We start from the raw sequence: 57671 nt of genomic DNA on the forward strand, positions 1-57671 counted from the left end.
AATCCTTCAGTAAAACTTTCTACCACTAATTTTGATGCGATATACGGAACCATAAAAGGAAGTGTGTGTCCGCTTGCTCCGGTCGTAATGTTAATCACAAGTCCGTTTTTTTCTTTTCTCATAGAAGGAAGAACCGCTTGATACATACGGAGTACGCTGTACACGTTTACATCGAACATTTTGCGAACCTGATCAATAGAGTAACCTTCAAGCAAACCAAAACCGCTTACAGCTGCATTATTAATTAGGACATCAATTTTTCCGTATTTAATCAATACTTTTTCAATTGCTTTATTAACCGATGCATCATCTGTAACATCGATATTTACTACTTCAATATTTTCGATTGCTTGTAATTCTTTCGCGGCAGCGGCATTTTTATCATTTGTGTTGCGCATTCCTGCAATTACTGAGTGACCCGCATTTGCTAATGTAATAGCTGTTAATTTTCCAAAGCCTGTACTTGTTCCTGTAATAAAAATTGTTTTTGACATGATTTCTAATATTTAAATGTTTATAATGTTTGTTTCTTTTGAACATTACAAAGTTGCGACGAACACAAGACCTGAACATTGATTAGAAATAAGTAAAAACTTGATCTAGATCAAGAGTTTTGAAGAGGGCATAAAAAAAGGAGCTCTAAAAGCTCCTTAATAGTTTATTTTTTTGCCGTTTGTTTTCGAATACGGCTTAATGTTTCTGGTGTCATGCCGAGATATGAGGCAATCATAGTTTGAGGAATTCTGGAAGCAAAACCCGGATATTTGTTTATGAAGTTCAAATACTTTTCTTCGGCAGTCAAAGTCAGTGAAGCCTGAATTCTGTTTTGAGCAGCTATAAAACTTCTTTGCAAAATAGTATTGACCATAGTATTAAACGCTGGAATTTCTCTACAGAGCAATTCAAAATTTTCATGAGTAAAAAGCACAAGCTCTGTGTCTTCAATAGCATCAATATTAAAACGCGACGGCTGTTGCATCATTAAGCTTTCACGATCTCCTGTCCACCAATTTTCGATGCTGAAGCTATTTACATGTTCGCTTCCTTTTTCATCGACTGTGTAAGTTCTAACACAGCCCTGAGTGATAAAAGCATCGTATTTCCAAATATCTCCTTCTTGAAGCAGATATTGCCTTTTGCGAAGTTTTTTTATAATGGCAAATGATTGTATTCGTTCTGATTCTGCTTGTGTCAGTTCAGCTTTTTCTTCTAGATACTTTTGGAATATTTCATACATATCATGTAAAATTATACAAAAGACTGTGGAAGAGCAAATTTTTGAGAGTCTATAAAATTCATGAAATGCACTTTTATTCTCATCGCATTTTAAAGATTTTACAAAGATTCAAAAAAATCATAGGCTCTTTTCTCAGCATACGAATACATGGAGTCACGAAGCGGAAAAGCGCAATGTCCACCATATTTTGGTGTTTCCAGATACACAAATGCACTGTTCTTTGCAATAGTTCTCGGATAACATCTTTCGCCCAAAAAAGGATCGTCAAGCGAATTGATAATTAAAACCGGAGTCGTAATATTTGGAAGTGAAAATTCGGGAGAAACGCGCTCATAATAATCTTCCCGACTTGCAAAACCATGAAGTGGCGCTGTAAAATATTGATCAACTTCATCAAAAGAAGAAATTTTGTCGATTTGATCTCGGTTTACAAAATCAGGAAATTGAGCCGCTTTGTGTTTCAGTTTTCTTTTAATATCAATGGTAAAATTCTTTAAATAAACGCGGTTGAAACCTTGCTTCAGAACTTCTGCACTTGTTGCAATGTGTGTTGGCACTGAAATCGAAACCCCAGCTTTTATGCGTTCGTCGATTTTTGTCCATCCTAAATAATTCAAAAGCTGAACGCCACCCATTGAATATCCAATCAAATAAACTTCTTTAAATCCTTTTTTTAAAGCAAACTGTACAACCTCATCAAGATCGTCAACAGCACCGTGATGATACAACCTTGGCAATCGGTTCATTTCGCCACCACAAGTTCGATTGTTCCATGCAAAAATTGAAAAACCTTTGTTTTGGAAGTAAGCTGCACAACTATTATTGTAGGTTCTGCGGGAATCGCCTTCTAAACCATGACATAAAATGACTGCTTTTTTAGAATCGTTTATAATGAAATCAACATTGATAAAATCGCCATCATTTAATTCTAGTTTTTCTCTGGTATATTCAGGAACCTCAAATTTTTTAAACAAAGCGGCATAAATAGTCGAAACATGCCTATTGCGATGAATTACAGAAGGTGAATTGTATTCTGATTGCTCAATTATTGGCATAATAACTAGTTTTGTGGTACTTATTACAAAGCTAAGAAATCAATCAATATGTAGTGTAATACTGTCAATTTTTATTTTGCTTTTTTGGAAAATAGCAATTAAAAGACTTAAAAATAGGAATGTTTACAGTAGAATTTATTTTTTTTCAAAATAAAGATAATTGGAGCCATTGCCATCACGCAATCGAACTTGTGAATTATTAAATTCAAACAACTTCCAATTATTATTTAGTTTTTTAAGCGGGTCAGAACTAAAATTCACTTTTAATTCCCTAACATTATTCTGCAAACTAGTTTCCCATTGACCAGTTTCTGAAATTGAGCCTTTGGTGGCAACTACAGTTTGATCACTTTTAAAAACAAATGAATAATCAGTGTACAATGAAGTTTTATCTGAATCGCTAAAAAAGTACGGTATTTTCCAAGTTCCTTTAGTTATTGCTGCAACAAAATCAAGGGTTACGATATTATTTTCAGGACAATAATCAATCGCATATTTTATGGCATTTTCGAAATCTAAATTATTCGAAATTGTTTTGGTCTGATTATTATAATCGACTATAGAAATTGGATATTTCAAAGAAATATACTGACTCGCATTCAGGTTTTTTATGAAATTAAAAAAAGTCTGATCGCTTATAATTGTTGCCGAACTTGCTATTTGGTTTGAAGTATTGTAAATATTAATGGTGATTGGATAATTGATATTTAAGCCATTAATTTTAGATAAAAGATCAGGATATTGATTCCAATAATCGATTAGCGAATTAAAATCGGCTTCATTTGGAATATTTTTCTCGATGTAATTATAATACACCATAGTTACCGGAAAATTTATCTTTACAACATCAGCGTCAGAATTGCTTGCGTTGATATTATCAATTACTTTTTGATAATCTGCGGAGCTGTTTATAGCAATTTGCGTGTTGTTCACTGTAACTGTGTACGGAGGTTTTATGGTACAATATGTTGAGCCGTCGATTACATTATCCTGAACGGTTGGCACCATGGCAACTCTTTGCAAATATGATGTTAGTGGAGACGAATTTGTAATTGTTCCCTGCGTATTACTAGTCTGTTCGTCCATTTCATTCTGACATGACAACAAGAACACAACAACAACTATTGATAAATATTTTTTAAACGGGAACATACTCATATTTTTACAAATGTAATAAAATTTAAGAAACTGTTTTTCAATAAATTCGGCATTACGATTTTTCATTTTTCTTTTATAAAGCTCAAATATTGCTCGAAAATAACATTTTAGATATCTATAGAACAATCGGCTTCACTTTTACCCTACTTAATGTAAAAACAAATACTTTTGTACGATACCAAATTGAAATTCTAAATGCCAACTAAAAACGAATCAAACACTTGCGATGAGTTTATTTTCTCGTCTTTCTTTAAAAGCCATATTAAAGCGCTTAGAAATTTTCTTTTTTACAAATTTGGCAATCTCGATCAAGCAGATGATGTAGCGCAGGAAGCATTTGTAAAACTTTGGCAAAACTGCTCACAAGTGCCACTCGAAAAAGCAAAATCATACATTTATACCATTGCCAATAATAGCAGCCTCAACCAAATTGCGCATCAAAAAGTTGTTTTGAAATATGAAAAAAATTTCACGGGTTTGGATAAAACCAATGAGAGCCCAGAATATCTTTTAGAAGAAAAACAATTTCAATCCAAACTTTTGAAAGCTATTGAAAATTTGAATGAAAAACAGCGCGTCGCTTTTTTGATGCATCGAATTGATGGGAAAAAATACAGTGAAATTGCTGAGGAATTAAACATTAGCGTAAAAGCGGTCGAAAAGCGCATTCATTTAGCTTTATTAAGCTTGCGTAAAGAAATTGATTTATAAAAGTAGGGTAAACGGAGTTCCAATTGTTTTAATTATACAATACAAGAAAATGAAAAAAAATCGCTTATTAGCAAAATGGCTTAACAATGATTTGTCTCAGGACGAATTAGCGGCATTTGAAGCAAGTCCCGATTTTGAAAAATATCAAAAGATTAAAAATTACACAGATCATTTGACAATGGATGATTTGGATGAAAATGCTATGCTTTCTAACATTCTGAAACAGAAAAAAGCAACTCCAAAAGTAGCTCCATTGCATAAAAAATGGGCTTTTCGAGTGGCTGCAATATTTGTCTTAGCCTTGGGAGTTACATTTGCATTTAATTTTTTCATGCCTGAAACACACACAGCTGGCTTTGGAGAGAAAACTTCTTTTTCATTACCCGACAATTCTGAAGTAGTATTAAATTCAGGTTCAGAAATAAATTATAAAAAATGGAACTGGGAGAATCACCGAAGTCTCGACCTAAGCGGGGAAGCCTATTTTAGAGTTTCTAAAGGAAGACGTTTTGAAGTGCACACACGTTTGGGAAAAGTTACTGTTTTAGGAACGCAATTTAATGTCAAAGTCAGAAAAAACAGATTTGATGTAGTTTGTTATGAAGGGCGCGTAAAGGTAAATTACGCAAATTCTCAAATCGTATTGACGCATGGCCAAAGTGTTAGTTTTGAAGATCAAAAACAAACCAACATCAACGTAAATACTTTGAAACCGGAATGGATTGACAATCAAATGGCTTTTTATAAAGAGAATATTCGAAGCTTGGTAGACGAAGTTGAAAGACAATACAACATCACGATAGAATTAAACACAAAAGACACAACATCATTATTTACAGGAAAATTACCAGCAAAAGACTTAAATGTAGCTTTGCAAATTATTAGTACGACATATCATTTAGAGGCTAAAAAAGTATCAACTAATAAAATAATATTTGACGAAAAGTAAATGTTGCTCCCCAAACAATTTCGTTTTTTGTTTTTCCACTTTTTTCTGGTCCTCACTCTTTTTGCGCAGGACCAAGGAAAAGTTATGCCCATTAAAAAAATCATATTCGAAATTGAGCAGCAACATCAAGTAAGCTTTAATTATACCGAAGACAATATTTCTGGGTTAGAATTAATTCCGCCCAAAAAATCACTTTCGCTGGAGCAAAAACTGGAATATCTTTCTAAAAACACCAATCTTTCTTTTGAAAATATTGGAAACAAATTCATTAATATTTACAAGAAAAATGAAGAACCACAAATCATTTGTGGCTACGTTTTTTCTAGTGTTGACAAAAAGCCTATTGAAAATGCCAATATAAATTTGCCAAATAAAACGCAAACGCGAACAGATTCAAACGGTTATTTTGAATTTAAAAAAGGGCAAGAAAACACTTTTTTAATTTCTCATATTGGTTTTGGAACCAAAAAAATTATAGTGCCTAATAGTAATTCCAAAAATTGTCCTCAAATATTTTTAGAGCCTGAAATCACTGAACTTCACGAAATTAAAACCAACGCTATTTTGGCTTCAGGAATTTCGAAAAATATTGATGGCTCATTTGAAATAAAGCCCAAAAAATTCGGAATTCTTCCTGGGCTTATCGAACCAGATGCTTTGCAAACCATGCAACAAATTCCGGGTGTAAACAGTATTGATGAAAGTGTTTCGAGCATCAATGTGCGTGGCGGAACGCATGATCAAAATTTGTTTTTATGGAATGGAATCCGGATGTATCAAACGGGGCATTTTTTTGGATTAATATCGGTTTTTAATCCAAATTTGGCGCATACCATTTCGATTTATAAAAACGGAAGTTCTGCTTTTTATGGCGAAAGCGTTTCAAGCGTTGTTGCCATTTCATCAACTCCAGAAACTGCTGAGAAAAACTCTTTTAGCGCCGGAATCAATATGATTAATGCTGATATTTATGCCAAATACAATCTTTCTAAAAAAAGCTACATCGAAATTTCAGCACGCAAATCTATTACTGATTTTGTAGAAACGCCAACTTATAAAGAGTACTTCAACAAAGTATTTCAAAACACTACCATTACTGATTTTTCAGATAAACAAAACGTCGATTATCGGAGCGACAAGAAATTTGGTTTTTATGATGCAACGCTAAAATACGCTCAAAAAATAGGCGAAAAAGATCAAATCATTCTGGATTTAATTACGATTAAAGATAATTTGGAAGTTTTTCAAAATGCCACAGTGTATGATATTTTTAGATCAGAAAACAACACTTTACGCCAGCAAAATTATGGAGGAAATCTGGCTTGGAAACGAAATTGGAATCGCTTTAATACGACTAAAATTAATGTCTATAATTCGGCTTACGAACTTTTGGCGGATCAAAAAACAACTTTTGGAAATCAAATTGTCATTCAGGAAAACAAGGTAAATAATAACGGAATCAATTTAGAGAACAATCATATTATCAATTCCAAATTCATTTTAAATGATGGCTATCAGTTTAATGAAATTGGAGTTACAAATCTGGAAGATGTTACCAATCCTGATTTCTATCGAAAAGTTAAAGATGTTTTGAGAACTCACGCCTTAATTTTGGAAGGAAAATACAACGATACACTTTCAAGAGTCTATTTTAAAGCAGGAACCCGACTTAATTATATCGAAAAATTCAAGAAATTTATTGCTGAACCTCGAATTCAGTTTGGATATGGCATTACAAAAGATCTAAATTTAGAATTGCTTGGTGAATTGAAAAGTCAAAATTCGCAACAAATCATTGACTTACAGAAAGATTATTTTGGAATTGAAAAAAGACGTTGGATTATTTCTAATGACTCGACAATTCCTATTCAAAAAAGCAAACAACTTTCTTTAAACTTATCTTACGAAAAAAAAGGCTGGCTGTTTGATATTGAAAATTTTTATAAAAGAGTATCAGGAATTACAACTTCCAGCCAAGGTTTTCAGAATCAATTGGAGTTTGTAAAAATCACCGGCGATTATGAAATTTGGGGCGCAGAAATGCTTGTTCAGAAAAAAATGAATCATTTTTTGACTTGGTTGAGTTATACCTATAATCATAATAATTATCATTTTATTTCTTATGAATATCCTGTTTTTCCGAACAATTTTGAAGTCATGCATACGACAACTTGGGCAGGGATTTATGAAAAAAACAATTTTAAAATCGCATTAGGCACAAAATGGACTTCGGGCCGACCAAAAACTTCTCCAGACGATTCTCAAATTGACAATACTAATCCTGTATTGATTTACAACAGACCTAATAATACCAATTTGCACACTTTTGCGCAGGTCAATTTTTCCTCAACGTATAAATGGGAAACCGATGCAGGAATTCAGTACAAATTAGGAATCTCCATTTTAAATATCTTAAATAGAAAAAACGAAATCAGCGAATATTATAGAATAAGTTCGCTGACAAATTCTATTGAAGAAGTAGAAACTTTTTCACTTCAAAGAACTCCAAATGTGAGCTTTAGAGTTTCATTTTAATCTTCTTCCTACTTGTTTCGTCTGGAAACCATGTATTTTTTTACTTTTTTTTTCAAAAAATATCAATTTTTAAGGTAGGGTAAATTACCTCGATGCTGTTTTACTATTGAATCTTATCAAAATAGTAAAATATGAGCCCTTTAAAAAACTTGAAATTATATCCGCTCGGCTATTTTTTTTGCGACAGTTCATAACTCCAAACCATTGAACAAAATGTCCCTTAAAATCAAGCCCAAACCTTGATGTTGAAAATTTAAACCAAAAAGACTTTACGGTTTTGTAAAGTCTAAAATTTCCATTTTAACATAACTTAAATCAAAACAGCAATGAAATTAAAATCAATTAAACTCGCGACAACTGTCCTGGCAATCTCTACATTTTTTTTAAGCTGCAGCAGTGATAATGGCAATGATACCACTACGCCTACTCCAACGCCTATTCCCGAAACAAAAACAGAAATCAATCTTTCTACAAGCACTTCACTCGGATCATACCTTTCAGACAAAAGTGGACGATCATTATATTTTTTCGCAACTGATGCAAACGGGCAATCTTCATGCACAGGTGGATGCGAAGCTTTTTGGCCTGTTTTTTTTGTGGATAATTTAACCACTGAAAAATTAGGAGCTGGATTAACAGTAGCTGATTTTGCAACGATAACTACTCCTTCAGGCAAAAAACAATTAACATACAAAGGATGGCCATTGTACTATTATGCACCAATGTCATCTAGTGGCGCATATGGCGGTGCTGGTACAAACACACCAGAAGATCCAGGAAAAACATCTGGTGATGGAGTTGATGGCACTTGGTTTATCGCAAAACCCGATTATTCTATCATGATTGTGAGAAGCCAGCTTGTTGGGCATGACGGAAAAAATTACAAATCAGATTATACTTTAGGCGATGGCGCAACAACTTATTTTACAGATGCCAAAGGATTAACTCTATATACTTTCAAAAACGACAATTTCAAGAAAAATAATTTCACAAAACAAGATTTTTCAAATAATGCAGTGTGGCCAATTTATGAAACCGATAAAGTGGTTGTTCCTTCTATTCTTGATAAATCAAAATTCAGCTCGATTACTGTTTTTGGAAAAGTGCAACTGACTTATAATGGATGGCCTCTGTATTATTTTGGACAAGATGCCGGCGTGAGAGGCGCTAACAAGGGAATTAGTTTTCCGAGTCCAGGAATTTGGCCTGTTCCAGTAAAAGACATACCGCTTGCGATATAAATCATCGAAACGAGAAATGAAAAGAAAAATCAAAATAATCATCTCGATAGTTTTAGCAATTGGGCTAATTGCTTTCTTCGGTTATAACTATGTTATGCATGGCGGTCCTCGGAATTTGGCAAATGAAAAAACAGATTTCACCACGACCTCAGCATCCATTACAGCCGAATTTATGTCAGATTTAGAAGCCGCCAATAAAAAATACCTTGAAAACGCGGTAGCAATAAAAGGAAAAATTACAGCGGTGAATTCAAAAGAGGTGATTCTAGACGGTACCATTATCTGCAATTTTAAAAATCAAGATTTATCCATTAAAGAAGGGCAAATCGCTACTGTAAAAGGAAGAATTATTGGATATGATGATTTGATGGGCGAAGTAAAACTAGATCAATGTTTTATAATCAAAAATTAATTAAATGAACGTAAAATTATTTTTATCCCTGGCATTTTTTCTTTCAGTCATTGGCCAAATATCGGCGCAAGATGATTTGCTGAAAGAATTGGATACAATAAAACCAAAGGAAAAACAGACCGAAACTTTAGCTTTTAAAGGACTGCAAATCTGCAATATGCAATCCACAAAATTGACAGCAAAAGGCGAATGGTATGTTTTGATTTCTCATCGTTTTGGCGATTTGACGCAAGGTTTTGAGAATTTCTTTGGTTTAGATGATGCTTACACTAAACTGGGAGGAATTTACGGTGTTACAGATTGGCTTTCAGTTGGAGCGTCAAGACAGACCAATAATAAAATTTATGAATTGACCTTAAAATACAGATTAAAAACACAAGAAGTTGACGGCTTTCCTGTGACCATCGTAGGTTATAACACCATGGATATCAATACCAATTTAAGTACGGATCAATATCCGTACTTAAAATTCAATAATCGATTGGCTTTTACTACACAATTATTAGTGTCAAGACAGTTTTCTGATAAGATTTCACTTGAAGTAAACCCGATTTACATTCATAAAAATCTTTATGACGAAACCACTGAGCAAAAAGATCAATTTGTGGTTGGACTTGGTGGACGATATAAATTCACAAAACGATTGAGCATGAATCTTGAGTATGCGCCTCGAATAAATGCTCCAGAAAATGAGGTCTATCACAACTTGGTTTCATTAGGATTGGATATCGATACTGGAGGACATATTTTTCAAATGGTGTTCTCAAACTGCCAAACTATGAATGATGTTTATGTATTCTCAAATGCAACTGGAAAATGGAACGGTGGCAGTATTTACTTCGGATTTAATCTCTACAGAGTTTTTTAAAATTAATACGAAATTCTATGAAAAAAATAAAAATTTGTCTGATAGCAATCTCTAGCGTGTTCATTACTTCTTGTGAATCCAATACTTACAGCGAAATAAGTCCGCCGGCCGGAAACCCAACTTATGTAGCAAACATCGAACATATTATGGAACACAATTGCCTTAGTTGTCATTCTGGAACAGCTTCTCAATATCCTAATTTAGAAACCTACGAAGGAGTAAAAAATGCATGTACCAATGCTAATTTAATCTGCAGGATAGAATCTGAATCTTGCGGACAAAGAATGCCTTTAGGAGGAAGTTTGCCTCAAAGCGATATTGATATGATAAAACTTTGGGCAACAAACGGATTTATAAAAGAATAAGTTAATACAATGAAAAAAATAGCATTTTTTGCAGTATTTCTTTTTGTGGGAAACTTTGTTTTCTCGCAAAAAGTTATGACCCGAACCGGACAAGTAAAATTTGAAGCTTCAGTGCCTTCGTTTGAGCCTGTTGCGGCCACAAATAATTCGGTTTCAGCAATTTTTGACAAATCAAATGGTGAATTTGCAGTTTTGGCATTGATAAAAGCATTCAAATTTGAAATTCCGTTGATGGAAGAACATTTTAATGAAAATTATATGGAATCATCCGTATATCCAAAAGCAACTTTTAAAGGTAAAATCATAAATTTTGATGCTACAAAATTAAGTATCTCCAAAAAATATGATGTCGAAGGCGATCTGACCATACATGGTGTTACAAAAAAGATTAAAACCAAAATCAGTGTGGTCTTGAAGGAAGGAAAAGTATATCTCTCCAACAATTTTACTGTTAAAGCACAAGACTTTAATATAAAAATACCAAGTCTTGTAAAAAGTAAAGTTTCAGAAAATGTGAACATTGCTCTGGACCTTACACTTGATGAAAAATAATCTTTTTTTAATCCTAAAATTATCAAATTATGAAATCTCTATTCAATTTCTCGGTACCCTTACTATTGTTATTTATTGGAGTTTCTTGTTCCAGTAATGATGACAATTCTAGCCCTCCCGCTCCTATAATAGTAACGTTCAACGCTACCATGAATGGCGCAAATGAAGTTCCTGCAAATGCTTCAACAGCAACAGGAACAGCAACTTTGAGTTATAATAAAACTACAAAAATCTTTACCGTTACTGTAACGTATTCCGGTTTAACACCAACTATGGGACATATACATATGGGTGCCGCAGGCACAAATGGTCCTGTAATTTTTCCATTCTCTAGTTTGGCATCTCCTATTAGCTATACTAGTGCAGCACTAACTGCTGCTCAAGAAACAGATCTTATGGCTAATAATTATTATATAAACTTACATTCTGAAGCTTTTTCAGGAGGCGAAATAAGAGGGCAACTCATTACTTCTAATCCCGCTGGAAGCCCTGCTGGTGGCGGAGGTGGTGGAGGCTACTAACTTTTTTTTATTAAATTTATGTTGATTACAAAAAGCCTTACTGTTTAGATAGTAGGGCTTTATTTTTTTAGTAGTTTTATTTTAGAGGAGAACTTCTATTGCAACTGACTTTCTAAAAGCTTTTGTAACATAGTCAGGTCTTCGTCGTCATTTAATTCTGTGTTTTGATAAACAAGCTTGCCTGTTCCATCAATTAAAAAATACTGTGGAAAACTAGTTACATCTAAGATATTCTGTATTTTATCTCCCTGAACATAAGCAGGAAGATCACATGTTTGCAACCAAGGCATTTGATATTTATTTAAAGAATTCAACCAAATATCAGCTGTAGGATCCGTTGAAATAGAGATTAGCTGCAACCCTTTTGATTCATATTTTTCATTAAGAATTTTCAACGTTGGGATCTTCCTTATGCATGGCGCGCAACCTTTTGACCAAAAACAAAGAAGTATAAGTTTTTTATTTTTAAAAGATAATGGAACTTCAAAATGTTGACCTTTGTCTGTTGAAAAAGAGAAATTAGGCAATATATGACCTACTGTGAGTGACAGCTGTTTCTGAATGTATTTATCAACTGATTTTCCTAAATAGGTTTCTTTCAGATTATTGCTTAATTTATTGTAAATACTATTAAGCCTTTCAGGAGAAATTGGATGATTACCTTTTATTACATCTTTATTAAAAAGATACAATGAGATATAGGCATCAGGATATGATTCAACAAACTTTATTCTTTTGATTAATACTTTTTCTCTCAAACCAGAAACAATTGTCCATAAGGAATCTTGCTTGCTTAATGGCAAATGTTTGCTTTTCGCATCATAATAAATATTAAAAGCTGCTTTGGCACTGTCAACACTTGGTTTTGTCAAACGCTCGTATTCCTTTTTTTCTTTTACAAAAGGAACATTGGAAAATTTAAAATCGTTTAAATTATCTTTTTCATTAAGCTTTACGATTTGAATCTTCATATCTTTTGGGCCAATAAATAAAAAACTCCCTCCAAGATGTTTATTGTCTTTCTGAACATCTAAATAAGCAGGTTCATAACTGTCCGTAATTTCGCCCGACAAATAGAATTTGCCATTTTTCTCTTTTGCACTTATAGAAGTAAAAGCATTATTTTGTGACGAAAGTATAATATCAACCCCTTTATATTGAGAAGGAATAGTTCCTGAAATCGAAAATTTATGTTGTGCACTCAACGTGAGACAAAAACATATCATTAAAATAATAATCGCATTTTTTTTCATAATTATAAAAATTAAAATCGTTCTTTGAGTTAATGCTCAGAAACAAGACATTCTAAAATAAAGCAAAAAACGAGTTAACTATATAAATTAACTCGTTTCTTGGTTTAGCTTTCTTTGGGGCATCAAGCTACTTTTTCATTTTATATCTCAAATTTTACTTTGAGAAAAAAATTAAATTTTGCTTTCATCTGCAACAGCATCTTCCCATTTATCCCACATTTTGACACCCGCATCATAACCATCATAACCATAGTTCTGACTTAACTGTCCTTTAATGTTTGGTTCGATAGCAAGTCTATATGGAATTGGCCAGTAATTATTACGTTTGTCCATAGTATAAAATTTCACACCCGGCTTAATCGAAATACCATTTGGATATTTATTGTAAAGCGTGTAATGTACAATACGCTGCCACCAGTAACTTCCTCCAGTTGCATCTTTCCCAGATTGTTTGTCCCAATTTGCGACACTATAAGTATTACCCCATTCATCTGGTTTTCCACTCATAGCCAAACAGTGCGAAATACGTTTTAATTCTACATTTCTCCATTCTTCCATATAAAGCTCTCTTCCTCTTTCTGCGCAAATATCACCAATTGTTACAGTAGTGTACATTTGTGTCGCTTTTGCTCTTGCTCTAACAACATTCACATCCTGCGCAGCTCCAGTAACATTACCTTGATAAAAACGAGCTTCCGCACGTAAAAGATACGTTTCAGCTAAACGATAAATGTACATATGCGCACTTGCACCTGCAGTAGCTCCTTGAAAATCATTTGCTGCCGGATTAGCTTCAGCTACCACATCATGATAAAAGATTTTATAATGAGGGAAATCAAACCAATCACGAATAGAATCTTGTGCCAACAGTTTTCCTGCCGCATCTTTCATTCTAAAGTTTTGTCCCGCCCATGTAGCACTTCCGCCTGCGCCAGGAGCATATTTAAGATCTTCCATATTCACCCAGTTACCTACAGTACTGTTATGTCTAAGATCTTGTTTGTCTTCAACACCATTTACAACCCACATAGGATGTTGTGAATAATATGAACCACTGATTGTACCAATACCACGTCCTATTGCTCTTTGGTAATCATATTTTGCATTATAATTTGTTTTGTCAGTTAATGGAAAACGCGGTGCAGCAGTTTTACCATCAGGAGTAATTAAGTTGGCGTCATTCCAGTTAGGACCAAAAATTCTCATTGAAGCAAACGCTAAAAATGATTGTGCTCCTCCGTTTGGTGCAACTAAAATCGCTTCAGTATTAGCCGTGATTACTTTGTTTTCTGGTCTGTGTAAATCCCAGATAACATTTCTTGTAATTGGCCATGCAGTCGGATTTCCTCCTGGATCAAAAATTCCTAAATTACCTTGTACCAAAGAGTAACCTGATCCATTAATTAAGAGATTGGCTTGTGCCTCAGCATCAGCAAATCTACCAGATGCTAAATAACATTTTATCAATAATTGACGACAAGCACCTTTGCTAACCATCCCAACATAACCAATTTTTGACTGTTCCGGAACCCATTGTACAGCTTTCTCCATATCTGCTGTAATCATTTGTATAATAGCTTCTTTTTTAGTAGAATAGTAACTCTGCTTTGGAACCTCCAGAATCTTAGTAATCAACGGTATATCACCAAATTCATATACTAGGTTAAGATAACGATATGCTCTATGGAAATAAGCTTGACCGATATATTTGTTTTTAACTTCCTCAGACAAACTTTTTACACTACCAATATACGTTAATACCGTATTTGCATTCTTGATACCTGTATAAGCTTCTGTCCAAAGGAATCCAAGATAAAGCGATTCACCACTTGGATCTCTTCTAAAATCCCCAGTAGGAACGATAGTAGCAGCATAGTCAGCAATATTGCTTCCTGTATCTGTTTTCCCATATTGTGCCATATCTGAGAAAAGATATTCTGTCCCGATAGGCACGCTTACACCTGAAAAGCCGTAGTGAATATAGTTATTACGCAACTGTTTATCACATAATGCTAAAGTTGCTTGCAAACCAGCTTCTGTAGAAAATGTCGTTTCTGGCTCATAAAACGAAAGTGGATCAGATTCTAGAAAATCTTTCGAACAAGAACTAGCTAAAACCGCTAATACAGCAATAGGTACCAGTCTTGTAATTTTATTTTTTATATATTTTTTCATTGTTGAATAATTTTAAAGTTGGAAATTAAAACCTAAATTAAACTGTCTTGTAGCCAATCCTCCTGTCTCTGGATCTCCAAAATATTTCCATTCTTTAGAAGCAGACCATGTTGCAGCATTTTGTACTGAAGCATAAATCTTTATATTCTTAATGTGCGCACGATCTAAAAGATCTCTTGGAAGCGTATAAGCTATAGAAATGTTGTCTAAACGAACAAAACTACGGTCATATAATCTTCCTGGTGCAACTGGAGTTCCTGCTGGCCCTTTAGCATCAAGACGCGCCCACTCATTTGTTGGGTTGTCAAGTGTCCAATACGGATTTACATATGGATTGAAGTTGAATTTATACAAACTGGCATCGTTGAAAGTGTTCATATAAATTGAACTAAGTGATTTTCCTCCTGCATAAGAATACATACTGATACCTAAATCCCAATTTTTATAAATTTTAAAATCATTACGCATCGACCATTGAACTGGAGGATTTGAATTTCCTAAAAACTGCTTATCTTTTTCATTATAAACCGCTTTTTTATACGCAACACCATCTGCATCTACTGCATCTACATCATCTGCTGTATAACTGTTTTGAACTTTTGGATCTCCAGGACGTTGTCCATATCTTTGAGCTTCTTTCCACTCATCTTTTTGCCAAATTCCTGTTACTTTATAATCCCAAATTTGAGAAATCGGTCTTCCGATAAACCATCCATTTGCTGAATCATCACCTTCTTTTTTCCCAATTACATTACCATTGGCATCTTTAATGTCTACCATATTGCCATATAATGAAATGATTTTATTTTCGTTATAAGACACTCCTAATGAAGTACGCCATTCAAAGTTTGGTTTTTTAATATTCAGTGTGCTAATGCTCAATTCAAAACCTTTATTTTGCACCTCTCCAAGGTTGGTTGCAATTGATGAAAATCCGGTGAAACCAGGTAATGATTGACTCATAATCATATCATGAGTAGATGCTTTGTAAAAATCTAAAGTAGCAGTGATACGATCATGCAAGAAACCTAAGTCAAGACCAATATTATTTGATGTCGTTTTTTCCCATTCCAAATTAGGATTTGCCATACGATCAAGCGCTAAATACTTAAGCTCAAGTGCTTTTCCTGACGGATCTAAATACCCCATAGTTCCAGTATTTACTAAGTTTGCTAAAGAAATGTACGGATCAGCAAGCGATCTGTTTCCGTTTTTACCCCAAGACAAACGCAATTTACCAGTACTCATAGCATCCCATGTAAACCAATTTTCATTTTTAAAGGTCCAAGCCACTCCAAAGGAAGGGAAAACTGCATAAGGGTTTGAAGCTCCAAAAGCTGAATATCCATCACGACGTACAGTTGCTGTCAACATATAGCGGTTATCATACGAGTAGAAAAGTCTTCCCATTAATGCATCTGCAGTTTCATGCGAGTCATAAGATCTAATTGCACTGTTTGCCATTGTTGCTGTGTTCACAAGATGGAAACCTAAAGCATCTGAAGGCTGAATGTTATAAGCATCCATTCCATCTGACCAATAACGACGTTCTTCAGCTTCTTGAACAAAAGTTGCCACGATATGATGTTTTTCTGCAATTGTATAATCCCACGCTAATGTATTATTCAAGTTGTAATCAAATCTTATAGCACTATTTCTATTTGCTCCTGTAGTAGCGGCAGGCCAGTTTGGATTCTGTGTTGATCTGAAATAACGATCGTGGAAAAATTGATAACGAGGAGCAATGTTAAATGAATATGTAATTCCCAAAGGCAATGTTACCTTTGTATTGAAAATAGCATTTAACGTTGTATATCCTGTCTCTTTTTCAATAAATTGACGCTCGTAGTAGTAATTATAATTCTGCCCAGAAACATTTTTTCCCATTGGCTGTCTTTCATAGTTTCCATTTGCATCTATAAAAGTTCCAAATGGACTGGTTCTCATCATGTTGTTATCACCAGCATTGGTACCTAAAGAAGGAGTAACATCTCCATCTGTACGATCTTGGAAATTAACGTTTGCACCAAAGTCAAGCCAATCTGTAATTTTAGCATCAACTTTCATATTAGAACGAGCTGATTTATAATCATTTCCAACAATAGCTCCTTCTGAAGTTAGATAACCAAAAGACATATAATAGTTAACTTTATCTCCTGCTCCAGAAATGCTTAAATTATTGTCATGATTAATTCCGGTTCTAAAAGAACTGTCGCTCCAATCATGCGTTTTATCTGCTAAGAAATTAGCCATTAACGAAGGATCAAAATTCAATCCTAAACGTGTTCCCCATACTTCTTTACTGCTTTTTCCTGCTGTTTGAGTAGCTGGCTGATATGCTAACCATTGCGCTTCAGTAATACCCCATTTCGCTAAATCATTTGGATTTGAAAAATATCCAGGTTTGCCATTAGCCACGGTTCCTGCTATCCATGCTTCGTACTGTTTAGTTGTTGGATTGACACCATAAGTTTGGGCAGTTTCCCAATCTTCACGATATTTTAAGTATCCTTCTGGAGAATACACACCACGATAAGCGCTCTTATTGCTAATTGTTGTGTTTGTAGTAAAGCTAACAATAGGCTTACCTGTTTTTCCTTTTTTAGTTGAAATCAAAATAACCCCTGCAGCCGCTCTCGATCCATATACAGATGCTGCCGAAGCATCTTTTAAAATATCAAGCTGCTGAATATCATCTGGATTTATTTCTGATAATTCACCATAAAACTGCATCCCGTCTAAAATAATAAGCGGTGAATTATGACTTCCTCCCGTATAAACTGAAGTCTGCCCACGAATCTGAATACTTCCCCCTCCTTTTGCTGAAGGGTCATATCCAACTCTTACACCAGGCGTACCTCTTAATACATCTTGAACTGTCTGCGGATTTTGATTTGCAAGCCTCTCAGGCGTTACCTGAACAACTGCTCCCGTTAAATCCTTTTTCTTCATTTTACCATAACCTACTACAACAACCTCTTCTAATGAAGTAGTTGCTTTTTTCATTTTTACAGTAATTGAAGCTTCACCTTTTACAGCAACTTCTGCAGTCACATAACCTAAATAAGACACAACGATCACTGCATTATCGCTATCTACCTTTAAAGTAAATTTTCCGTCAAAATCTGTTGAAGTACCGTTTTTACTTCCTTTTTCTAAAACTGAAACTCCCGGCATCGGCATACCGCTTTCATCGATAACAAGTCCTTTGATGCTTTTTTGTGGAACTGCATCATAAGACTCTGTTGTACTTTTAGAACTAACAGCGTAACCTTGAACTTGAGATAAAGAAAACAATACACAAAGTATCAACATTTTCTTTTTCAAATTAAATCCAGATACACCATTAGGACTTTTTTTAATCCTAATAAAATTTGTCATTTTTGGTTAGTAATTTGTTGGTTAATTAATTAGTTAGTTTGAAAAAATCATTGCAGCGATACTCGAATCGCAAGAATGATTTTACAGAGGCAAATTTGACTAATTAATGGTTTTCACAGGGAGCAATAAAATCCGATTTTGGGTATACTATAGTCTTGTGTCTATATTTTACCCGTGTTTTGTAACCAAAAAATGACATTATTTCAAAAAACTAACACAAAAATTAAATAACCTATAATTATTACTTTGACAATTTCAAGGTTTCAGGTTTCAGGTTTCTAAAATCACCAATCGTGATTTTCGTAAATCATAAAACAAAAAAAAATCCAAATCCCAATTTGAATTGGAATTTGGATTTTGTCCCGAAGCTTCGGGATTGGAATTTAAAAATTTAGTCTAGAACAAAACTCACGCTTACATTAGCTGTAATTTCGATTTCTCCGATTGCTAAAGTTTCATTTGAAGCCCCCATTGAATCTGCAGATTCTTTCATTCTCATTGCAGCATAGACTGGTTGCGGATGATAAACTTGTGAATTATCAGAAATTGTAAAAGCTTTTCCGATTTTTTGACCTAAAACTGATACATAATCTTCTGCTTTTGCTTTAGCATCTTTCATCGCTAATTTTCTTGCTTCGGCTTGTAGTTGTGCTTCTTTAGATGATTCAAAAGAAACACGGTCAATTCTGTTTATTCCTTGTTGCACCAAACCTTCCATCAGTTCATCATATTTAGATAAATCTTTTACGACGATTTCTACAGTTTGAGTAGCATTGTAACTCGTTTTCTTTTTCTCATAATCATATTGAGGATTCAAGGCAACTTGTTTTGTTTTAAAATCTGCTGTTGGGATGTTCATCTTTTTAATGAATTTTAAAACAGCATCCATTTTTTCGTCGTTTTGTTTTTTGACGTCCTTAGCATTATTCCCTTTTGTTTCAACCGTAGCTGAAATACAAACTTGATCAGGCGCTACTTTTACTTTACCTTCGCCATTAACATTTATAAGAGGTATTTGTTTGATTTCTTGGCCGTAAGACATAGTCATAAACATAATTGTTAAAAATAATACTAGTTTTTTCATTTTTGTTATATTTTAAATTATTGATAAGGGCATTCCAAAAGTTATGCCAACCTTACAATTTTCCCAATTTTGCCATTCCAAAAAGTATAATAATTGGGATTGCTAACAGAATCGTCATTAGAGTATGATCTGCAAAAAGTGATGGCATTTTTATCAAAGTGATCAAATAACCGCCTATAGCACCTCCAAAGTGTGCTGTATGCCCAATGTTATCATTTTTGGCTTTCATTCCATAAATCGAATACAATAAATATAAGATTCCAAAAAGATAGGCCGGCATCGGAAGCACAAAGAAAATTCCTAATGTCATGTCAGGATATAATAAGATTGCCGAATACAAAATTCCGGTCACTGCACCCGAAGCGCCAACTGCACGATAACTATAATCGTTTTTATGAAAAAACATGGTAAGCAGGTTTCCAAAAATCAAGCTTCCAAAATAAATCATCGCAAAAGAAATGGTTCCAAGCGTATCGATCACCACTGGAGCAAAAATCCAAAGTGTATACATATTAAGTACTAAATGCATTATATCAACATGCAAAAAACCCGAAGAAAGCATTCTTATTTGTTCTCCCGAACGAATGCTTCCAATATGAAATTCATATTTTCTAAAAAAAGCATAATCATTAAAACCTTTATAACTAAAAAGAACATTAGCCACTATAATTCCAACCAAAACAGTATTGAAGGTACCCATAAAAATTATTTAATTTGAAGTGTAAATATAATCATTCCCAAACACAACTCCGCCCCAAAGCAAAATATCGCCATCTAATCATTTTTCCTGTATATTTGTAAAAAAAATTACATGCAATTTCTTGTCTATATTTTAGCCTATCCTTTGCTTTGGCTTATCTCTATACTTCCATTTCGCTTATTTTACTGGTTTTCAGATTTCGTCTATTTTCTGGTCTATCATGTTATTGGCTATCGCCGAAAAGTAGTTCGCGAAAACCTAGCATTGGCTTTGCCTCATTTGAATGATTCTGAAAGAAAAGTCATTGAGAAAAAATTCTACAGCCATATGTGTGATATGTTTTTGGAAATGATCAAAACCATGAGCATTTCTCCTGAAGAGATGGAAAGACGATTCAAAGTGACTAATCTTGATTTGGTTTTGGATTATGCAAAAAAAGGAAAAAGTGTGATTCTTGTCGCTTCTCATTATGCAAGTTATGAATGGTTGATGACAATCAATCCAAAAATTGGTTTTCAAGGTGTTGCAGTTTACAAAAAGTTGGCAAATCCTTATTTTGACAAATTAGTTCGAAAAATTCGTTCAAAATACAAAACCGAAATGATCGAAACCAGAAAAGCAATTCCAACTATGGCACAAAATCAGCGTGATGGAATTTTAAGCATGTATGGTTTGGCAAGCGATCAATCTCCAAAATTAGATCGTATTTTTCACTCAATGAAGTTTATGGGAGTTGAAGTTCCCGCACATACCGGAGCCGAAATGTTGGCAAAAAAATACAATCTGAGCGTCATATTTGCAGAAGTTAAAAAAACAGGAAGAGGATTTTATGAAGCTACCTTTATCCCGATTGCTGATAATCCAAAAGATTTTCCAGATTTTGAAATCACAGAAATGTATTTAAGAGAAGTTGAAAAACAAATTCTCGAAAAACCAGAATACTATTTATGGACGCACAAAAGATGGAAACATAGAGTTCAGTCTTAAATCTTGCAAAAAAAATCATAGCCCAAAAAGAGAAAAACTTTTTGGGCTATTTTATTTGATGTAAGTTTCAAAAATTCAAAAACTACGTTTTAAGACCTTAAAACAGAATTTTGATGTGTTTTTGTAATGATTTTTCTTGACTTAAAACAAATGCATTTTTAGACAAACAATTTACATTTGAAGCTTGCTAAACTATCCAAAAAAACCATTACAAAATTAATATCCATGATCAAAAAATTACTTTTTACTTTTTTAATAATCTGCATTTCAAAACCCGTTATCGCACAAAAAAGCCCAAAACGAGGAATTGCTTACGGACAAAATAGTACCGCTGACTTAATGGCTTTAAAACCGGGAATTTCATGGTGGTACAATTGGGGAAGAATTCCTGAAAACGATACAAATGACAATTACGCATCTATTGGTGTTGAATATGTGCCAATGGCTTGGGGCAAATTGAACGACAGTGAAGTACAGACTTTTATTAACAATATAAAACCAGGTGCGAAATACTTGCTTGCGTTTAACGAACCAAACTTTAATGACGGAGCACGCTTAACGCCACAAGAAGCGGTAAATGCTTGGGCAAATGTTGAAAAAGTCGCTGCCGCAAAAAACCTAGAAATTGTTAGTGCATCTCCAGCGTACAATGGTCCAAATAATTATGGTGGCTACAGCGATCCTGTTGCATGGCACAATCAGTTTTTTCTTTTATGTCCTAACTGCAAAGTTGATTACATCGCTTTTCATACTTATGATGCTACTGCAAGTTCTGTTGTTGGTGTTACAGGAAATTTGAAAACTTTTAATCGCCCAATTTGGGTTACCGAGTTTGCAAACCGAGTTATTCAAAGTGAAGCCGACAAAATCAATTTTATGAAAAATGTGGTGAGCAGTTTTGAAAACGATCCCGATATTTACAGATATTCTTGGTTTACAGGCCGTGTTCCTGCAGATTGGACTGATATGCAAGAAGGACAATTATTAAGCCCAACAAGCGGCGTTTTGAAACCAATTGGCACTGCATACATCAACGAAAGTTATACTGCAAAAAAAATGGACGTTCCCGGAAAAGTGCCTGCAAATAAACATTACCGCAGAAAAGGAACAGGGCTACAAGCTTCAGGCGATGTTGGCGGTGGCGAGCACGTATCCTCTATTCAAGTTGGTGATTGGAACGAATTTCTATTAAATGTTGCTGATGCTGGAAATTACAACATTACTTTTAGAGTTGCGGCACCTGTAAATAATGGGAAATTTGATATTCTTGTAAACGAAGTTGTGGTTAAAACCGACGAAACTTTCCCTGCAACTGGCGATTGGCAAACCTTTACCAATAAAGATGTAAACGGAGTTTATTTGCCAAAAGGAGAAGTGTATATGAAAATCAAATTCAAATCTGATGGGATGAATTTTAATTATATGAATTTTTCGTTGGCCAATCTTAGCGTAAACGATCCTATTGCTGAAAAAGATTCATTTACGATTTACCCAAATCCGGTCAAGAATCAATCCACGCTTCATGTAAAATCAGTCAATATTGAGCCTTTATTGATACAAATTATTGACATGAAAGGAATTGTTTGTTACCAATCAAAAGATCATTTCACAAACGAAGACATTAAAATTGGCGACAGACTTGCATCTGGAGTTTATATTGTAAAAGCCTCTTATGGAAAAATTCGAAAATCAATTAAAATCATTAAATATTAGAACCTCATAACACCAAAAAAGCCTCTTTTGAAAATTAGACTGCACCCAAAATTTTAGACAAATTTATAATTAAGTTTGATAATGATGAGCTCGATATTTTATCGGGCTCATTTTGTTTAAATTTGATTTAATTCTTTGGTTATTATAATAGATTATATATCTATTGATTTCTTTTTTTAATTGTTCTATTGATTTGAATTTTTGGGTATAAAACATTTCGGATTTTAATATTCCAAAGAAGTTTTCAATAATTGCATTATCCAAGCAGTTTCCTTTTCTTGACATGCTTTGTTTGATTCCTTTTTGTTCTAATAGATGTTGGTAATGTTTCATTTGGTATTGCCAGCCTTGGTCAGAATGAAGTATCAAATTTGTATTGTTTGGTATTTTCCTAAAGGCTTTTTTCAGCATCATAACTACTTGATTGAACACTGGCCTCTCTGTGAGTTCATAGCTGATTATTTCCCCGTTAAACAAGTCGATTATCGGTGACAAATACAACTTGTTTCCAGCTACATTGAACTCTGTTATATCAGTTGCCCATTTTTGATTTGGGGCTTGTGCTTTAAAATTTCTCTCTAGTATATTTGGGGCTATTTTGCCATTTTCACCTCTATAAGATTTATACTTTTTTACTCTAATAATACTCTTCAGCCCCAATAGATTCATTAACCTGAGAACTGTTTTATGATTGATAATCAATCCCCTGTTTTGCAGTTCATCGGTTATCCTTCTATAGCCATAACGCCCTTTATGCTTTTGATAAATGACTTTAATCAGCTCTTTGGCTTCTTTGTATTTATCAGGTGACTTGCTTTGTTTTTGATGATAATAAAAACTGCTGCGTGCCATATTTGCTAGGTTGAGAAGTAATTCCAAACCAAATTTATGCCTTAATTCGTTTATGGCTTTGGATTTTTCCTGGCTTGAATTAAGGCTTGAAGCTTTTTTAGCAATTCATTCTCACAACGAAGTCTTTCGTTCTCTTTTAGCAGTTCTTGCTCTCTTGTCAAGGGCCTGTCTGATTTGCGGTTTTTGCCTTTATTATCACTCATCGATATGGGTCTGCCTCTTTGTTTTGGTTTTAATCCTGTCAGTCCAAAGTTAGCAAAATCTTTTTTCCATTTTAAAATCATGGAAACATTGGGAATATTGAATCTTATGCCAGCCTGCATCAGGGAAAGAGATTCCTTTTCTATGCGTTTGAGTACTTTCAGCTTAAATTCGGCTGAATAGCTTTGGTTGATTCGTGGCAATAAACCAATTTCACCATATGTCTTATAAAAACTGACCCACTTACGAATATTCCATCTTGCAGTCTGCTTCAATTTTGAAACATATCCAGCTGAATATTTTTTCTTTAAAACCAATTCTACACATTCTAATCTAAATGCATAGTCATACTTTGCTTTTCTTTCCATAAAAAATGCCCCGAATAGTGTCTAACTTTTTGGGGCATGTTCAAATTTCAAAAGAGGCTTTTTTTATACTAAAATCAAAGAATTATAATCCTGCAATTACTTTTATTTCATCAATAATTCTCAATGCTAATTTATCAGCTGCTTCTTGCGAAGATGATTCTGTATAAATACGAATAATTGGCTCTGTATTAGATTTTCTTAAATGAACCCATTCTGATGCAAAATCAATCTTAACACCATCAATTGTAGAAATATCTTCGTTTTTATATTTCTCTGTCATTTGAGTTAAAATTGCATCAACATCAATTTGAGGTGTCAATTCAATTTTGTTTTTGCTCATATAATATTCTGGATAAGAAGCTCTCAAAGCAGAAACCGACATTTTTTTATTTGCCAAATGCGTCAAGAATAATGCAACTCCTACCAAACTATCTCTTCCATAGTGCAATTCTGGATAGATGATTCCTCCGTTTCCTTCTCCACCAATAACCGCATTGTTTTTCTTCATTAATTCAACTACATTCACTTCTCCTACAGCGCTCGCCTCATAACTACCGCCGTTGGCTTTTGTAACATCTCTTAACGCACGAGAAGATGACATATTCGAAACAGTGTTTCCAGGAGTTTTGCTTAAAACATAATCTGCGCAAGCAACCAAAGTATATTCTTCACCAAACATTTCGCCGTCTTCACTGATGAAAGCCAAACGATCTACATCTGGATCAACCACGATTCCGAAATCCGCTTTTTCTTTAACAACTAATTCAGAAATATCAGTCAAATGCTCTTTTAATGGTTCTGGATTGTGAGGAAAATGCCCGTTTGGTTCACAATACAATTCTACAACTTCAACTCCCATTAATTTTAGAAGTTTCGGAATAATAATTCCCCCTGAAGAATTTACTCCGTCAACAACTACTTTGAATTTGGCTTCTTTAACCGCTTCAGCATCAACTAAAGGCAAGTTTAAAACCTCATCAATATGTATATCCATGTAAGCGTCATTCGAAATAATTTCGCCTAAACTATCTACATCAGAAAAATCAAAAGCTTCAGCTTCGGCAATTTCAAGAATTTTTGCACCATCGGCACCGCTCAAAAATTCGCCTTTTTCATTCAATAATTTTAAAGCATTCCATTGTTTTGGATTGTGAGAAGCCGTCAAAATTATGCCACCATCAGCCTTTTCAAGAGGAACGGCAACTTCTACAGTTGGCGTAGTTGAAAGCCCAAGATCAATTACATCAATTCCTAGACCTATTAAAGTATTCACTACCAAATTATGAATCATTGGCCCAGAAATTCGAGCATCACGGCCAATTACAACGGTTAATTTTTCTTTTGAAGTATTATTTTTCAGAAACGTTCCGTATGCCGATGCAAATTTTACGGCATCAACAGGAGTTAGGTTATCCCCAACTTTGCCTCCTATTGTTCCGCGAATTCCGGATATCGATTTTATTAAAGTCATTTTTACGAGTTAAGGTTATTTTTATTACAAATATAGAAAAGTTCCTAAGGTTCTAAGTTGCTAAGACAGTAAGATTTTTTAAAAAAGTTGCTAAGTTACTAAGATGCTAAGGTTCTAAGATTTAAATACTAAATTTAGAAGCTAAATATCATTGAGCAAAACGAAATGAAAATCTTTTCATACTTTTACTAAAACAACTTAGTTTCTTAGTAACTTAGTAACTTAGCAACTCAAAATAAAAAATGAATTTCCTTGCCCACATATATCTTTCAGGTGATAACGATTTAATCAAAATTGGCAATTTTATGGCCGACGGAATCCGTGGAAAGCAATTTGAAAATTTCCCACAAGATGTTCAAAAAGGAATTCTTTTGCACCGATTTATAGACACTTATACAGATTCTCACGACATTTTCAGGCAAAGCACCAAGCGTTTACACGAAAAATACCATCATTATGCTGGTGTAATTGTCGATATTGTTTACGATCATTTTTTAGCCAAAAACTGGACAAAATATTCCGATGAAAATCTGGAAAGTTTCATTGATCGATTTTATAAATCTTTAGGAGATAATTATTCTATTTTGACTGAAAAAATACAAGGCTTAATGCCTTATATGATCGAACGAAATTGGCTCTTAAGCTATAGAACAGTTGAAGGAATTCATCAAATCCTGACACAAATGGACCGACGATCTAAAAATGTTTCTAAAATGCAATATGCAAGCGAAGAACTAATAGAATTTTACAACGAATTTGAAGACGAATTCACTTTGTTTTTTGAAGATCTTCGACTAAATGCACAAAAAAAATTAATCTCATTATAAACCAAACCGATTTAATATTCTCCAACCATGAAAAAAATTTCGCTTTTATTCTTTTTTATATCCATTTGCGGCTTTAGTCAGCAAGCAGTTCATCCAACCGGTTTTATAGCCTCAAAAGCGATGGTAGTTTCGGCTCGAGAGGAAGCTTCAAAAATTGGTGCCGAAATTATGAAAAAAGGTGGAAACGCATTTGACGCAATGGTCGCTACAGAACTTGCATTAGCAGTTGCGTATCCATACGCGGGAAATCTTGGCGGTGGCGGATTTATGGTTTACAGAAAAGCAAATGGCGAAGTAGGAAGTTTGGATTATCGAGAAAAAGCACCTTTGGCCGCTTCAAAAAATATGTTTTTGGACAAAGATGGAAATGTCATAAAAGGAAAAAGCACAGAAACGGCTTTGGCAATTGGTGTTCCGGGAACTATTGCCGGAGTTTTTGCAGTTCATAAAAAATTAGGATCATTGCCAATGTCTGAAATTTTAAAACCTGTAATTGCACTTGCTGAAAGAGGTGTTATTGTAACCAAAAAACAGCAAAAACAACTGGAAAATTATCATGATGCAATTGTAAAAGCAAATGGTCCAAATACACTTATGGCCAAAGAATTCAAAGAAAATGACACTATTAAATATCCTGCTCTAGCCAATACTTTGAAAAGAATTTTGAAAAATGGAAGAGATGAATTTTACAAAGGCAAAACTGCTCAAATTTTAGTGGATTATTTAAAGAAAAAAGGCGGTATTGTAACCTTAAAAGATTTGGCGCTTTATGAAGCAAAATGGAGAAAACCGCTTCAATTTGATTATAAAGATTTAAAAATAACTTCAATGGCGCCTCCAAGCAGTGGCGGAATCTGTCTGGCACAAATCATGAAAATGGTTGCGCCATTTTATCTTTCAAAAATGGGACATAATTCCGAACAATCCATCCAAGTTATTGTCGAAGCCGAAAGAAGAGCTTATGCTGATAGAAGTCAGTTTTTAGGCGATCCTGATTTTGTTAAAATTCCGATTGCTGGTCTTTTGTCTGATAGCTATTTAAAAGAAAGAATGTCAAATTTTGATTCAGAGAAAGCGACTTTATCATCTGATATAAAAGAAGGAAAAGTGACTTATAGCGAAAGTACCGAAACCACCCATTACTCGATTGTTGATGCACAAGGCAATGCTGTTGCGGCCACAACAACAATCAACGACGGATTTGGGTCAAAATATTACTGTGATGAATTGGGCTTTTTCTTAAACAATGAAATGGACGATTTTAGTGCAAAACCAGGATCTCCAAATATGTTTGGATTGGTTGGAAACGAAGCCAACAGCATTGCGCCACAAAAAAGAATGCTTAGCTCTATGACGCCAACGATTGTCGAAAAAAATGGAAAACTTTACATGGTTGTTGGCTCGCCGGGTGGCTCTACAATTATCACATCTGTATTGCAGACAATTTTAAATGTTTACGAATACAATTTGAGCATGCAGGAAGCGGTAAATGCACCTCGTTTTCATCATCAATGGTTGCCTGATTTGATTACTTTTGAGCCTAAAGCTTTTAGTGACAAAACATTATCAAGTTTAAAAGCAAAAGGATATTTGATTAACGAAAACACAACGCCAGTAATTGGAAAAGTAGACGCGATCTTGGTTCTTCCTGATAATACTCTTGAAGGAGGTGCCGATTTTAGGGGTGATGACAAAGCTGCAGGATTTTAAATCAAAAAGATTTACATCAAAAAATTGTACAAAATTGAATGTTTAGAACTAAATTTGTATTCCCCAGTAACTTTGTAAAAAAACTATGATAAAACGACTTTTTCGAAAATTAGAAAGCATTATTGCCTTAGCTCAATCTTTACTGACGCCAAAGCAGTTTATATTTTTATCTAGCGTATTAGTCGGTATTTCATGTGCATTTGCTGTAATTGTTTTAAAAACTTTTGCACACAGCGTTTTTTCTTTTGCAACTTACATCAATGGAGTTTTAAAATTGAGTTTCATCAACAGTATCTTGCCGATAATTGGTATCTTATTGACTGTTTTTGTTATCAAAAAAGTTTTAAACGGAACGATTCAAAAAGGGACTTCGCAGATTTTATATGCTGTTGCCAAGAAAGCAAGCATCATTCCGAAAAAACAAATGTATGCGCAGATTGTGACAAGCTCTTTGACTGTGGGTTTGGGAGGTTCTGCCGGATTAGAAAGTCCAATTGTAATTACAGGAGCGGCATTTGGATCCAACTATGCTCAAAACTATAAATTAGCCTATAAAGATCGAACTTTGCTTATTGGTTGCGGTGTTGCCGCCGGAATTGCAGCTGCTTTTAACGCTCCTATTGCCGGAGTCCTTTTTGCGATTGAAGTTTTATTGGTTGATGTAAGCATTTCTGCTTTTACACCAATCATGATTTCTGCCGCTACAGGTGCATTGGTTTCGGCCATTGTTTTAGATGAAACAATCCTTTTGTCTTTTAAAAAACAGGAAGCATTCAATTACCACAATATTCCTCTTTATGTCGTTTTAGGCGTTTTGACGGGTTTTGCGGCAGTTTACTATGCTCGAAATTTTCAGCGCGTTGAACATTATTTTGCTAAAATGGAAATCGGTCCATACAAAAAAGCTTTAATTGGTTCATCACTTTTGGCTCTGCTGATTTTCGTTTTCCCGACTTTATTTGGTGAAGGATATGAAAGCATCAAAACGTTATCTGAAAGTGATCCTGGAAAATTATTAGACAACACTTTATTTGCCGATTTTAGAAACAATCAATGGGTTTTGCTTTTGTTTGTTGGATGTACGATGATGGTAAAAGTCTTCGCATCAGGACTTACACTTGGAAGTGGCGGAAATGGAGGTAATTTTGCTCCTTCCCTATTTTTAGGGTCTTATTTGGGATATTTTTTCTCCAAATTAGTTAGCCTTACCGGTATATCACATTTGCCAATCAGCAACTTTACTATGGTTGGAATGGCTGGAATTTTGAGCGGATTATTTCATGCGCCATTGACCGCGATATTCCTTATTGCCGAAATCACTGGAGGTTACGGACTTATGATTCCGCTTATGATCGTTTCATCCATCAGTTTTGCGATATCAAAACGATTTGAAAAATATTCGCTTGACGTAAAAAATCTTGCCAAAAAAGGTCATGCCTTCACCAGCAATAAAGATTCTAATATTTTATCCACTTTAGATATTGATAGCATTATTCAATGCGATTATCTTACGGTTCATCCAGATGAAAATTTAAGCAAACTGGTTGATCTAATTTCGCATTCAAATCAAGTTGTTTTCCCTGTTGTGAATAATGAAAAAGATTTAGTCGGAATTGTACATTTTAATGATATTCGTGAGATTATTTTCAACGCTTATCGCGTAAAATACACTCAGATTAAAGATGTAATGAAAATTCCAGTTGCAACAATTTCATCTTATGACAGCATGGAAATTGTAATGACAAAATTTGAAAACTCAAAATCCGCATTTTTGCCAGTGCTTCGAAATGAAAAATACTACGGAATCATTTCTAAATCAATCGCACTTGAAGCTTACCGAATGAAATTGCGTTCTATGACAATTGAATAACCCTTAATATCGGATACGTTAAAAATTTTTATTATCCGATATTAAGAAGTATCTTTGTAGGATTATGTTTAATCTTGAGCTGACATACAGAGAAGAATTTCAATCAACCTTTGATCGATTGTACCAAAAAAGGCAGGAACTGCAAAACAGCAGACCATTGCCTAATATCGCCTTGAACAAAATCCGAGAAAGTCTTTCTTTAGAATGGACTTATAATTCCAATAGCATCGAAGGAAATACACTTAGTTTGAGAGAAACCCAAATGGTTATTCAAGAAGGAATTACCATTAAAGGAAAATCACTGCGAGAACATTTTGAAACTCATAATCATGATAAAGCCATTGATTATCTTTACTCCATTGTAGATGAAAATTACAAACTAAGAAGTATTGACATTCTCTCTATTCATGGTTTGGTCATGCGCTCTATTGAAGAAGATTTTGCAGGAAGAATTCGCAATGGAGGTGTTCGCATTTCTGGAGCTAATTTTATGCCTCCAAACGCCAATAAAGTTTCAGATTATTTAGACGAGTTAATCGATTTTATTAATACAAATCCGTTAGGATTAAACGATATTGAACTTGCCACAATTTATCATCATAAACTAGTCTGGATTCATCCTTTTTTTGATGGAAATGGTCGCACCGTTCGTTTAAGCATGAATTTATTATTGATGCGATGTGGTTTTCCACCAGCCATTGTTCTTAAAAACGACAGAAAAAAATATTACGAAGCGCTTAATCAAGCTAATAACGGTAATTATCAAAAATTGACACTTTTAATGTGTCAAGCGCTCGAAAGAACACTCAATATTTATCTAGGTGCGATGCCAGGAAGTACGTATGACTATCAATCTATTCAAAATATTGTTAGCGAGCCCGATACACCTTACGGCCAAGAATATGTCAGTTTGCTGGCTAGAACAGGAAAAATAGATGCTTACAAAGAAGGCAGAAACTGGTACACCACCAAAGAAGCCATCGAAAACTATATGGCAACCCGAAAAAGAAAACGCTGATTTATAATCAGCGTTTTTTGTTACTATTTGTAACATAAACTTTTGCTATCGAGCACTAAAAGAACAAATCAAAGTGGTAACTTTGCGTTTTGCTCAAAATTATGTTAGACAAAGACAATACTATTGAAGTTCTTGGTGCAAGGGTTCATAATCTAAAAAATATCGATATATCTATTCCCCGTGAAAAACTGGTTGTCATTACTGGTTTATCAGGTTCGGGAAAATCTTCTTTGGCATTTGATACTATTTATGCTGAAGGTCAGCGTCGTTATGTTGAAACTTTTTCAGCTTACGCCAGACAATTCCTTGGCGGATTGGAACGTCCGGATGTTGATAAAATCGACGGACTTTCTCCTGTAATTGCGATTGAACAAAAAACAACCAGTAAAAGTCCGCGTTCTACAGTTGGAACTATTACTGAAATTTACGATTTCCTAAGGCTTTTGTACGCACGTGGCGCAGATGCCTATAGTTATAACACAGGGGAAAAAATGGTTTCGTATTCTGATGAACAAATTAAAGATCTGATTATTCAGGATTATAACGGAAAACGAATCAATATTCTAGCGCCGGTAATTAAAGCCAGAAAAGGTCATTATGCCGAATTATTCCAACAAATTACCAAACAAGGATTCTTGAAAGTTCGTGTAAATGGCGACGTTCAAGATCTGGTTGCTGGAATGAAACTGGATCGTTACAAAACACACGATATCGAAATTGTTGTGGATAGAATGGTAATCGAAGATAATCCGGACACGCAAAAGAGATTATCAGAAAGCATCAATACGGCAATGCATCACGGTGAGGATGTCTTGATGATTTTAGATCAGGATTCTAATGAAGTTCGTTATTTCAGTAGAAACTTAATGTGTCCTACAACAGGAATATCGTATCAAAATCCAGAACCGAATTTATTTTCGTTCAATTCTCCAAAAGGAGCTTGTCCACATTGTAACGGATTGGGAACCGTTCATGAAATCAACGTTAAAAAGATTATTCCGAATCCGAAATTATCTATAAAAGCTGGCGGTTTTGCTCCTCTAGGCGAATACAAATCTTCATGGATTTTCAAACAATTGGAAACCATTGGAGAAAAATTCGGATTTAAAATAACCGATCCAATTGAGAAAATTCCAGAAGAAGCGATGCAAATGATTTTGTATGGCGGAAAAGATAAATTTTCTATCAACTCAAAAGATCTTGGCGTAACAAGAGAATATAAAATCGATTTTGAAGGGATTTCTAATTTCATCAAAAACCAATACGATGAAAGCGCCACAACCAGCATAAAACGTTGGGCAAAAGACTTCATGGACGAAATCAATTGTCCTGTTTGCGATGGCTCACGTCTTAAAAAAGAAGCATTATTTTTTAGGGTAAATGAAAAAAATATCACCGAGTTGTGTGATATGGATATTTCAGATTTGACGGCATGGTTTAAAGACTTAGAAAATCATTTAACTGACAAACAGCTTTTAATCGCTTCTGAAGTGGTGAAAGAAATCAAAGACCGTTTGAACTTCCTGATGAATGTTGGTTTGAATTATTTGGCTTTAAGCCGAAGTTCAAAATCACTTTCTGGTGGAGAAGCACAACGTATCAGATTAGCAACCCAAATTGGTTCCCAGTTGGTTGGAGTTCTTTATATTTTAGATGAGCCAAGTATTGGTTTACATCAAAGAGATAACGAAAAACTGATTCATTCTTTGGAACAGTTACGCGATATCGGAAACTCAGTTATTGTTGTTGAACACGACAAAGACATGATTGAAACTGCTGATTATGTTATTGATATTGGTCCGAAAGCTGGAAAATACGGAGGAGAAATTATTAGTATAGGAACTCCAAAAGAAACTTTAGCTTCGGACACTATTACCGCTCAATATTTGAATGGTAAAATGAAATTTGATATTCCGAAGAAAAGAAGAAAAGGAAACGGTAAATTCTTGAAACTTACAGGTGCAACAGGAAATAATCTTAAAAATGTTTCGATTGAAATTCCTTTAGGACAATTAACTTGTGTTACGGGAGTTTCTGGAAGCGGTAAATCAACTTTGATTAATGAAACGCTTTATCCGATTTTAAATGCGTATTATTTTAATGGCGTAAAAAAACCACAACCGTATAAAAAGATTGAAGGTTTAGAACATATTGACAAAGTAATTGATATTGACCAAAGTCCGATTGGAAGAACACCACGTTCAAATCCGGCGACTTATACCGAAGTTTTTACAGAAATCCGAAATCTGTTTACCATGACTTCTGAAAGTATGATTCGCGGTTACAAAGCGGGACGTTTTAGTTTTAACGTAAAAGGCGGACGTTGCGAAACCTGTGAAGGTTCAGGTGTTAGAACAATCGAAATGAACTTTTTACCAGACGTTTATGTAGAATGCGAAGCTTGTCAAGGAAAACGTTTCAACAGAGAGACTTTAGAAATTAGATATAAAGGAAAATCAATTTCCGATGTTTTAGATATGACGGTTGATGAAGCGGTTCCGTTTTTTGAAAATATTCCGAAGATTCACAGAAAAATCAAAACCATTCAGGATGTTGGTTTAGGTTATATTACACTTGGACAACAAAGCACAACGCTTTCTGGTGGTGAAGCGCAACGCATTAAACTAGCAGGAGAATTGTCTAAAAAAGATACTGGAAATACATTTTATATTCTAGATGAACCAACTACTGGTTTGCACTTTGAAGACATTCGCGTTTTGATGGAAGTAATCAATAAATTGGTTGACAAAGGAAACACCATTCTAGTGATCGAACATAATATGGATGTTATTAAACTAGCCGATTATATTATTGATATCGGCCCAGAAGGCGGAAAAGGCGGTGGACAATTGGTTGCCAAAGGAACTCCCGAAGAAGTGGCCCAGAATAAAAAAAGTTATACAGCTAAATTTTTGAAGAAAGAATTAGCCTAAAGACTATTTCTTGAAAAATGAATGGACCAAACTCTATTCATATCGAAAGGTCTGACGGATTTCAATCCGTCATTTTTTTGATAATTGCCTAAAAATGAAATCTTAAGTAATAACTCAACATTATCTCTGGATTACTTTTAGATTATAACCCCTCCTTTTTGTAACAATTCTAATAAAAAGTGTTAATTTAGCATCCGCCTTTTTTCAAAATTTTGAGCTTTGAACGAGAATGTTTCAAATAAACCAATTATTGAATTGAAACCGATTGCCCTAGCCCTGATGGAAGCGGCATCATTTTGTGGCGGGGTTCGCCACAAAAGATATAGCGGACAGCAGGATTAAGCTCCTTCCTTCGACTATTCCAAAAACGTAAATTGAATAACAAAATAAATTAAAATACCTAAAATGAGATTAGAAGATTTTGATAACGATGAAGATAAAGTAATCCAAGATAGTTTAAAACAAAAGACTTGGAATGAAATTAGAACCAATGACAGCTGGGCAATTTTTAAAATTATGTCGGAGTTTGTGAATGGTTATGAAAGCATGGGACGTATTGGTCCGTGTGTTTCTATTTTTGGATCGGCAAGAACGAAACCAGATGATAAATATTATCAATTGGCTGAAAAAATTGCCTTCAAAATCAGTAAAGCTGGCTACGGCGTAATTACGGGAGGAGGCCCGGGAATTATGGAAGCTGGAAACAAAGGAGCACATTTAGGAGGCGGAACTTCGGTAGGCTTGAACATCGAATTGCCTTTTGAACAGCATTTTAATCCTTATATCGATCACGATAAAAACCTGAATTTCGATTATTTCTTTGTGAGAAAAGTTATGTTCGTTAAGTATTCACAAGGTTTTGTGGTTATGCCGGGAGGTTTTGGAACTTTGGACGAAATGTTTGAAGCGATTACGCTAATTCAAACAAAAAAAATTGGAAAATTCCCAATTATATTAGTTGGTGTTGAATTCTGGTCCGGATTGATTGACTGGGTAAAAACCGTTTTGGTAGAAAAAATGCATACCGTTAGTCCTGAAGATTTGAACTTGTTTAAGATTGTTGACACTGAAGATGAAGTCGTTGACGTTTTGGATAAATTCTATAAGAAATACGATTTGAGTCCAAATTTCTAAAATATTTTTTTTACCATATAAATCAGAAAGCAATTTGAGTAATCGCTTTAATGCCAACTTATTTTGCTTATAATATGATTAAATTTTAAGAGCTGTTTTTTAAAACAGCTTTTTTTATGCTATTTTTACAAAAATCCGAAAAATCTTGATATACGTAACTTAAGACATATTCATAATATTTTTGCGCCACTACTTGAAATCATTATATAAAATTTTTATCCTCATTTTTGTTTTATTGAGCTCAGTAAAACAATATGCACAACATCAATCTAAGATGGAAGTGGCGGTTAATCTTGACCTTAAAACACTTAATGTCAAGCAAGACCTCACCTACTACAATACTTCAAACGATTCTTTGGATACAATTGTACTGAACGACTGGAACAACGCTTTTTCGGATAAAAACACGCCTTTGGCACGACGTTTTTCGGATGAATTTTATAGAGGTTTTCACGTTGCTAAACCTGAAGAAAGAGGAAATACAACTATTTTGAATCTTACCGATTCTGATGATTTGGCACTTGAATGGCAAAGAACAGACAAAAACCCAGATTTTATTGTTGTCAAACTAAACAAAAAACTGTACCCAGGAGAGAAAATTGATTTGCATCTTATTTACATTTCAAAAATTCCGAGTGCAAAATTCACGCATTATGGTTTTGAGCAAAATGGTGGGATGATTTTGAAAAACTGGTTTTTAAGCCCTGCCCGATTTGAAAATCATTATTTTGTGAAAAACAATAATTTCAATCTTGATGATATTGCAAATGCTACAGTTGATTATCAGCTTGAAATAAAACTTCCAGCAAATTATTTTATCAGTACTGATTTGGATTCGGTTTCAAAAGACGACTCCAATCCATCTTTTACAAATTATATTTTTTCTGGAAAAAACAGAACTGATTTCAATGTTTTTATTGAAAAACAAAACAGTTTCAGAAGCTATACCAATGGCGATTTAGAAATCGTTTCCGATTTAAAAACAAAGAAATTGAACGAAATTCAAAGAGCGATTATCATCAACCGAGTTGCACATTTTGCAAATGAATTTATTGGGAAATATCCGCATTCAAAAATTGCAGTTTCGCAGGCAGATTATGACCGAAATCCGTTTTACGGACTAAATCAGTTGCCTTCCTTTATCAGTCCGTTTTCAGATGAATTTATCTTCGAAATTACTTTTCTGAAAACCTATTTGAGCAATTATTTGAAAAATTCCTTAAAACTAGATCCAAGAAAAGACAATTGGATTTATGACGGAATCCAAATTTATGCTATGATGAAATACATGGAAGAGCATCATTTAGATCAAAAAATGCTTGGAAGACTTTCGGATATGAAACTTTTTGACAGCTACAATATTACCAATCTGACATTTAACGAGCAATACAGTTATTATTATATGCTGATGGCTCGAAAAAATCTAGATCAGCCACTTGGAGATCCAAAAAATACACTGATAAAATTCAACGAACAGATTGCCAGCAAATACCGCGCTGGTTTAAGTTTAAGCTATTTAGACGATTATTTGAATCATAATATTGTGCCAGAGAGTGTACAAAAATTTTATGCTTTGAATAAAACCCAACAAACAAACCGATATGATTTTGAAAAAATTCTGACCGAAAATAGTCCAAAAAAAATCGACTGGTTTTTTAGAACTATTATCGAATCGCGCGATATTATCGATTATAAATTTACTGATGTTTCACGAACAAAAGACAGCGTTCAATTTTCAGTAAAAAATAAAACGGGAGTTTTTGCTCCTATTCCGGTTTACGGAATCAAAAAAAATGAAGTTGTTTTTAAAGAATGGATTGAACCCAAAAACAATGATTCGATTTATCATTTCAGCCGAAAAAATGCTGATAAAATTGTCTTGAATTACGATAATGAAGTTCCTGAATACAATCAGCGAAATAATTGGAAATCATTAAAAACAATTGCGATAACAAATCGTCCGATCAAATTCAATTTTGCAAAAGATTTAGAAGATCCGTACTATAATCAGATTTTATATATCCCCACTTTAACTTACAATTATTATGACGGTATAACGCCGGGAATTCGCTTTCATAACAAAACCATTTTAGACAAGCCGTTCTTGTTTGATATTAATCCGGCTTATTCCATCAAAGCACAAACCATATCAGGTTCTTCGGCATTTTCTTGGAATCAATATTACCGAAACAGCACTCTGTATAATGTACGCTATTCTATCAGTCAGAATTATTTTCATTATGCCCCAGATGCAACGTATTTGCGATTAAATCCTATGGTGCAATTTCGCATACGCGAAGAAAATTTTAGAGATAATAGAAAGCAACTTATTATGTTTCGACAAGTTATCGTAAACCGTGAAGCAAGTGAATACATTACCGATAATTCAAAACCAAATTACTCGATTTTTAATGCTCGATATTCAAATACTAAAACAGAACTTGTCAATCATTTCAGTTATATGAATGACATTCAATTTTCGGGAGATTTTGGAAAACTGTCTGGAGAAGTAGAATACAGACGTTTATTTGAAAATAATCATAAATTAAATTTGCGATTGTATGCTGGAACATTTTTGTATAACACAACAAATTCAGATTATTTCAGTTTTGGTTTAGACAGGCCGACAGATTATTTATTTGATTATAATTTGTTTGGAAGATCAGAATCAACAGGATTTTTTAGTCAGCAATATGTAATTGCTGAAGGTGGATTTAAATCGCAATTAGAACCTTCTTACGCCAATCAATGGATGACAACTTTAAATGCAAGTTATGCCATTTGGAACTGGGTTGAAGTGTATGGAGATATTGGATTTTTGAAGAATAAGCATGAAAAAGAGTTCTTTGCATACGATAGCGGTATCCGTTTAAACTTGGTTCCAGATTATTTTGAACTCTATTTTCCAGTCTATTCGAATAATGGATGGGAAATTTCTCAAAGTAAATACAACGAAAAAATACGATTTGTGATAACTTTTTCTCCAAAAACATTAGTCAATCTTTTCACTAGAAAATGGTTCTAATCAAATAAATTTTAAACAAAATGTTGTGTTATTTTTAAATAAATTGATTTTTTACTAAAAATTACATAAATAAAATACGTAGTTTTTTGATTTTAAATACAAATAATTAAATTATATTTATTTTAAAGAATTATGATTATTGATTGTTTTTAAGTAATTTCGCAGTCTCAACATGACCATTAAAGATTATGATAAAAGAAATGAACAATACTACATTGACATTTGAAGATTTCAAAACTGAGGTATTGAACGACTACAAAATTGCAGTAACTAGCCGTGAATGTAGTCTTTTAGGTCGTAAAGAAGTATTAACTGGAAAAGCCAAATTTGGGATATTTGGAGACGGAAAAGAAGTACCACAGCTTGCGATGGCAAAAGCCTTCAAAAATGGTGATTTTCGTTCTGGATACTACCGCGATCAAACTTTTATGATGGCAATTGGCGAATTGACTCCTAAACAATTCTTTGCCGGTTTATACGGTCACACCGATTTAGATTTTGATCCAATGTCTGCCGGAAGGCAAATGGGCGGGCACTTTGTAACGCACAGTTTAAACGAAGACGGATCTTGGAAAGACTTAACAAAACAAAAAAACTCAAGTTCAGATATATCGCCTACCGCTGGGCAAATGCCGAGATTGCTAGGTTTAGCTCAAGCTTCTAAAATTTACAGAAATGTTGACGGAATCACCATCAAAGACAAATTTACTGTAAATGGAAACGAAGTAGCTTGGGGAACTATTGGAAACGCAAGCACATCTGAAGGTTTGTTTTTTGAAACCATAAATGCTGCTGGAGTTTTACAAGTTCCAATGGTAATGAGTGTTTGGGATGATGAATACGGAATTTCGGTTCACGCCAAACATCAAACTACAAAAGAAAACATTTCTGAAATTCTAAAAGGATATCAACGCGACGAAGATTCTAAAGGTTATGATATTTTTAGAGTTAAAGGCTGGGATTATGCTGAATTAGTTTCAACATACGAAAGAGCTGGCAAGATTGCTCGTGAAGAACATATTCCAGTTTTGATCCACGTAAATGAGTTGACGCAACCTCAAGGACACTCTACTTCTGGTTCACACGAACGTTACAAAAGCGGAGAAAGACTGGCTTGGGAAAGAGATTTTGACTGTATTCGTCAAATGCGTTTATGGATGATTGCCATTAATATTGCATCGCCTGAAGAACTTTCTGAAATTGATTTCCAATTGAAAAAAGAAGTTCTTGAAGCTAAAAAAGAGGCTTGGAACTCCTTCATCAATCCGATTATTGAAGAACAAAACAATCTTTTGGCTTTGTTGGAACAAATTGCTGAAGCAAGCGTTAACCATAAAGACAGAATCAAAAAATATATTTCGGAGTTACGTGCTATTAAAGCACCTTTGAAAAAAGAACTTTTAGTTTATGCTAGAAAAATTCTTCGTTTTATTGAAGTTCCAAATAGCAAAGTGCTTTTATCAAACTGGATTACTCGATTTTTGAATGAAACTCAGGAAAAATTCAGCAGCAATTTATATTCTGATTCAGATAAGAATGTTTTTTCAGTTGAAAAAGTGCTTCCTAAATATGCAGAAAATGCTAAAGCAGATATTGACGGAAGAATGCTTTTGCGTGATAACTTTGATGCTTTATTTGCCAAATATCCAGAAACTCTAATTTTTGGAGAAGATGTTGGAAACATTGGCGACGTAAATCAAGGTTTAGAAGGCATGCAGGAAAAATACGGAGAACTTCGTGTTGCAGATGTAGGAATTCGTGAAGCTACAATTATCGGGCAAGGAATTGGAATGGCTTTAAGAGGACTCCGCCCAATTGCTGAAATTCAATATTTAGATTATTTATTATATGCCATCCAAATCATGAGTGATGATTTGGCTACATTACAATATAGAACGGTTGGAAAACAAAAAGCACCATTAATCATCAGAACTCGCGGGCACCGTTTAGAAGGTATCTGGCATTCTGGTTCTCCAATGGGAATGATTATTAATGCAATTCGCGGTATTCATGTTTTGGTTCCAAGAGACATGACGCAGGCGGCAGGATTTTACAACACGCTTTTAGAATGTGACGAGCCTGCATTAGTAATTGAATGCTTGAATGGATATAGACTAAAAGAAAAAGCGCCATTGAACTTTGGTGAATTCAAAACGCCAATTGGTGTGGTTGAAACCATGAAAGAAGGTTCAGACATTACTTTAGTTTCTTATGGATCAACTTTAAGACTGGTTCAGCAAGCTGCAACAGAATTATTAGATTTAGGAATTGATTGTGAAGTGATCGATATTCAATCATTGCTTCCATTTGATGTGAATAAGGATATTGTAAAAAGTATTGCAAAAACAAATCGTTTGTTAGTGATTGATGAAGATGTTCCTGGTGGAGCTTCAGCATTTATTTTACAGCAAATTCTAGAAGAGCAAGATGCTTATAAATATCTTGACAGCAAACCACAAACGCTTGCTGCAAAAGCACACAGACCGGCATACGGAACTGATGGCGATTACTTCTCTAAACCGTCTGCAGAAGATATTTTCGAGAAAGTATACAACATGATGAATGAAGTTAATCCTTCTAAATTTCCTAGTTTGTACTAAGAGTTTAGAATGTTTTAGATAAAAGAAAAGCTCCAAAATTTTGGAGCTTTTTTTATGTTTTTATGTAATTACCCACAAAGCTTGTCATTCCGACGAACGAGGAATCTCCGCAAAAAACTCCGTACAGTTAATCGCCAATCTTTGTCGAGCTACTCGTGGAGATCCCTCGTTCCTCGGGATGACAAGATTGTCGATAAAGATCGAAAGAATTAAACAATTATTAATTTCAATTACAAACTATCAACTAATTAAATATCCTTTAACATCATTCTCGCCTTCTCTAAATCCTCTGCCGTATCAATTCCAATTCCCACATGCGTTGTTTCAACCATTTTAATACGTTTTCCGAATTCCAAATAACGTAATTGTTCTAGTTTTTCAGAAGCTTCTAAAGATTTCATCGGAAGACTGTAAAAATCCAGTAAAGCCTGTTTTCTAAAAGCATAAATTCCGATGTGTTGAAAATAGCGTACTCCAACATTTTTCTCTCTCGGATACGGAATTACTGATCTTGAAAAATACAGCGCAAACTGCGATTGATCTACCACAACTTTTACATTGTTCGGGTTATTGATTTCTTCTTCCTCTGTAATTTCACGCATTAATGAAGCCAAATCAATTTTTCTGTCGGGATCATTTTTAAAAACAGATAACACTTGAGCCAGAGGCTCTGCTTCAGTAAAAGGTTCATCGCCTTGCACATTTACCACAATATCTACATCAAGATTCGCAACGGCTTCAGCAATTCGATCGCTTCCTGATTCGTGCTCTTTGATGCTCATAATTGCTTTTCCGCCATTGGAAACTATTTCGTCAAAAATCAAATTTGAGTCGGTTACTACAAAAACATCATCAAATAATTTTGTAGAAACTGCCGCTTCGTAGGTTCTTAGAATTACTGTTTTTCCACCTAAATCCTGCATCAATTTTGCAGGAAAGCGTGTTGAAGCATATCTGGCTGGAATTACCGCTATTATTTTCATTCTTTTATTTTACTGAGTTTAAACAACTCAAAATTTAGTAATTTATTTTTCACCTGTTTTTAAGTGATTACAAATATGCAAAAATTACTTTTAAATTTTCTGTTTTTCTATTGCTGTAAAGGATGAAAGTCACATTCAAGAATTTTCCGTCTATCAACAAACAATACATTGATTATTACTAACAACTTTCTTATTTACCAAAACAAAAAATTAAACCGAAACCGTAACGCGAAGGTAAGTTGCGGGAATTAATGTAGAATTTGCGTCATTACTTTGGTTTTGGCTATTAACTAACCCTTCAAGTTTAGCATACAAATCCGAAGTTTTGCCATTTTGTTCAGCAGCTTCAAAAGCATTCATAGTTGGGCCATAGTAAGTTTTTAATCGATTTAACCACTCCGAAGGTGGGAATGCTGCTTTAAATGTAAAGGTATCTCTCTCAAAAGAAATATTTTCTTTAGGAACGCCAGCATCTGTGAATCTTTCAATTACATTATCCTCAATCCCCCAAAGCATTGGGCTTACAAAACCCTCAGGTGGTGGTGGCGTAAATTCCGCACTAATTTTCAAGATTTGCGCAATCAACGTTGGATCTCCCGGTATCCAATTACCCATAATAACTTTACCGCCAGGTTTTGTGACACGAACCATTTCTTTAGCAACATCAAAAGGTTTTGGAGCAAACATTGCTCCAAAAATGCTCATTGTAACATCATAAGATTGATCTTTCAATTCATTCAAATTAGTTGCGTCACCTTCTTGGAATACAATATTAGCCAATCCTTCCTTTTTTGCCCGAAGATTGCCAGCTTCAACTAAATTTCTTGCTATATCAACACCTAAAACATTGGCTCCTAATTTTGCCGAAGGTATTGCGGTAGTACCATCTCCACAACCGAGATCTAAAACGTTACTATTTTCTTTAATTCCAATTTTGGCAACCAATTCCGCACCACTTTCTCTCATAGATTCTGCAACGCGTGTGAAATCGCCTTTTTCCCATAATGCTTTGTTTGGATTCATCTTAGTTTTATCAGTGATTATAGTGCTGATGCCGCACTTTTACTTAATTTGTAAACATCCTCTATCCTTTTTTAAATCATCACCAGTTAATCACAAAAGGCATTTAAAAAACTACTTAAAAAAGAAGATATAAAACAAATAATCAACTGACAAACAATTACTTACGCAAAAATAAACAAATTTTGATGAAACATTTTATTATCTCACAAAATTTATTTTTTAAAACAAATTCTGTGAATTACAACTTTCAGATCATTATCACCTAATTGGAAAAGTTTGATGAGTTCTTTCGGTATTTCCATATAAAAACAAAATACTATTGACAAAGATCTTTCTAAAATATTTTTATAACATTTTCATTAAAGCATTGCTATTTAATTTCTTAGAATATTTTTATTTTTATATAAAAAACATGAAAAGAACTTTTACTTCTATCCTGCTCTATTTCTTTTTAATTTTTACTTCCAATGCTTTTTCTCAGAATAAAACCGTCAATGCATTTACAAATCGAATTTTTAATGGAAAAGGTTATCGGCCATTGGCAGATTTAAAATGGAAATTTAAAACAGATGGAAAAATCTTTTCCTCGCCAATTGTTAAAAACGGAGCAATTTATATAGGAAGTGAAGATGTTTTTTTATACTGCATCAATGAAAAATCAGGAAACCTCAACTGGAAATTCAAAACCAATGGCGCAGTTCACAGTTCGGCTAGCATCTATAATAATATTGTTTATTTTGGAAGTTTCGACGGGTATTATTATGCCGTAAATGCAACATCAGGAAAAGAAATATGGAAATTTCAAACTAAAGGCGAACATTGGTACCAAGAAATTGGAATGTGGGGAATGAAGCCAAACGACATGCTGATGAACGATTTATGGGATTTTTATTTATCATCTCCGGTTGTTTATAAAGACAAAAATAATGCTTTAGTAATTTTCGGAAGCAGTGATGGAAATATGTACGCTGTCGACCCAAAAAACGGCACTTTAAAATGGACATTCAAAACAAATGATCCTATCCACAGTACTCCTGTTATCGAAAAAGAGAATTTGTATTTTGGAGGATGGGATGGAAATTTCTACGCCTTAGACTGTAAAACCGGAAAAGAGAAATGGCATTTTTCAACTGAAGTCAAAACTGGATTTAAAGGTATTCAGGCTTCTGCTATTGTTGCAAATGGATTGGTTTATTTTGGCGCCAGAGATCCTTTTTTGTTTGCACTTGACGTAGAAACCGGAAAATTAGTTTGGAAATATAATGCCGAAAATTCATGGATTTTGAGTTCGGCTGTTGTTCAAGACAATATACTTTACGTTGGAACTTCTGATACTTATGCATTATTGGCGCTTGACGCGAAAACAGGTCAGGAAAAGTACCGATTTAAAGGAAATGGATATATTTATTCTTCGCCAGCTATTTCAGGAAACACGGCTTATTTTGGTGATTTTAGCGGTAATTTTTTCGCTTTAAACTTGCTTTCCAACGGAAAAGAATCTGATTTTGTGAGTACGGAAAACAGAAAAAAATATGCTCCTGAAATTCTCAATAACAATCATCTTGATTTTGGATATGCTTCCCAACAAGCTGATTTATCCGTTTATGCGGAAAACTTAAAAGTTATGGATGAATTCTATAAAATTGGCCCAATTGTTTCATCGCCATTCATAAACAACAATACCATTTATTTTGGAAGCGCAGATGGTTACTTATATGCTTATAATTCGAGAAAGGAAAAATAATTTCCTTTCTCGAACCTTTAATTATCATACTTATTTCACTATTCTTATAAAATTCGGATATGCCCTGCTTGTTGTTTCTCTGCTTATTTTAATCGCAAAAAAAACGGGTAAAACTACATTTAAAATATAAAATGAAATAAAAACATAAAACGGTACCAAATATTGACCGTAATGCATAATTTTTAAAACAAAAAATACTGCCAGTGAAATGAAAGTAAAAATCGACCAAACTATTTGATAGTTGAGCAGATTTGCTCCGATTTCTTTCAGTCCGATAATTTTATCTTTTTTCGCAATCCATAAAATAAGAGGCAAAATAATATTTCCGACAGGAATTACTAGAAAAACTAATACTGAAAGATGAAAAACAATTAAATAGCTTTTGTCTTCATACTTTCCGTAATCTAAAATATCTTCAGTATTTATATCTAAAACTTCACAAATCAGATTCAAGGTTTTTCCGCGTGGTTCATTTTCGTCATTTTCAATACGCTGAATCGTTCTTAAATTTACTTTTGAAGACTCGGCTAATTCTTCTTGAGAAAGACCTTTTTTCTTTCTTATTTCTTTTATTTTTTTTCCAATTTCGTTCATGATCGATTTCGATTTATTATTTCGACAAAACTACTTTTGAAAAGTTTATTTTGATAACGGTTTGTTTGCGACATTTTAGCGACATTCTTGTCAAAATACTGATTTACTTAATTATAAAAATTAATTTCATAATGCTGATTACATAATTTTAACCGAAGTCATACTCAACGAACCTGCCAAAAGTTTATCATTGAAAAGTTCCAGTTCATCAGTTTTGCCTTTTAAGCCTAAAGTATAAAGCAAAGGCAAATAATGATCTGGAGTAGGAATCGCCAATTGAACGGCCTTATTCATTTTTTCGAAGTCAATCAAAGGCTGAAAATTCCCATCTAACAAATAATTATTTACGATTTCACGAGCTTCAATAGCCCAGTCATAACCGTAGTTGTCTTTATCAAAATTTCTGAAATCAACCATTCGAAGGTTGTGGACAATATTCCCGCTTCCGATGATTAAAACACCTTTATAACGAAGTTGTTGCAGTTTCTGCGCCAATTCAAAATGATATTGCCCTGATTTTGTATAATCAATACTTAATTGAATCACAGGAACATCCGCACTTGGATATAAATGCTTTATTACGCTCCATGCGCCATGATCTAAACCCCAATGTTCATCTAATTCAACCTGAACCGGATCTAATATTTTCTTAGTTTCAACCGCTAATTCCGGACTTCCTTTTGCTGGATATTGCACATCAAAAAGCGCCTGCGGAAAACCTCCAAAATCATGAATCGTTCTTGGCATTTCCATTGAAGTTACTTTTGTTCCTTTGGTAAACCAATGTGCCGAAACACATAAAATAGCATTTGGCTGTGGCAATGTTTTTGCCAGATTACGAAAACCAGTCACAAACTGATTTTCTTCAATTGCATTCATTGGACTTCCGTGTCCTAAAAACAGAACTGGCATTTTATCTGTATTCGAAAACGTAGATGAAATCGAATGTAAGTCGCTTAGTGTTGTCATTGCTTAGATTTTTTTTCTTTTGCCACTCCCGATAGCTATCGGGATCACGAATTAACACTAATTATTTTTGTAAAAGTTTTAATTCATCTAATAATTGATTATAACTTTTCAAATTTTTAGAATTATAATCATAAACCTTAATTACTAAAGTTGAATCGGCATTTATTATCGAAAATGAATTACCTGCATTTCCTGGGAACCTTTCCGCAACTTTAGATTCAACCATTCTTTTAATATATGAAATTATAGTTTTTTTATCTGAATCAGTAAGTTTAATTGTTTTCTTAGCCACTATAGTTTCTAAGTTTCTTCCTTTTGAATCACGCTTATCACAATCAATACTTGTCTTAGTATAATTCAAGAAATAATCTTTATAGTTGCTTTCTTTAGCAAATATTTTTAACTCTTCATAATGCCCTCCCCATTCTCCACATTCACTAAAAAAAGCATTAATCTTTAAATTAGAATCAACTCCTGTACTTCCTAAAGTAATCGGATCAAAAAAATCAACTGGCTTATCTTCTGATTTAACCTTAGTAACCTCTTGTTTTTTTGAACAACTAAAAATGAGCAATAAAAATAACAAACCTAGTTTTCTCATCTGCAATTAAATAAAAATTCATGTGAATTCGAGATCCCAATAGCTATCGGGAGTGACAAACTAATTACTCCTCAAAACTCTCGTCTTTAAATCCTATCAAATATAGCTTATTTTTGGCACGCGTCATAGCGGTATAAAGCCATCTGATATAATCGCGATCGATTCCGTCTGGTAAATAAGGCTGTTCGATAAAAACAGTATTCCATTGCCCACCTTGCGATTTGTGACAGGTGATTGCGTAGGAGAACTTCACTTGCAATCCGTTGAAATATTCATTTTCCTTAACTTTTTGAAATCTCTTGTATTTCGTTGGCTCATCTTCATAATCTTTCATTACTTCTTCATACAAACGATTCGATTCTTCATAAGTTAATGATGGCGATTCGCTTTTTATAGTATCCAAAATCAAAACCGTCTCAAAAGGAATTTGGTTCGGATAATCGACCATTCTGATTTTGACTTTCGCAAAAGTAAATCCATATAATTCTTTGATTCCGAACATTTCCAAAACTTCAATAATATCACCATTGGCAATAAAACCAGCTTCGTCGGTTTCTTTCAACCAGAAATAATTGTTTTTTACAACCATCAAAAAATCACCAACAGAAAGTTCGCTTTCTTTAAATAAAATTCGGCTTCTGATTTGCTCATTATACTGATTTGCTCTTTTATTTGATCGCACAATAAAAGCCGTATCTTCAATACTATAATTGCTGTAAGCTGTATTTATCGCGTCCTGAATGTCATAACCATCTGTCAAACGAACGATATCTTTAAACTTTTTTACGTTGAATCTGAATTCGGTTATAAAACTTTCTTTCAGTAATTCTCGCAATTCGGTTGCGTTGAATAAAATTCCTGAATTTTCTTCTTGACGCATAACTTCGTCCAACTCGATATGTTCAATTTCTTTATCATAATGAACACCCAAAGTCTGAATGTCTAGCGCTGGAGAAATATCTAAATTTACCGGTGGCAACTGTGCTGTATCTCCTAAAAGAATCATTTTGCAATTGTTTCCTGAATAAACATAATTGATCAAATCATCCAGAAGCGATCCGCTATCGAGCGTACTATCTGAAATCATCGAAGCTTCATCGACGATAAAAACGGTGTTTTTATGTTTATTGACTTGTTTAGTAAAAGCAACTCCTCCACCCGATGATTTTTTCGGGAAATATATTTTTTTATGAATTGTAAAAGCCGATTTATTTGAGTAATTCGAAATCACTTTTGCTGCGCGACCTGTTGGTGCCAGCAAAACAAATTTTTTATTGATTTCTCCCAGATTATTTACAATCGTTGAAATCACCGTTGTTTTTCCAGTTCCGGCATATCCTTTCAGCACAAAAATGGTGTCATTTTTAGGTTCGGTTAGGAAAATCGCGATTTTCTGAAAAAAAATATCTTGTTTGTATGTAGGCGCAAAAGGGAATCTTTTTTGTAAAACGCTGTAAAACAATGTTGAATTCATAAGGTAAATTTGTCATACAAAGTTCGGCTTTTTTAATGGCAATTTCAACTTTAAATGTTTTAAACCATATAAGTGATATAAGTTCATTTAAAAAAAATAATACTACCATAACGTCTACCTAACTTTTCTTTAAAATTGTTTTTTGAAATTGCAATTATAATTGTTGCTTTTTAATTTGTAAGTTTGTGGTCGCCTAAATTCTTTCTTGATTCAAAAACAGGTAACGAATTGTAAATCAGATATGTCATTACAAAACACTAACATTACTTCTAAAAATTATAAAAAACTTTCTATTCAGGTTTCTCTGACTGGGTTTTCCTATTGCTGTTTCGATACTTTAAATAATGTCATTACATCGTTTAAAGAAATCAAGTTTGATACTTCAAACAAAAGCACAAAAATTGAAGATCTTTTTACTGAAGCTTTCAAAAATAATTTGGAATTGAAGGACACTTATGATGAAGTAATGGTGATTCACAACAACAACCTTTCGACTTTTGTCCCAACGGCTTTATTTGATGAAGATTATCTAGGAAGTTATCTACAATACACAACAAAAGTTTTTGAAACCGACTTTTTTACATTTGACGAAATTTCAAATTATCACATGAATTCGGTTTACATTCCGTATGTGAATATCAACAACTTTTTGATTGATAATGTTGGTTCTTTTGACTACAAACATGCAAATAGTATTTTGGTCGAAAAAATTTTAGACAATTCAAGAAACAACGACGAAAAGAAAATGGTGGTCAACTTTAATCCTGGCCATTTTGAAGTAATTGTGGTTCAAAACCAAAAGCTTCTGTTTTTCAATTCATTTGAATACCAAACCCCTGAAGATTTCATATATTACCTACTATTTACTGCCGAACAATCGAACTTAAATCCGGAAATTTTTCCGCTCGAATTATTGGGCACGATAGACAAAAACGATCCGTTTTATGCCATTGCGTATAAATACATTCGTAATATATCCTTTATGGATGTAAGCACTTTACAGCAAAAAAACAGCTTCTCTTTAACAGAAAATCAAAAACATTATATTTTATTCCAATCATGAGAATCATTTCAGGAAAACACAAAGGACGTCGAATTTCTCCCCCAAAAAACCTTCCTGTAAGACCCACAACTGATATGAGCAAAGAGGCATTATTTAATGTCTTGAACAATCATTTTAGTTTTGACAGCTTAAAGGTTTTGGATCTATTTTCAGGAACCGGAAACATCAGTTATGAATTTGCGTCGCGCGGCAGTGCGCCCATAACTTCTGTTGACGGTGATTTTGGATGCGTAAAATTCATCAAACAGGTTTCATCAGAATATGATTTTGATATTGCGGCTACAAAAAGCGATGTTTTCAAATTTTTGGAAAACTGCAAAACGTCATACGATATTGTTTTTGCCGATCCTCCTTATGGTTTAGATCAAGCAACTTTTGAAAAAATTGTAATGACGGTTTTTGAAAGAGATTTGCTTCATGAAGATGGAATGATGATAATTGAACATTCAAAATATACAAAACTGGATCATTTGAGTAATTTTTCTTTTCAAAAAAGCTACGGAGGTTCATACTTCAGTTTCTTCGAATTAAATTCAACTGATGATGATGAAGAGCTTCCTGGAGATTCTCCAATAAAAATAACTGAGGAAGACGAAGGATAGTCTATTTCAATATTTAAAATTTTAGAAATCCCAAATTCCAATTTAAAGTTTGGAATTTGGGATTTTAATTTTGGAATTTCTATCTAATTCTGTTTTCATTTTCATCAACCGTTTTTTCTTTGTATTTCGAATCTTTTATTTTTCCGAAAGAATAACGAACAGCAATCGAAATCTCATGTGCATCAACCAAATATCTCGATTTTGAACTTATATTATTAATAGCAAAACTTTCAGTGTAAATTGTTTGCTTAAAAACATCGTTGAAATTTAAAGCGCAATTCCAATTTTTGCCAAATGTTTTGGCCAACGACATATCTAAAACAAAATTGGCTTTTCTTTCAAAAACGCCGTCATTTTGCGCCGTTGTTCCCCAAAAAGAAAAAACATAATTAAAGTTCTTTGGCAACTTAAAGGAATTATTTGAGTAATAATACAAATACGGTTTTGATGAATGCATTTGTGCCGAGTTGTCTTCAACTTTGCTTTTTATAAAAATTAAGGAATTTGTTGTTGTCCAGAATTTGTACGTAAACGGAAGCGTAAAATCAATTGTAAAACCAGTTTCTCGTTTAAAATTAACATCCGTGATCGTCAATATATTGGTTTCTTCATTAAATAAAAAAGTAGAATTTACAGTGTTTTTAGTTTGGTAAAAACTCATTTTAACCGATTTGTCCAAATATTGAAAAGTACCCGTAATTTCGTCTGTAAATGCTGGTCCTAATTTAATACTGCTTCCATATAAAAAATATGGATTTATATACGTTGCAATTTGGCTTAATGAGGAATATTTTGGCCTCACTATATTTTTCGCATAATTTAAATTGACGCTTTTTGTGCTATCGATCGCAAATGAAAATTGTGCTTTAGGAAACAAATTGGTATAATTTCTATCAATTGAAGGCGACAAATCTGCCTTGTATTTTGCATAAACATTTGTGTTTTCAGCTCGTAATCCAACAGAAAAATCAATCTTTTTCAGTTTTCCAGAAAACTGAATATATGCTGCCAAATTTTCTTCTTTAAAATCATAATTTAAAGTCTCATTTTTATTTTTCTCAAAATCAAAAATGTCTGAATCCGAATACGATTTTGCTTTTAAATACAAACCTCCATATTCTAAATTCATTTCATTTTTAAACTTTTTTTCTAAATCAATTCTTCCCGAAAAAACATCGACATTAAATTTCTGATCTCTGTTTTGCGAGAATTCAAATTCGGTTTCATTAAAGTTATTCTGCACCAAACTCCATAAATGCTGATTGAAATTGGAATATTGAAAACCAGCAAAAAGTTGTGTATCGATAAATTTTATCTTTTTTGAATAATTCATAAATGCGTTCACAAAATTCTTGTCGCTCGAATTATCACTCCACGTCAAAACGTTGTTTTCGACATTCTGTTTTTTATTAAAAGTAAAAGTATTGATGCCGAAATTATCATCTCTCAGTTTGCCGTTTACATTCACCGAAAAATAATCTTCGTCATTTATTTTATAAAGCAAACCATCGCCAAAAACATATTCTTTCACATGCGAATTTGCCGTCACATCATAATTTGAAACAATTGAAGCTTGCGGAATTTCATAAGCAGTATTATGATTTTCCCAAGGATTTCGCCGATTAAAATTAAAATTAGCTTTCCATTCCAATTTGCCTTTTTTGAAACTCGAATTGAATCCGAGGTAATTATTAAAATGTTTTTTAAAAGATGCAACTTCTGAAATTTCAGTTCGAAAACTGTCTTTTTTGCTAAATTTTCGAGTAATCAAAATTATAGTGCGACCTTCGGCTTCATATTTTGAAGATGGATTCTGAATGATTTCGATTGTTTTAATATCGGCGACAGCCAAAGCATTCAATTCATTCATTCCAACTTTTTGATTATCGATATAAATTAAAGGATTTCCTTTGCCTACAATCGAAATAGTTTCACGATCGGCACTGACTTGAACGGTCGGCAATTTTGAAAGCAAATCAACCGGATTTGGAATCGTGTTGTAAATTGAATTCGCAACATCAACTTTAATATTTCCGTTTGAATTCGTAAAAGTCTTTTTGTCTTGATTTACAACAACTTCACTCAACTTTTGAGAAATAGAATCTTTTTGTGTTTCATTTTGAGCTTTAACAAAAAACGAAAAAAGAAAAAGCAAAAGAGCGAGAATTAGTTTCAACGGCATGTAAATAATATTTAAAATGGTTTAACAATGCAACAAAAGTGCTTTGAAAAACCAGTTCTGAAAGTTAATCGAAGGTTAATGCGGCGTTAATGCCTTTTTTGTTTCATAAAAGCATTATTTTTGGGTTGAAAAATAGGTCACAGATTTTACGGATTAAACGGATTTTCGCCGTTTATTTTTTAAAATTTAGTTTAAAAACAATCTGTGTACATCCGTTTAATCCGTAAAATCCGCGGGCAATATGAAACAAAAAATCAATTTATTAATCGCTTTTTCAGTCATAGCTTTAATTGTTTTGACGACTGTGCAATGCTATTTGGTAAAAACGGCTTATGACTATAAAGTAGCCGAGTTTCATACGCAGATAAAAAATGAAATCGCTCAAATTACCAACAATTACAGCGACATCGATTCGGTTTTGGTTGCTAAAAAAGAAGCGCTTTACAAACAATTATCTGAAAATTACATCAAAGGAAAAAACAGCCGTTTAGAGGTGAAAAATGCGGTTTTAGAAAAACAATATCAAAGTGCTTTAACCAGTCAAATTCAGAGAAAATTCGAACGAGATCTTCCGAATTTCAAAATTGATTTTGCCATTGTCCTCAATAAATTCATCGTATACAAAAACACGCAAAAAGCTGATACTATTTTCTCTGAAAAACCATTTATTGAAAATAAATTATACGGAAATCTGTCTTCATTAAATCATGCTTTCTTGGTTCGGAATTATGTCGGAACAACAAACGGAACATTTGAAAATCAGGAATATCAATTGCTGACCGAAGATTCAATGTACGTTTCGGTAATCGATTGGGAAATGATTATTTTAAGGCGAATGACTTTTATTTTAGTTCTGTCTTTATTTTCAATTCTGACACTGATTACGTTGTTTGTCATTGCAATTAAAGCCTTGATAAAACAGAAAAAAGTAAGCGATGTAAAAACCGATTTCATCAATAATATTACGCACGAACTCAAAACACCATTAGCAACTTTAGGTATTTCGACTAAGATTTTAGAGCAGAAAAACATTCGTGAAAACGATGAAAATTTCAACTCGATTTTGAGCACGATTTCACGCCAGAATAATCGTCTTCAAAGTTTGATCGATCAGGTTATGGCAAATTCCTTGGCAGAAAATGAAATCGAACTTCAAAAGGAAAAAATTGAAACAGAGGATTTTCTGCTTTCCATTGTAAACGATTTTAAAATTGCATTTCCAAAAATCAATTTAAAAATCGATTTCCAAACGCAAAAAACCATTTTGACTTTAGATAAATTTCATTTGACTACAGCGTTTTTGAACGTTTTAGAAAATGCTGTAAAATATGGGTCAAATACCATTACGGTCAAAACAAGAATAGTCGAAAAACAATTTTCTATAAGTTTTGAAGATGACGGAATTGGCATCGCCAAGAACAAACAAGCCTTTCTATTTGAAAAATTTTATCGCGTAGAGCAAGGAAATTTACACAATACAAAAGGTTTAGGTTTAGGATTGTATTATGTCGATCAAATTGTAAAAGCGCACCAAGGTTCTGTAAACGTTATTAGCGATTTAGGAAAAGGAACTCAGTTTACTATTTTATTAAAAGTTTAATTCCCTTATTTTGAAAAGATTACTTTTAGCCGAAGACGATTTTGATTTTGCGGCGATTTTGAAGCAATATTTAGAATTACATCAATTTGAAGTTATTTGGGCAGAAAACGGCGAAATGGCTTTGGATTATTTTAAAAAACAAACTTTCGATATTTGTGTTTTTGATGTCATGATGCCCAAATTGGACGGATTTTCATTGGCAGAAAAAATAATTACCATCAATCCCGAAATTCCCTTTATTTTTTTAACGGCAAGAAAATTAAAAGAAGACAAAATCATAGGCTTAAAACTTGGTGCTGACGACTACATTGTCAAACCTTTTGAAGTCGATGAACTCGTTTTGCGCTTACAGAATATCTTAAAAAGAATCGAGCAAAAAAGAAGTCTCGAAGGAAATAATAGTATTGAAATTGGTTCGTATATTTTTGATAACGAACGCTTAACGCTCAATAACAAAAATCATGTGCAACAACTTACAGAAAAAGAAGCTGCACTTATTGAATATTTATACCTCAACCACAATCAATTGTTAAAGCGAGATCAAATTTTGATGTCGGTTTGGAAGAAAGACGATTATTTCTCAGGAAGAAGTATGGATGTTTTTATCAGCAGATTGAGAAAATATTTCAATTCAGATCCAAAAATCAAGATTGAAAGTGTCCGAAATATTGGATTAGAATTTAAAATAGAAAAACCTTGATGAATCACGGTTTTTCTATTTTAAAATGAGAACTATTTTCCAATTACCCAGCCTAAAGTAAAGTTTCCAGCAGGAAAAAATTGAGTTTCATACTTATCAAATTGAATTCCGGGACCAACACTGAATTCCAAATTGAATTTGCCTTTATAAGTTCGCTGTAATCCCCAAAGCACTGCAATTACAGTTGAAGGAACATAATTAAAATATGCTTTATCCCCTGCAATCGGTTTAGAATAATAAGTAGCATTGAAAGCTAAATAATTTCCAGAGTTGCGTTCCGTTCTTTTGCCTTTATTGGCTCTTTTTTGCAAGTTATAATAATGGCGAAACTGCTCTGTAATTCCGATAGCGACATAAGTATCTGATTCGTCGTAATAATCACTATGACTAGTACCCAAACCTACAGTTGCTTCAGAATACAAAGTGTTTTTTTCTGAAAAACCGTGTTCATAAACAAAGCCCGGAAATAGTACGTTGATTTTAAATTGATTTTTTACAACTGAAACCGCAGCTTCATCTTGCGCATGAACATAAGATCCTGCAAAAAGCAACATCAAAAAGTAAATTTTCTTCATATAATGGTTTATCGATTAGTTCGCGTAAAAATAGTATTTAATCAATACGAAAGACACGCGAACAAAACTTTTTCTTACAAAACAAACCCTTTAAATCATATAATTTCCATAAGTAATTGTATAACAACATTTAGCAATTACAAGAATAAATTTGTTATATAACTTTAAAACTAATCATCATGAACCTAAAAAGATTTTTCGGAGGATTATTAACAGTCCTTGGAATAATAGGACTTATTTATACAGCAATGATTTTTGCAGATACAAGTGGAGGAACCAGAGATATTAAATCGTTAATTATTTACGGAATTTTAGGAATCGTTTTTTTTACATCAGGAATCAGTTTGGTTAGAACTACTAAAGACGAATCTTAATTTGATTTTGCCACGAAGACGCTAAGGCGCAAAGTTTTTTAATGCTTTATGTAATAAAAAATTAGTGTCTTTGTGCCTTTGTGGCATTTTATTCTTCTTGGATAGCACTCAAATTCAATTCAGTAAAATCTCTTTCTGTTTTTGAAATTATGATTGTGGCAACCGTGTTTCCAATCAGGTTGGTAATCGCTCTAGCTTCGCTCATAAATTTGTCAACGCCCAATAAAAAGGCTAAACCTTCAACTGGAATTTTATGAAGTGCAGTCAATGTCGAAGCCAAAACAATAAAACCGCTTCCTGTCACGCCTGCCGCGCCTTTGGACGTGATCATCAAAATTCCGATTACGGATAGAATTTCAAAGAAACTCAAATGCACATCATACAATTGCGCCAAAAATATAACCGACATCGAGAGATAAATCGAAGTTCCGTCAAGGTTAAAAGAATAACCTGTAGGAATCACCAATCCCACAACCGATTTACTGCAACCCATTTTTTCCAATTTTACCATAATACTTGGCAAAGCAGCCTCTGAAGATGAAGTTCCCAGAACCAGCAAAAGTTCTTCTTTTATATATTTTAAAATAGAAAGAATGCTGATTTTGTAATATTTGAGAATGCTTCCTAAAACCAGAAATACAAACAAAGCCATTGTCAAATAAACACAAAGCATCAATTTTCCTAACGGAATCAAAGTGGCTAGTCCAAATTTCCCAATCGTAAATGCCATTCCACCAAAAGCGCCAATTGGAGCCAAATACATCACATATTTCAAACCTGTAAAAACAACTTTTGAAAATCGTTCTAAAACTAAAATCGTTTGTTCTCTCTTTTGATAAAAATTCAAAGCAATACCACAGACAATTGCCGCAACCAAAACCTGCAAAGTAAAATTCGAAAAGAAAAACTGCAACCATGAAAAATGTTCAGCCGAACTATTTGTATATTGACTCGCATCTCCAATTGCAAGGCCAGATTTATCAATTTTTCCTGGTTGAAATAAATAAGCCACTGCAACACCAATTGCCAAAGCAACCGTAGAAACAACTTCAAAATATCCTAAGGCTTTAATTCCAATTCGGCCAACTTTCTTTAGATTTCCCATTCCAGAAATTCCCAAAACAATCGTCAGGAAAATAATCGGTCCAATAAAAAGTTTAATGAGATCAATAAAACCTTTTCCTATTTTTTCCATTTTGATGCCATTTTCAGGCGAAAAATGTCCGAGTAAAATTCCAGCAATAATAGCAATCAAAACCCAGAAAGTTAAGTTTGTGATTACCGTTTGAAAAAGACTTTTTTTGATTTTAGGCGTGGGATTGGGAGCAGAAACATTCATGAAATTCAGTTAGATAGTTTCACAAATATATAAAAAAAGCAGACCTATAAGCCGGATTCTGTTCTTGTCTCGTTTTGCAACGAGGCAATACCTTATCATTTATCTAGATTCCGAATTACTTCGAAACTCAAGCTACCTACCCTTCAACAACGGACGAGAAGCCCTTAAATGCTGATATACTTGGTATTTCACCGCATAGAGTTTACCTGGTTTCACTACAGCATTACCTGTACATACTTTCTGTTGCACTTGTCCTTGCCCTATTTCTAAGACCGACGGGTGTTACCCGCTATGCTTCTCTATGGTGTCCGGACTTTCCTCCCTCCGCCGTGGCGGACGACGATAAGGCGGTCTGCGCTGCAAAAGTAGCGATTTATGAATGAAGAATAAAAATTTTAAATTTTTCATTTTATGATTTTTATCATAACTTTTTAATTTTAAAATAGTTATCTTTAAAATTCCATAATTTTTTAAATTCAGTTATCATGAAAAGAATGTATCATTACGCAACTGTTTCAAAGGCTTTAGATCAATTGAATGAGAAAGGATTTACGTGCGACTTTAATCGAAATGCTGATGTGATTAAAAAAAATCCTGAGAAATTTGAAATTGTTCATGTGTATCGATACGAGGGGGAATCAGACCCGGGCGATGAGGCAGTTGTTTACGGAATTAAGTCAACTTCTGGAAAAAAAGGAGTTTATGTTGCTGGCTTTTCAGCCGATTCAGATCAGGAAACCGCAAAGTTTTTATTTGATTTAAGTATTAGGGGAAGGTAAATTTAAAAATCCAATCCTGAAACTTTAAAATAAAAATTCCAAATTCCAAAGCTATAAAATTGGAATTTGGAATTTTTTATAAGATTTTTTTTTAAAATTTTAAACCGTTGGTATTTTTAATTTCCAGCCAGGCTGAATTAAATCTGGATTCGAGATAACATCT

General features: G+C 33.7%; 48 protein-coding genes and 1 other RNA gene (2 of these 49 only partly in view). 26 read left to right on the forward strand and 23 right to left on the reverse strand.

The features are described from left to right. The 4 genes from SCB73_RS20115 to SCB73_RS20130 form a co-directional block, all read right to left on the reverse strand. Positions 1 to 494: the 5' portion of an SDR family oxidoreductase gene (locus SCB73_RS20115; RefSeq protein ID WP_320567965.1), read on the reverse strand. The gene continues 364 nt to the left of window position 1, outside the view; only the first 494 of its 858 coding nucleotides appear in the window; the start codon lies at positions 492 to 494; its stop codon lies off the left edge, out of view. A 164-nt stretch (positions 495 to 658) separates the two neighbouring features. Next, positions 659 to 1237, reverse strand: a complete 579-nt coding sequence (locus SCB73_RS20120) for a Crp/Fnr family transcriptional regulator (RefSeq protein ID WP_320567966.1) — start codon at positions 1235 to 1237, stop codon at positions 659 to 661. A gap of 98 nt (positions 1238 to 1335) precedes the next feature. After that, a complete protein-coding gene (locus SCB73_RS20125) occupies positions 1336 to 2292 on the reverse strand; it encodes a YheT family hydrolase (RefSeq protein ID WP_320567967.1) in 957 nt (318 codons plus the stop codon). Positions 2293 to 2427: 135 nt separating this feature from the next. Continuing rightward, on the reverse strand, positions 2428 to 3516 hold the full coding sequence (locus tag SCB73_RS20130; protein ID WP_320567968.1) for a hypothetical protein: 1089 nt from the start codon (positions 3514 to 3516) through the stop codon (positions 2428 to 2430). Between the two features lie 129 nt (positions 3517 to 3645). Between SCB73_RS20130 and SCB73_RS20135 the strand changes: the two genes are divergently transcribed. From SCB73_RS20135 to SCB73_RS20175, 9 genes are all read left to right on the forward strand, one after another. Next, a complete protein-coding gene (locus SCB73_RS20135; protein ID WP_320567969.1) occupies positions 3646 to 4161 on the forward strand; it encodes an RNA polymerase sigma factor in 516 nt (171 codons plus the stop codon). Positions 4162 to 4210: 49 nt separating this feature from the next. Continuing rightward, positions 4211 to 5110, forward strand: a complete 900-nt coding sequence (locus tag SCB73_RS20140; protein WP_320567970.1) for a FecR family protein — start codon at positions 4211 to 4213, stop codon at positions 5108 to 5110. An 84-nt stretch (positions 5111 to 5194) separates the two neighbouring features. After that, entirely contained in the window at positions 5195 to 7645 is a 2451-nt protein-coding gene (locus tag SCB73_RS20145; RefSeq protein ID WP_320567971.1) for a TonB-dependent receptor, read from the forward strand. 326 nt (positions 7646 to 7971) lie between these two features. Beyond that, positions 7972 to 8886 (forward strand): COG4315 family predicted lipoprotein, encoded by a 915-nt coding sequence (locus tag SCB73_RS20150; RefSeq protein WP_320567972.1) that lies wholly within the window; start codon positions 7972 to 7974, stop codon positions 8884 to 8886. Positions 8887 to 8902: 16 nt separating this feature from the next. Further along, a complete protein-coding gene (locus SCB73_RS20155; protein WP_320567973.1) occupies positions 8903 to 9298 on the forward strand; it encodes an OB-fold protein in 396 nt (131 codons plus the stop codon). 4 nt (positions 9299 to 9302) lie between these two features. Continuing rightward, positions 9303 to 10166 (forward strand): DUF5777 family beta-barrel protein, encoded by an 864-nt coding sequence (locus tag SCB73_RS20160; protein ID WP_320567974.1) that lies wholly within the window; start codon positions 9303 to 9305, stop codon positions 10164 to 10166. A gap of 17 nt (positions 10167 to 10183) precedes the next feature. Further along, positions 10184 to 10531 carry a c-type cytochrome gene (locus tag SCB73_RS20165; RefSeq protein WP_320567975.1) on the forward strand — a complete coding sequence of 116 codons (348 nt, stop codon included), beginning with the start codon at positions 10184 to 10186 and terminating at the stop codon, positions 10529 to 10531. Positions 10532 to 10540: 9 nt separating this feature from the next. Beyond that, positions 10541 to 11083 (forward strand): YceI family protein, encoded by a 543-nt coding sequence (locus SCB73_RS20170; protein ID WP_320567976.1) that lies wholly within the window; start codon positions 10541 to 10543, stop codon positions 11081 to 11083. A 29-nt stretch (positions 11084 to 11112) separates the two neighbouring features. Beyond that, positions 11113 to 11604, forward strand: coding sequence for a CHRD domain-containing protein (locus tag SCB73_RS20175; protein WP_320567977.1), 492 nt, complete (start codon positions 11113 to 11115; stop codon positions 11602 to 11604). Between the two features lie 95 nt (positions 11605 to 11699). Here SCB73_RS20175 and SCB73_RS20180 read toward each other — a convergent pair whose 3' ends face one another. From SCB73_RS20180 to SCB73_RS20200, 5 genes are all read right to left on the reverse strand, one after another. Then, positions 11700 to 12857: a TlpA family protein disulfide reductase gene (locus tag SCB73_RS20180; protein ID WP_320567978.1), complete on the reverse strand. Its 1158-nt coding sequence runs from the start codon at positions 12855 to 12857 to the stop codon at positions 11700 to 11702. Positions 12858 to 13028: 171 nt separating this feature from the next. Continuing rightward, positions 13029 to 15032 (reverse strand): RagB/SusD family nutrient uptake outer membrane protein, encoded by a 2004-nt coding sequence (locus SCB73_RS20185; protein WP_320567979.1) that lies wholly within the window; start codon positions 15030 to 15032, stop codon positions 13029 to 13031. Between the two features lie 12 nt (positions 15033 to 15044). After that, positions 15045 to 18413, reverse strand: a complete 3369-nt coding sequence (locus SCB73_RS20190) for a SusC/RagA family TonB-linked outer membrane protein (protein WP_320567980.1) — start codon at positions 18411 to 18413, stop codon at positions 15045 to 15047. A 391-nt stretch (positions 18414 to 18804) separates the two neighbouring features. Next, positions 18805 to 19497, reverse strand: a complete 693-nt coding sequence (locus SCB73_RS20195; RefSeq protein WP_132988989.1) for an SIMPL domain-containing protein — start codon at positions 19495 to 19497, stop codon at positions 18805 to 18807. A gap of 52 nt (positions 19498 to 19549) precedes the next feature. Beyond that, positions 19550 to 20197 (reverse strand): rhomboid family intramembrane serine protease, encoded by a 648-nt coding sequence (locus tag SCB73_RS20200; RefSeq protein ID WP_320567981.1) that lies wholly within the window; start codon positions 20195 to 20197, stop codon positions 19550 to 19552. Between the two features lie 111 nt (positions 20198 to 20308). Here SCB73_RS20200 and SCB73_RS20205 point away from each other — a divergent pair, with 111 nt between their 5' ends. Both SCB73_RS20205 and SCB73_RS20210 read left to right on the forward strand, forming a co-directional pair. Beyond that, the gene (locus tag SCB73_RS20205) at positions 20309 to 21184 is read left to right on the forward strand and encodes a lysophospholipid acyltransferase family protein (protein ID WP_320567982.1); all 876 of its coding nucleotides are present in this window, start codon (positions 20309 to 20311) and stop codon (positions 21182 to 21184) included. A 225-nt stretch (positions 21185 to 21409) separates the two neighbouring features. Then, a complete protein-coding gene (locus SCB73_RS20210; protein WP_320567983.1) occupies positions 21410 to 22897 on the forward strand; it encodes a glycosyl hydrolase in 1488 nt (495 codons plus the stop codon). Between the two features lie 69 nt (positions 22898 to 22966). Here the strand turns inward: SCB73_RS20210 and SCB73_RS20215 are convergent, their stop codons facing one another. The 3 genes from SCB73_RS20215 to glmM all read right to left on the reverse strand — a co-directional run bounded on the left by SCB73_RS20215 (position 22967) and on the right by glmM (position 25789). After that, the gene (locus SCB73_RS20215; RefSeq protein ID WP_320570063.1) at positions 22967 to 23854 is read right to left on the reverse strand and encodes an IS3 family transposase; all 888 of its coding nucleotides are present in this window, start codon (positions 23852 to 23854) and stop codon (positions 22967 to 22969) included. After that, on the reverse strand, positions 23800 to 24318 hold the full coding sequence (locus tag SCB73_RS20220) for a helix-turn-helix domain-containing protein (protein ID WP_320567984.1): 519 nt from the start codon (positions 24316 to 24318) through the stop codon (positions 23800 to 23802). Before SCB73_RS20220 ends, SCB73_RS20215 begins: the two co-directional genes overlap by 55 nt. Positions 24319 to 24400: 82 nt before the next feature. After that, positions 24401 to 25789 carry a phosphoglucosamine mutase gene (gene glmM, locus SCB73_RS20225; RefSeq protein ID WP_320567985.1) on the reverse strand — a complete coding sequence of 463 codons (1389 nt, stop codon included), beginning with the start codon at positions 25787 to 25789 and terminating at the stop codon, positions 24401 to 24403. A 242-nt stretch (positions 25790 to 26031) separates the two neighbouring features. On the opposite strand from glmM, the gene SCB73_RS20230 reads away from it, so the two are divergent. The 8 genes from SCB73_RS20230 (at position 26032) to SCB73_RS20265 (ending at position 40906) form a co-directional block, all read left to right on the forward strand. Next, positions 26032 to 26616, forward strand: coding sequence for an acyl carrier protein phosphodiesterase (locus SCB73_RS20230; RefSeq protein ID WP_320567986.1), 585 nt, complete (start codon positions 26032 to 26034; stop codon positions 26614 to 26616). A 27-nt stretch (positions 26617 to 26643) separates the two neighbouring features. Then, a complete protein-coding gene (gene ggt / locus SCB73_RS20235; RefSeq protein WP_320567987.1) occupies positions 26644 to 28326 on the forward strand; it encodes a gamma-glutamyltransferase in 1683 nt (560 codons plus the stop codon). 85 nt (positions 28327 to 28411) lie between these two features. After that, positions 28412 to 30196 carry a chloride channel protein gene (locus SCB73_RS20240; protein WP_320567988.1) on the forward strand — a complete coding sequence of 595 codons (1785 nt, stop codon included), beginning with the start codon at positions 28412 to 28414 and terminating at the stop codon, positions 30194 to 30196. A 64-nt stretch (positions 30197 to 30260) separates the two neighbouring features. Beyond that, on the forward strand, positions 30261 to 31214 hold the full coding sequence (locus tag SCB73_RS20245; protein ID WP_320567989.1) for a Fic family protein: 954 nt from the start codon (positions 30261 to 30263) through the stop codon (positions 31212 to 31214). A gap of 101 nt (positions 31215 to 31315) precedes the next feature. Then, on the forward strand, positions 31316 to 34147 hold the full coding sequence (gene uvrA / locus SCB73_RS20250; RefSeq protein WP_320567990.1) for an excinuclease ABC subunit UvrA: 2832 nt from the start codon (positions 31316 to 31318) through the stop codon (positions 34145 to 34147). A 405-nt stretch (positions 34148 to 34552) separates the two neighbouring features. Then, entirely contained in the window at positions 34553 to 35281 is a 729-nt protein-coding gene (locus SCB73_RS20255; protein ID WP_320567991.1) for an LOG family protein, read from the forward strand. 274 nt (positions 35282 to 35555) lie between these two features. Beyond that, positions 35556 to 38306, forward strand: a complete 2751-nt coding sequence (locus SCB73_RS20260) for a gluzincin family metallopeptidase (protein ID WP_320570107.1) — start codon at positions 35556 to 35558, stop codon at positions 38304 to 38306. 188 nt (positions 38307 to 38494) lie between these two features. Continuing rightward, on the forward strand, positions 38495 to 40906 hold the full coding sequence (locus tag SCB73_RS20265) for an alpha-ketoacid dehydrogenase subunit alpha/beta (protein WP_320567992.1): 2412 nt from the start codon (positions 38495 to 38497) through the stop codon (positions 40904 to 40906). Between the two features lie 248 nt (positions 40907 to 41154). On the opposite strand, the gene kdsB is transcribed toward SCB73_RS20265, so the two are convergent. Further along, entirely contained in the window at positions 41155 to 41889 is a 735-nt protein-coding gene (kdsB, locus tag SCB73_RS20270) for a 3-deoxy-manno-octulosonate cytidylyltransferase (protein WP_320567993.1), read from the reverse strand. Between the two features lie 210 nt (positions 41890 to 42099). Then, positions 42100 to 42912 (reverse strand): class I SAM-dependent methyltransferase, encoded by an 813-nt coding sequence (locus SCB73_RS20275; protein ID WP_320567994.1) that lies wholly within the window; start codon positions 42910 to 42912, stop codon positions 42100 to 42102. A 412-nt stretch (positions 42913 to 43324) separates the two neighbouring features. On the opposite strand from SCB73_RS20275, the gene SCB73_RS20280 reads away from it, so the two are divergent. Next, positions 43325 to 44656 (forward strand): PQQ-binding-like beta-propeller repeat protein, encoded by a 1332-nt coding sequence (locus tag SCB73_RS20280; protein ID WP_320567995.1) that lies wholly within the window; start codon positions 43325 to 43327, stop codon positions 44654 to 44656. 30 nt (positions 44657 to 44686) lie between these two features. On the opposite strand, the gene SCB73_RS20285 is transcribed toward SCB73_RS20280, so the two are convergent. From SCB73_RS20285 to SCB73_RS20300, 4 genes are all read right to left on the reverse strand, one after another. After that, positions 44687 to 45250 carry a helix-turn-helix domain-containing protein gene (locus SCB73_RS20285; RefSeq protein WP_320567996.1) on the reverse strand — a complete coding sequence of 188 codons (564 nt, stop codon included), beginning with the start codon at positions 45248 to 45250 and terminating at the stop codon, positions 44687 to 44689. A 138-nt stretch (positions 45251 to 45388) separates the two neighbouring features. Beyond that, entirely contained in the window at positions 45389 to 46219 is an 831-nt protein-coding gene (gene ygiD / locus SCB73_RS20290; RefSeq protein WP_320567997.1) for a 4,5-DOPA-extradiol-dioxygenase, read from the reverse strand. Between the two features lie 61 nt (positions 46220 to 46280). Then, on the reverse strand, positions 46281 to 46820 hold the full coding sequence (locus SCB73_RS20295; protein ID WP_320567998.1) for a hypothetical protein: 540 nt from the start codon (positions 46818 to 46820) through the stop codon (positions 46281 to 46283). 64 nt (positions 46821 to 46884) lie between these two features. Next, positions 46885 to 48294, reverse strand: coding sequence for an ATP-dependent DNA helicase (locus tag SCB73_RS20300; protein WP_320567999.1), 1410 nt, complete (start codon positions 48292 to 48294; stop codon positions 46885 to 46887). Positions 48295 to 48535: 241 nt separating this feature from the next. Between SCB73_RS20300 and SCB73_RS20305 the strand changes: the two genes are divergently transcribed. Both SCB73_RS20305 and SCB73_RS20310 read left to right on the forward strand, forming a co-directional pair. Then, positions 48536 to 49357, forward strand: coding sequence for a DUF3822 family protein (locus SCB73_RS20305; protein WP_320568000.1), 822 nt, complete (start codon positions 48536 to 48538; stop codon positions 49355 to 49357). Further along, positions 49354 to 49959, forward strand: a complete 606-nt coding sequence (locus tag SCB73_RS20310) for an RsmD family RNA methyltransferase (protein ID WP_132989005.1) — start codon at positions 49354 to 49356, stop codon at positions 49957 to 49959. The genes SCB73_RS20305 and SCB73_RS20310 overlap by 4 nt, the downstream gene beginning before the upstream one ends. Positions 49960 to 50038: 79 nt before the next feature. Here SCB73_RS20310 and SCB73_RS20315 read toward each other — a convergent pair whose 3' ends face one another. Next, positions 50039 to 52141, reverse strand: coding sequence for an outer membrane beta-barrel family protein (locus SCB73_RS20315; protein ID WP_320568001.1), 2103 nt, complete (start codon positions 52139 to 52141; stop codon positions 50039 to 50041). 241 nt (positions 52142 to 52382) lie between these two features. On the opposite strand from SCB73_RS20315, the gene SCB73_RS20320 reads away from it, so the two are divergent. Further along, positions 52383 to 53741 carry a sensor histidine kinase gene (locus SCB73_RS20320; RefSeq protein ID WP_320568002.1) on the forward strand — a complete coding sequence of 453 codons (1359 nt, stop codon included), beginning with the start codon at positions 52383 to 52385 and terminating at the stop codon, positions 53739 to 53741. 10 nt (positions 53742 to 53751) lie between these two features. Next, the gene (locus SCB73_RS20325; protein WP_320568003.1) at positions 53752 to 54441 is read left to right on the forward strand and encodes a response regulator transcription factor; all 690 of its coding nucleotides are present in this window, start codon (positions 53752 to 53754) and stop codon (positions 54439 to 54441) included. Between the two features lie 32 nt (positions 54442 to 54473). Here SCB73_RS20325 and SCB73_RS20330 read toward each other — a convergent pair whose 3' ends face one another. Beyond that, on the reverse strand, positions 54474 to 55016 hold the full coding sequence (locus SCB73_RS20330) for a hypothetical protein (RefSeq protein ID WP_320568004.1): 543 nt from the start codon (positions 55014 to 55016) through the stop codon (positions 54474 to 54476). A 179-nt stretch (positions 55017 to 55195) separates the two neighbouring features. Between SCB73_RS20330 and SCB73_RS20335 the strand changes: the two genes are divergently transcribed. Next, a complete protein-coding gene (locus SCB73_RS20335; protein WP_320568005.1) occupies positions 55196 to 55390 on the forward strand; it encodes a hypothetical protein in 195 nt (64 codons plus the stop codon). 88 nt (positions 55391 to 55478) lie between these two features. Here SCB73_RS20335 and SCB73_RS20340 read toward each other — a convergent pair whose 3' ends face one another. Together SCB73_RS20340 and rnpB are read right to left on the reverse strand one after the other, a co-directional pair. After that, on the reverse strand, positions 55479 to 56729 hold the full coding sequence (locus SCB73_RS20340; protein ID WP_320568006.1) for a cation:dicarboxylate symporter family transporter: 1251 nt from the start codon (positions 56727 to 56729) through the stop codon (positions 55479 to 55481). 31 nt (positions 56730 to 56760) lie between these two features. Continuing rightward, an RNA gene (rnpB, locus tag SCB73_RS20345) (RNase P RNA component class A) lies at positions 56761 to 57088 on the reverse strand. Positions 57089 to 57214: 126 nt separating this feature from the next. Here rnpB and SCB73_RS20350 point away from each other — a divergent pair. Beyond that, positions 57215 to 57508, forward strand: coding sequence for an SH3 domain-containing protein (locus tag SCB73_RS20350; RefSeq protein WP_132989012.1), 294 nt, complete (start codon positions 57215 to 57217; stop codon positions 57506 to 57508). A gap of 99 nt (positions 57509 to 57607) precedes the next feature. On the opposite strand, the gene SCB73_RS20355 is transcribed toward SCB73_RS20350, so the two are convergent. Continuing rightward, positions 57608 to 57671 carry the 3' portion of a LysM peptidoglycan-binding domain-containing protein gene (locus SCB73_RS20355; RefSeq protein WP_320568007.1) on the reverse strand. It continues 308 nt past the right edge of the window, so the window shows 64 of its 372 coding nt (coding positions 309–372); the start codon falls outside the window, past its right edge; the stop codon is at positions 57608 to 57610.

It is taken from the genome of Flavobacterium sp. KACC 22761, assembly GCF_034058155.1.
GTDB lineage: Bacteria > Bacteroidota > Bacteroidia > Flavobacteriales > Flavobacteriaceae > Flavobacterium.

What these genes read in the sequence shown, in the direction of transcription:
- SCB73_RS20130 (WP_320567968.1), bottom strand. Translation starts at nt 3,516, where the DNA reads ATGAAAAATCGTAATGCCGAATTTATTGAAAAACAGTTTCTTAAATTT.
- SCB73_RS20260 (WP_320570107.1), top strand. Translation starts at nt 35,556, where the DNA reads ATGGAAGTGGCGGTTAATCTTGACCTTAAAACACTTAATGTCAAGCAA.
- SCB73_RS20125 (WP_320567967.1), bottom strand. Translation starts at nt 2,292, where the DNA reads ATGCCAATAATTGAGCAATCAGAATACAATTCACCTTCTGTAATTCAT.
- SCB73_RS20185 (WP_320567979.1), bottom strand. Translation starts at nt 15,032, where the DNA reads ATGAAAAAATATATAAAAAATAAAATTACAAGACTGGTACCTATTGCT.
- SCB73_RS20280 (WP_320567995.1), top strand. Translation starts at nt 43,325, where the DNA reads ATGAAAAGAACTTTTACTTCTATCCTGCTCTATTTCTTTTTAATTTTT.
- SCB73_RS20120 (WP_320567966.1), bottom strand. Translation starts at nt 1,237, where the DNA reads ATGTATGAAATATTCCAAAAGTATCTAGAAGAAAAAGCTGAACTGACA.
- ggt (WP_320567987.1), top strand. Translation starts at nt 26,644, where the DNA reads ATGAAAAAAATTTCGCTTTTATTCTTTTTTATATCCATTTGCGGCTTT.
- SCB73_RS20200 (WP_320567981.1), bottom strand. Translation starts at nt 20,197, where the DNA reads ATGGGTACCTTCAATACTGTTTTGGTTGGAATTATAGTGGCTAATGTT.
- SCB73_RS20340 (WP_320568006.1), bottom strand. Translation starts at nt 56,729, where the DNA reads ATGAATGTTTCTGCTCCCAATCCCACGCCTAAAATCAAAAAAAGTCTT.
- glmM (WP_320567985.1), bottom strand. Translation starts at nt 25,789, where the DNA reads ATGACTTTAATAAAATCGATATCCGGAATTCGCGGAACAATAGGAGGC.
- SCB73_RS20310 (WP_132989005.1), top strand. Translation starts at nt 49,354, where the DNA reads ATGAGAATCATTTCAGGAAAACACAAAGGACGTCGAATTTCTCCCCCA.
- SCB73_RS20160 (WP_320567974.1), top strand. Translation starts at nt 9,303, where the DNA reads ATGAACGTAAAATTATTTTTATCCCTGGCATTTTTTCTTTCAGTCATT.
- SCB73_RS20320 (WP_320568002.1), top strand. Translation starts at nt 52,383, where the DNA reads ATGAAACAAAAAATCAATTTATTAATCGCTTTTTCAGTCATAGCTTTA.
- SCB73_RS20155 (WP_320567973.1), top strand. Translation starts at nt 8,903, where the DNA reads ATGAAAAGAAAAATCAAAATAATCATCTCGATAGTTTTAGCAATTGGG.
- SCB73_RS20275 (WP_320567994.1), bottom strand. Translation starts at nt 42,912, where the DNA reads ATGAATCCAAACAAAGCATTATGGGAAAAAGGCGATTTCACACGCGTT.
- kdsB (WP_320567993.1), bottom strand. Translation starts at nt 41,889, where the DNA reads ATGAAAATAATAGCGGTAATTCCAGCCAGATATGCTTCAACACGCTTT.
- SCB73_RS20165 (WP_320567975.1), top strand. Translation starts at nt 10,184, where the DNA reads ATGAAAAAAATAAAAATTTGTCTGATAGCAATCTCTAGCGTGTTCATT.
- SCB73_RS20300 (WP_320567999.1), bottom strand. Translation starts at nt 48,294, where the DNA reads ATGAATTCAACATTGTTTTACAGCGTTTTACAAAAAAGATTCCCTTTT.
- SCB73_RS20210 (WP_320567983.1), top strand. Translation starts at nt 21,410, where the DNA reads ATGATCAAAAAATTACTTTTTACTTTTTTAATAATCTGCATTTCAAAA.
- SCB73_RS20240 (WP_320567988.1), top strand. Translation starts at nt 28,412, where the DNA reads ATGATAAAACGACTTTTTCGAAAATTAGAAAGCATTATTGCCTTAGCT.
- SCB73_RS20265 (WP_320567992.1), top strand. Translation starts at nt 38,495, where the DNA reads ATGATAAAAGAAATGAACAATACTACATTGACATTTGAAGATTTCAAA.
- SCB73_RS20150 (WP_320567972.1), top strand. Translation starts at nt 7,972, where the DNA reads ATGAAATTAAAATCAATTAAACTCGCGACAACTGTCCTGGCAATCTCT.
- SCB73_RS20145 (WP_320567971.1), top strand. Translation starts at nt 5,195, where the DNA reads ATGCCCATTAAAAAAATCATATTCGAAATTGAGCAGCAACATCAAGTA.
- SCB73_RS20195 (WP_132988989.1), bottom strand. Translation starts at nt 19,497, where the DNA reads ATGAAAAAACTAGTATTATTTTTAACAATTATGTTTATGACTATGTCT.
- SCB73_RS20335 (WP_320568005.1), top strand. Translation starts at nt 55,196, where the DNA reads ATGAACCTAAAAAGATTTTTCGGAGGATTATTAACAGTCCTTGGAATA.
- SCB73_RS20135 (WP_320567969.1), top strand. Translation starts at nt 3,646, where the DNA reads ATGCCAACTAAAAACGAATCAAACACTTGCGATGAGTTTATTTTCTCG.
- SCB73_RS20285 (WP_320567996.1), bottom strand. Translation starts at nt 45,250, where the DNA reads ATGAACGAAATTGGAAAAAAAATAAAAGAAATAAGAAAGAAAAAAGGT.
- uvrA (WP_320567990.1), top strand. Translation starts at nt 31,316, where the DNA reads ATGTTAGACAAAGACAATACTATTGAAGTTCTTGGTGCAAGGGTTCAT.
- SCB73_RS20170 (WP_320567976.1), top strand. Translation starts at nt 10,541, where the DNA reads ATGAAAAAAATAGCATTTTTTGCAGTATTTCTTTTTGTGGGAAACTTT.
- SCB73_RS20305 (WP_320568000.1), top strand. Translation starts at nt 48,536, where the DNA reads ATGTCATTACAAAACACTAACATTACTTCTAAAAATTATAAAAAACTT.
- SCB73_RS20180 (WP_320567978.1), bottom strand. Translation starts at nt 12,857, where the DNA reads ATGAAAAAAAATGCGATTATTATTTTAATGATATGTTTTTGTCTCACG.
- SCB73_RS20140 (WP_320567970.1), top strand. Translation starts at nt 4,211, where the DNA reads ATGAAAAAAAATCGCTTATTAGCAAAATGGCTTAACAATGATTTGTCT.
- SCB73_RS20175 (WP_320567977.1), top strand. Translation starts at nt 11,113, where the DNA reads ATGAAATCTCTATTCAATTTCTCGGTACCCTTACTATTGTTATTTATT.
- SCB73_RS20295 (WP_320567998.1), bottom strand. Translation starts at nt 46,820, where the DNA reads ATGAGAAAACTAGGTTTGTTATTTTTATTGCTCATTTTTAGTTGTTCA.
- SCB73_RS20230 (WP_320567986.1), top strand. Translation starts at nt 26,032, where the DNA reads ATGAATTTCCTTGCCCACATATATCTTTCAGGTGATAACGATTTAATC.
- SCB73_RS20190 (WP_320567980.1), bottom strand. Translation starts at nt 18,413, where the DNA reads ATGACAAATTTTATTAGGATTAAAAAAAGTCCTAATGGTGTATCTGGA.
- SCB73_RS20205 (WP_320567982.1), top strand. Translation starts at nt 20,309, where the DNA reads ATGCAATTTCTTGTCTATATTTTAGCCTATCCTTTGCTTTGGCTTATC.
- SCB73_RS20220 (WP_320567984.1), bottom strand. Translation starts at nt 24,318, where the DNA reads ATGGAAAGAAAAGCAAAGTATGACTATGCATTTAGATTAGAATGTGTA.
- SCB73_RS20245 (WP_320567989.1), top strand. Translation starts at nt 30,261, where the DNA reads ATGTTTAATCTTGAGCTGACATACAGAGAAGAATTTCAATCAACCTTT.
- SCB73_RS20255 (WP_320567991.1), top strand. Translation starts at nt 34,553, where the DNA reads ATGAGATTAGAAGATTTTGATAACGATGAAGATAAAGTAATCCAAGAT.
- SCB73_RS20350 (WP_132989012.1), top strand. Translation starts at nt 57,215, where the DNA reads ATGAAAAGAATGTATCATTACGCAACTGTTTCAAAGGCTTTAGATCAA.
- ygiD (WP_320567997.1), bottom strand. Translation starts at nt 46,219, where the DNA reads ATGACAACACTAAGCGACTTACATTCGATTTCATCTACGTTTTCGAAT.
- SCB73_RS20330 (WP_320568004.1), bottom strand. Translation starts at nt 55,016, where the DNA reads ATGAAGAAAATTTACTTTTTGATGTTGCTTTTTGCAGGATCTTATGTT.
- SCB73_RS20315 (WP_320568001.1), bottom strand. Translation starts at nt 52,141, where the DNA reads ATGCCGTTGAAACTAATTCTCGCTCTTTTGCTTTTTCTTTTTTCGTTT.